Annotated in this window: 52 protein-coding genes (1 of these 52 only partly in view); 37 read left to right on the top strand and 15 right to left on the bottom strand. The window is 64.6% G+C overall.

The features are described from left to right. Window positions 1–11: 11 nt before the first annotated feature. The 3 genes from ACSQ22_RS09040 (at window position 12) to ACSQ22_RS09030 (ending at window position 3,059) form a co-directional block, all read left to right on the top strand. The gene (locus ACSQ22_RS09040; RefSeq protein WP_436130107.1) at window positions 12–1,103 is read left to right on the top strand and encodes a tartrate dehydrogenase; all 1,092 of its coding nucleotides are present in this window, start codon (window positions 12–14) and stop codon (window positions 1,101–1,103) included. A 167-nt stretch (window positions 1,104–1,270) separates the two neighbouring features. Next, entirely contained in the window at window positions 1,271–2,230 is a 960-nt protein-coding gene (locus ACSQ22_RS09035; RefSeq protein WP_436130216.1) for a Bug family tripartite tricarboxylate transporter substrate binding protein, read from the top strand. 55 nt (window positions 2,231–2,285) lie between these two features. Then, on the top strand, window positions 2,286–3,059 hold the full coding sequence (locus ACSQ22_RS09030) for a GNAT family N-acetyltransferase (RefSeq protein WP_436130106.1): 774 nt from the start codon (window positions 2,286–2,288) through the stop codon (window positions 3,057–3,059). Between the two features lie 234 nt (window positions 3,060–3,293). Here ACSQ22_RS09030 and ACSQ22_RS09025 read toward each other — a convergent pair whose 3' ends face one another. Further along, window positions 3,294–3,959 (bottom strand): methionine ABC transporter permease, encoded by a 666-nt coding sequence (locus tag ACSQ22_RS09025; RefSeq protein ID WP_055397552.1) that lies wholly within the window; start codon window positions 3,957–3,959, stop codon window positions 3,294–3,296. A 14-nt stretch (window positions 3,960–3,973) separates the two neighbouring features. Further along, entirely contained in the window at window positions 3,974–5,029 is a 1,056-nt protein-coding gene (locus ACSQ22_RS09020; protein ID WP_436130105.1) for a methionine ABC transporter ATP-binding protein, read from the bottom strand. Between the two features lie 295 nt (window positions 5,030–5,324). Here ACSQ22_RS09020 and ACSQ22_RS09015 point away from each other — a divergent pair, with 295 nt between their 5' ends. The 4 genes from ACSQ22_RS09015 (at window position 5,325) to arsB (ending at window position 8,034) form a co-directional block, all read left to right on the top strand. Beyond that, window positions 5,325–5,651 carry an ArsR/SmtB family transcription factor gene (locus ACSQ22_RS09015; protein ID WP_436130104.1) on the top strand — a complete coding sequence of 109 codons (327 nt, stop codon included), beginning with the start codon at window positions 5,325–5,327 and terminating at the stop codon, window positions 5,649–5,651. Window positions 5,652–5,702: 51 nt separating this feature from the next. Then, window positions 5,703–6,218: an ArsI/CadI family heavy metal resistance metalloenzyme gene (locus tag ACSQ22_RS09010; protein WP_436130103.1), complete on the top strand. Its 516-nt coding sequence runs from the start codon at window positions 5,703–5,705 to the stop codon at window positions 6,216–6,218. A gap of 13 nt (window positions 6,219–6,231) precedes the next feature. Further along, window positions 6,232–6,738: an arsenate reductase ArsC gene (locus ACSQ22_RS09005; protein WP_436130102.1), complete on the top strand. Its 507-nt coding sequence runs from the start codon at window positions 6,232–6,234 to the stop codon at window positions 6,736–6,738. Between the two features lie 273 nt (window positions 6,739–7,011). Next, window positions 7,012–8,034, top strand: coding sequence for an ACR3 family arsenite efflux transporter (gene arsB / locus ACSQ22_RS09000; protein ID WP_436130215.1), 1,023 nt, complete (start codon window positions 7,012–7,014; stop codon window positions 8,032–8,034). Between the two features lie 21 nt (window positions 8,035–8,055). Here the strand turns inward: arsB and ACSQ22_RS08995 are convergent, their stop codons facing one another. Next, complete coding sequence (locus ACSQ22_RS08995) at window positions 8,056–9,252, bottom strand: MFS transporter (protein WP_436130101.1); 1,197 nt, start codon at window positions 9,250–9,252, stop codon at window positions 8,056–8,058. A 240-nt stretch (window positions 9,253–9,492) separates the two neighbouring features. On the opposite strand from ACSQ22_RS08995, the gene ACSQ22_RS08990 reads away from it, so the two are divergent. Further along, on the top strand, window positions 9,493–10,089 hold the full coding sequence (locus ACSQ22_RS08990; RefSeq protein WP_431152806.1) for a molybdopterin-dependent oxidoreductase: 597 nt from the start codon (window positions 9,493–9,495) through the stop codon (window positions 10,087–10,089). Window positions 10,090–10,200: 111 nt separating this feature from the next. Here ACSQ22_RS08990 and ACSQ22_RS08985 read toward each other — a convergent pair whose 3' ends face one another. Then, entirely contained in the window at window positions 10,201–11,445 is a 1,245-nt protein-coding gene (locus ACSQ22_RS08985; protein ID WP_431152805.1) for an MFS transporter, read from the bottom strand. A gap of 97 nt (window positions 11,446–11,542) precedes the next feature. Here ACSQ22_RS08985 and ACSQ22_RS08980 point away from each other — a divergent pair, with 97 nt between their 5' ends. From ACSQ22_RS08980 to ACSQ22_RS08955, 6 genes are all read left to right on the top strand, one after another. Beyond that, window positions 11,543–12,508: a LysR family transcriptional regulator gene (locus ACSQ22_RS08980; protein ID WP_436130100.1), complete on the top strand. Its 966-nt coding sequence runs from the start codon at window positions 11,543–11,545 to the stop codon at window positions 12,506–12,508. Window positions 12,509–12,815: 307 nt separating this feature from the next. Continuing rightward, window positions 12,816–13,187 (top strand): hypothetical protein, encoded by a 372-nt coding sequence (locus ACSQ22_RS08975; protein WP_436130099.1) that lies wholly within the window; start codon window positions 12,816–12,818, stop codon window positions 13,185–13,187. 29 nt (window positions 13,188–13,216) lie between these two features. Further along, a complete protein-coding gene (locus ACSQ22_RS08970; protein WP_436130098.1) occupies window positions 13,217–13,642 on the top strand; it encodes a hypothetical protein in 426 nt (141 codons plus the stop codon). Window positions 13,643–13,734: 92 nt separating this feature from the next. Continuing rightward, window positions 13,735–14,133, top strand: a complete 399-nt coding sequence (locus ACSQ22_RS08965) for a hypothetical protein (RefSeq protein ID WP_431150108.1) — start codon at window positions 13,735–13,737, stop codon at window positions 14,131–14,133. Between the two features lie 29 nt (window positions 14,134–14,162). Then, complete coding sequence (locus ACSQ22_RS08960; RefSeq protein ID WP_010461414.1) at window positions 14,163–14,708, top strand: NADAR family protein; 546 nt, start codon at window positions 14,163–14,165, stop codon at window positions 14,706–14,708. Between the two features lie 66 nt (window positions 14,709–14,774). Continuing rightward, complete coding sequence (locus ACSQ22_RS08955) at window positions 14,775–15,212, top strand: T6SS immunity protein Tdi1 domain-containing protein (RefSeq protein WP_431150110.1); 438 nt, start codon at window positions 14,775–14,777, stop codon at window positions 15,210–15,212. Window positions 15,213–15,447: 235 nt separating this feature from the next. Here ACSQ22_RS08955 and ACSQ22_RS08950 read toward each other — a convergent pair whose 3' ends face one another. Both ACSQ22_RS08950 and ACSQ22_RS08945 read right to left on the bottom strand, forming a co-directional pair. Further along, window positions 15,448–16,584 (bottom strand): diguanylate cyclase, encoded by a 1,137-nt coding sequence (locus ACSQ22_RS08950; protein WP_436130097.1) that lies wholly within the window; start codon window positions 16,582–16,584, stop codon window positions 15,448–15,450. Window positions 16,585–16,889: 305 nt separating this feature from the next. Continuing rightward, window positions 16,890–18,239 (bottom strand): midcut-by-XrtH protein, encoded by a 1,350-nt coding sequence (locus ACSQ22_RS08945; RefSeq protein ID WP_436130096.1) that lies wholly within the window; start codon window positions 18,237–18,239, stop codon window positions 16,890–16,892. Between the two features lie 193 nt (window positions 18,240–18,432). Here ACSQ22_RS08945 and ACSQ22_RS08940 point away from each other — a divergent pair, with 193 nt between their 5' ends. Both ACSQ22_RS08940 and ACSQ22_RS08935 read left to right on the top strand, forming a co-directional pair. Then, complete coding sequence (locus ACSQ22_RS08940; protein ID WP_436130095.1) at window positions 18,433–18,969, top strand: GrpB family protein; 537 nt, start codon at window positions 18,433–18,435, stop codon at window positions 18,967–18,969. Between the two features lie 12 nt (window positions 18,970–18,981). Beyond that, a complete protein-coding gene (locus ACSQ22_RS08935; RefSeq protein WP_436130094.1) occupies window positions 18,982–19,686 on the top strand; it encodes a DUF1801 domain-containing protein in 705 nt (234 codons plus the stop codon). Between the two features lie 98 nt (window positions 19,687–19,784). Here the strand turns inward: ACSQ22_RS08935 and ACSQ22_RS08930 are convergent, their stop codons facing one another. Together ACSQ22_RS08930 and ACSQ22_RS08925 are read right to left on the bottom strand one after the other, a co-directional pair. Continuing rightward, window positions 19,785–20,738, bottom strand: coding sequence for an aldose 1-epimerase (locus ACSQ22_RS08930; RefSeq protein WP_436130093.1), 954 nt, complete (start codon window positions 20,736–20,738; stop codon window positions 19,785–19,787). A 187-nt stretch (window positions 20,739–20,925) separates the two neighbouring features. Further along, window positions 20,926–21,876, bottom strand: a complete 951-nt coding sequence (locus tag ACSQ22_RS08925) for an SMP-30/gluconolactonase/LRE family protein (RefSeq protein WP_436130092.1) — start codon at window positions 21,874–21,876, stop codon at window positions 20,926–20,928. Between the two features lie 119 nt (window positions 21,877–21,995). Between ACSQ22_RS08925 and ACSQ22_RS08920 the strand changes: the two genes are divergently transcribed. Continuing rightward, window positions 21,996–22,817, top strand: coding sequence for an SDR family NAD(P)-dependent oxidoreductase (locus ACSQ22_RS08920; protein ID WP_436130091.1), 822 nt, complete (start codon window positions 21,996–21,998; stop codon window positions 22,815–22,817). A 981-nt stretch (window positions 22,818–23,798) separates the two neighbouring features. Here ACSQ22_RS08920 and ACSQ22_RS08915 read toward each other — a convergent pair. Further along, window positions 23,799–24,761 (bottom strand): LysR substrate-binding domain-containing protein, encoded by a 963-nt coding sequence (locus ACSQ22_RS08915; RefSeq protein WP_108497702.1) that lies wholly within the window; start codon window positions 24,759–24,761, stop codon window positions 23,799–23,801. 132 nt (window positions 24,762–24,893) lie between these two features. Between ACSQ22_RS08915 and ACSQ22_RS08910 the strand changes: the two genes are divergently transcribed. The 13 genes from ACSQ22_RS08910 to dgoD all read left to right on the top strand — a co-directional run bounded on the left by ACSQ22_RS08910 (window position 24,894) and on the right by dgoD (window position 40,968). Beyond that, the gene (locus ACSQ22_RS08910) at window positions 24,894–26,345 is read left to right on the top strand and encodes an aldehyde dehydrogenase family protein (RefSeq protein ID WP_436130090.1); all 1,452 of its coding nucleotides are present in this window, start codon (window positions 24,894–24,896) and stop codon (window positions 26,343–26,345) included. Window positions 26,346–26,423: 78 nt separating this feature from the next. Beyond that, entirely contained in the window at window positions 26,424–27,389 is a 966-nt protein-coding gene (locus ACSQ22_RS08905; RefSeq protein WP_055396929.1) for an ABC transporter substrate-binding protein, read from the top strand. A 152-nt stretch (window positions 27,390–27,541) separates the two neighbouring features. After that, window positions 27,542–28,612, top strand: coding sequence for a multiple monosaccharide ABC transporter substrate-binding protein (gene chvE, locus ACSQ22_RS08900; RefSeq protein WP_436130089.1), 1,071 nt, complete (start codon window positions 27,542–27,544; stop codon window positions 28,610–28,612). A gap of 110 nt (window positions 28,613–28,722) precedes the next feature. After that, on the top strand, window positions 28,723–30,318 hold the full coding sequence (gene mmsA / locus ACSQ22_RS08895; protein WP_436130088.1) for a multiple monosaccharide ABC transporter ATP-binding protein: 1,596 nt from the start codon (window positions 28,723–28,725) through the stop codon (window positions 30,316–30,318). Window positions 30,319–30,377: 59 nt separating this feature from the next. Further along, entirely contained in the window at window positions 30,378–31,607 is a 1,230-nt protein-coding gene (gene mmsB, locus ACSQ22_RS08890) for a multiple monosaccharide ABC transporter permease (RefSeq protein WP_436130087.1), read from the top strand. After that, entirely contained in the window at window positions 31,607–33,157 is a 1,551-nt protein-coding gene (locus tag ACSQ22_RS08885; protein ID WP_436130086.1) for a sugar ABC transporter ATP-binding protein, read from the top strand. Before mmsB ends, ACSQ22_RS08885 begins: the two co-directional genes overlap by 1 nt. Next, on the top strand, window positions 33,150–34,196 hold the full coding sequence (locus ACSQ22_RS08880) for an ABC transporter permease (RefSeq protein WP_436130085.1): 1,047 nt from the start codon (window positions 33,150–33,152) through the stop codon (window positions 34,194–34,196). The genes ACSQ22_RS08885 and ACSQ22_RS08880 overlap by 8 nt, the downstream gene beginning before the upstream one ends. Further along, entirely contained in the window at window positions 34,193–35,230 is a 1,038-nt protein-coding gene (gene yjfF / locus ACSQ22_RS08875; RefSeq protein WP_436130084.1) for a galactofuranose ABC transporter, permease protein YjfF, read from the top strand. Before ACSQ22_RS08880 ends, yjfF begins: the two co-directional genes overlap by 4 nt. A 34-nt stretch (window positions 35,231–35,264) precedes the next feature. Continuing rightward, on the top strand, window positions 35,265–36,998 hold the full coding sequence (locus tag ACSQ22_RS08870; RefSeq protein WP_436130083.1) for an IlvD/Edd family dehydratase: 1,734 nt from the start codon (window positions 35,265–35,267) through the stop codon (window positions 36,996–36,998). A 113-nt stretch (window positions 36,999–37,111) separates the two neighbouring features. After that, window positions 37,112–38,050: a dihydrodipicolinate synthase family protein gene (locus ACSQ22_RS08865; RefSeq protein ID WP_436130082.1), complete on the top strand. Its 939-nt coding sequence runs from the start codon at window positions 37,112–37,114 to the stop codon at window positions 38,048–38,050. Window positions 38,051–38,061: 11 nt separating this feature from the next. Then, entirely contained in the window at window positions 38,062–39,105 is a 1,044-nt protein-coding gene (locus ACSQ22_RS08860; protein WP_436130081.1) for a 2-dehydro-3-deoxygalactonokinase, read from the top strand. Then, entirely contained in the window at window positions 39,102–39,761 is a 660-nt protein-coding gene (locus tag ACSQ22_RS08855; RefSeq protein ID WP_436130080.1) for a 2-dehydro-3-deoxy-6-phosphogalactonate aldolase, read from the top strand. Before ACSQ22_RS08860 ends, ACSQ22_RS08855 begins: the two co-directional genes overlap by 4 nt. Before the next feature lie 58 nt (window positions 39,762–39,819). Beyond that, on the top strand, window positions 39,820–40,968 hold the full coding sequence (dgoD, locus tag ACSQ22_RS08850) for a galactonate dehydratase (protein WP_436130079.1): 1,149 nt from the start codon (window positions 39,820–39,822) through the stop codon (window positions 40,966–40,968). A 209-nt stretch (window positions 40,969–41,177) separates the two neighbouring features. Here dgoD and ACSQ22_RS08845 read toward each other — a convergent pair whose 3' ends face one another. Both ACSQ22_RS08845 and ACSQ22_RS08840 read right to left on the bottom strand, forming a co-directional pair. Beyond that, window positions 41,178–41,369 (bottom strand): hypothetical protein, encoded by a 192-nt coding sequence (locus tag ACSQ22_RS08845; RefSeq protein WP_436130078.1) that lies wholly within the window; start codon window positions 41,367–41,369, stop codon window positions 41,178–41,180. A 6-nt stretch (window positions 41,370–41,375) separates the two neighbouring features. Further along, window positions 41,376–42,119 carry a sulfite exporter TauE/SafE family protein gene (locus ACSQ22_RS08840; protein ID WP_436130077.1) on the bottom strand — a complete coding sequence of 248 codons (744 nt, stop codon included), beginning with the start codon at window positions 42,117–42,119 and terminating at the stop codon, window positions 41,376–41,378. Window positions 42,120–42,202: 83 nt separating this feature from the next. On the opposite strand from ACSQ22_RS08840, the gene ACSQ22_RS08835 reads away from it, so the two are divergent. The 5 genes from ACSQ22_RS08835 (at window position 42,203) to ACSQ22_RS08815 (ending at window position 48,096) form a co-directional block, all read left to right on the top strand. Next, the gene (locus ACSQ22_RS08835; RefSeq protein WP_436130076.1) at window positions 42,203–43,135 is read left to right on the top strand and encodes a LysR family transcriptional regulator; all 933 of its coding nucleotides are present in this window, start codon (window positions 42,203–42,205) and stop codon (window positions 43,133–43,135) included. Between the two features lie 401 nt (window positions 43,136–43,536). Then, on the top strand, window positions 43,537–44,430 hold the full coding sequence (locus tag ACSQ22_RS08830) for a hypothetical protein (RefSeq protein WP_436130075.1): 894 nt from the start codon (window positions 43,537–43,539) through the stop codon (window positions 44,428–44,430). Beyond that, window positions 44,427–46,730, top strand: coding sequence for an ATP-dependent DNA helicase (locus ACSQ22_RS08825; protein ID WP_436130074.1), 2,304 nt, complete (start codon window positions 44,427–44,429; stop codon window positions 46,728–46,730). Before ACSQ22_RS08830 ends, ACSQ22_RS08825 begins: the two co-directional genes overlap by 4 nt. A 38-nt stretch (window positions 46,731–46,768) precedes the next feature. Beyond that, window positions 46,769–47,437: a YkgJ family cysteine cluster protein gene (locus tag ACSQ22_RS08820; protein WP_436130073.1), complete on the top strand. Its 669-nt coding sequence runs from the start codon at window positions 46,769–46,771 to the stop codon at window positions 47,435–47,437. 167 nt (window positions 47,438–47,604) lie between these two features. Next, window positions 47,605–48,096: a hypothetical protein gene (locus tag ACSQ22_RS08815; protein ID WP_436130072.1), complete on the top strand. Its 492-nt coding sequence runs from the start codon at window positions 47,605–47,607 to the stop codon at window positions 48,094–48,096. A 163-nt stretch (window positions 48,097–48,259) separates the two neighbouring features. Here the strand turns inward: ACSQ22_RS08815 and ACSQ22_RS08810 are convergent, their stop codons facing one another. The 3 genes from ACSQ22_RS08810 to ACSQ22_RS08800 all read right to left on the bottom strand — a co-directional run bounded on the left by ACSQ22_RS08810 (window position 48,260) and on the right by ACSQ22_RS08800 (window position 52,858). Continuing rightward, window positions 48,260–49,246 carry an IS5 family transposase gene (locus tag ACSQ22_RS08810; RefSeq protein WP_436130071.1) on the bottom strand — a complete coding sequence of 329 codons (987 nt, stop codon included), beginning with the start codon at window positions 49,244–49,246 and terminating at the stop codon, window positions 48,260–48,262. A 379-nt stretch (window positions 49,247–49,625) separates the two neighbouring features. Beyond that, complete coding sequence (locus tag ACSQ22_RS08805) at window positions 49,626–50,906, bottom strand: HD-GYP domain-containing protein (protein ID WP_436130070.1); 1,281 nt, start codon at window positions 50,904–50,906, stop codon at window positions 49,626–49,628. 233 nt (window positions 50,907–51,139) lie between these two features. Further along, on the bottom strand, window positions 51,140–52,858 hold the full coding sequence (locus tag ACSQ22_RS08800) for a methyl-accepting chemotaxis protein (protein WP_436130069.1): 1,719 nt from the start codon (window positions 52,856–52,858) through the stop codon (window positions 51,140–51,142). 213 nt (window positions 52,859–53,071) lie between these two features. Here ACSQ22_RS08800 and ACSQ22_RS08795 point away from each other — a divergent pair, with 213 nt between their 5' ends. Beyond that, the gene (locus ACSQ22_RS08795) at window positions 53,072–53,758 is read left to right on the top strand and encodes a response regulator transcription factor (RefSeq protein ID WP_436130068.1); all 687 of its coding nucleotides are present in this window, start codon (window positions 53,072–53,074) and stop codon (window positions 53,756–53,758) included. Between the two features lie 29 nt (window positions 53,759–53,787). On the opposite strand, the gene ACSQ22_RS08790 is transcribed toward ACSQ22_RS08795, so the two are convergent. Next, entirely contained in the window at window positions 53,788–54,918 is a 1,131-nt protein-coding gene (locus ACSQ22_RS08790; RefSeq protein ID WP_436130067.1) for a sensor histidine kinase, read from the bottom strand. Window positions 54,919–55,182: 264 nt separating this feature from the next. On the opposite strand from ACSQ22_RS08790, the gene ACSQ22_RS08785 reads away from it, so the two are divergent. Further along, window positions 55,183–55,800 carry the beginning of a methyl-accepting chemotaxis protein gene (locus ACSQ22_RS08785; RefSeq protein ID WP_436130066.1) on the top strand. It continues 987 nt past the right edge of the window, so the window shows 618 of its 1,605 coding nt (coding positions 1–618); its start codon is at window positions 55,183–55,185; its stop codon lies off the right edge, out of view.

Here is a 55,800-nt window from a genome sequence, read left to right as displayed (position 1 = left end):
CAGGCCTCTGCATGACAACCTATCAAATCGCCACCATCCCCGGAGACGGCATCGGCAAGGAAGTGATTCCCGCCGGCCAACGCGTGCTGGAAGCCCTGGCCGCCCGCCACCGCGGCCTGCAATTCGAGTTTGAAAACTTCGACTGGGGCGGCGACTGGTACCGCGCGCACGGCGTGATGATGCCGGCCGACGGGCTGGATGCCTTGCGCGGCAAGGACGCCATCCTGTTTGGCTCGGCGGGTGACCCGGACATCCCCGACCACATCACGCTCTGGGGCCTGCGCCTCAAGATCTGTCAGGGGTTCGACCAGTACGCCAACGTGCGGCCCACGCGCATCCTGCCGGGCATCGACGCGCCCCTGAAGCGCTGCACGCCCAAGGACCTGGACTGGGTCATCGTGCGCGAAAACTCCGAGGGCGAATACTCGGGCGTGGGCGGCCGCGTGCACCAGGGCCACCCCATCGAGGCGGCCACTGATGTGTCCATCATGACCCGCGTGGGCGTGGAGCGCATCCTGCGCTTTGCCTTCCGCCTGGCGCAGTCGCGCCCCCGCAAGCAGCTCACCGTCATCACCAAGAGCAACGCGCAGCGCCACGCCATGGTGATGTGGGACGAGATCGCCGCACAGGTGGCGGCCGAGTTCCCCGATGTGAAATGGGACAAGGAGCTGGTGGACGCCGCCACGGCCCGCATGGTCAACCGCCCCGCCACGCTGGACACCATCGTCGCCACCAACCTGCATGCCGACATCCTCAGCGACCTGGCCGCCGCGCTGGCGGGCAGCCTGGGCATTGCGCCCACCGGCAACATCGACCCCGAGCGCCGCTACCCCAGCATGTTCGAGCCCATTCACGGCTCGGCGTTTGACATCATGGGCAAGGGCCTGGCCAACCCCATTGGCACGTTTTGGTCGGTGGTGATGCTGCTGGAGCACCTGGGCGAGGCCGACGCCGCCCGCGCCGTGATGCAGGCCATCGAACAGGTTACCGCCAACCCAGCCCTGCACACCCGCGACCTGGGCGGCACCGCCACCACGGCGCAGGTGACCGATGCGGTGTGCACGCTGATCAGCGACGCACCGGCCGCGCGCAAAGCCGCCTGAAAGCAATCGTTCAACGCCCGCAAGAACGGGCCTGGACGCCACACGGCGGGCACCACCACAAGGCCGCAAAGGCCACACAGCCGCCCCCATCCTTTAGGAGACAAACCATGCATCGCCCTACCCCCGGCCCCACCGCCATCGCCCACCCGCTGCGCCGTCAACACCTGATGGCACTGGCGGCGCTGGCCGCAGCCGCCTGCCTGCTACCTGGCAAAACTGTCCACGCACAGGCCTGGCCCAGCAAACCCGTCACCCTCGTCGTGCCGTTTGCAGCGGGCGGCACCACCGACGTGCTGGCGCGTGCGCTGGGCGAAAAGCTCAGCACCGCGCTGGGCCAGCCCGTGATCGTGGAAAACCGGGGCGGCGCAGGCGCCACCATTGGCGCCGACTACGTAGCCAAGGCCGCACCCGACGGCTACACGCTGCTGATGGGCGCGGTGCACCACACCATTGCCACCAGCGTCTACAAAAAGCTCAGCTACGACTTTCAAAAGAGCTTTGCGCCCATCACCACCGTGGCCCTGGTGCCCAACGTGCTGGCCGTGAGCGCCACCACGCCCGCCAAGGATGTGAAGGAACTCGTGGCCCTGATCAAGGCCGCGCCCGACAAGTTTTCGTATGGCTCCAACGGTGCGGGCACGGCGCAGCACCTGATCGGCACGCAGTTCTCGACCGCCATCGGTCAGCCTGTGCTGCATGTGCCCTACAAGGGCAGCGGCCCGCTCACCACCGACCTGCTGGGCGGCCAGGTGTCGATGTCGTTCGACACCATCACGCCCGTGCTGCCCCACATCAAGGCGGGCAAACTGCGCGCGCTGGCGGTGACCACGGCCAAGCGGTCCTCATCGCTGCCGGATGTGCCCACGCTGCAGGAGGCCGGTTTTGCGGGCTTCGACATCGGCACCTGGTTTGGAGTGCTGGCCCCGGCACGCACACCCGCCGATGTGGCGGCCAGGCTGAACGCCGAGATGGTCAAGGTGATCCAGTCGCCCGACTTCAAGAAGCGCATGCAGGACATTGGCGCCGAGCCCATTGGCAACACACCCGCGCAGATGGCCGAGCAGATAGCCAGCGACACCACACGCTTTGCCAAGCTGGTGGCCGACCACAAGATCACCACCGACTGAACCGACCGAAACGACTGACTGTGTGCCCGAGGGGCGGGTTGGTATAACGCCAGCCATGACACCCACCACCATCGAACCCACCGTCCCCGCAGCCCTGATCCGCGCCCTTGAAGAACGCGCCTTCAACGCCTGGCCCGCACGCCAGACGGTGTTCCACCGGGGCTGGGTGTTTCGGTTGTCGGGCGGCTACACCAAGCGCGCCAACTCGGTCAACGCGTTGCTGCCCGGCGCGCCGTTTGACGGGGTGCGCGAAGCGGCTGCAGCGCTGTACGCACGGCACGGGCTGCCCGCCGTGTTCCGCATCTCGCCCCTGGCCCCGCCCGAGGCCGACCTGGAGCTAGCCGGGGCGCGCTACCAGCATTTCGATCCGTCACTGGTGTTGCACCGGCCGCTGGCCCTGGGTTCGGTCGGCAAGCCCGATGGCAGCACCCATATCAGCACCACGCCCACTGCCGCCTGGCTGGAGGGCTTTGCCGCCGCCAACAGCGTGCCAACGCACCACCGCGCGCTGCACAACAGCATGCTGGACCACATCGCCCACCCTGCCGCATTTGCACTGCAGCACGACACACAAGGCCAGCCCGTGGGCTTTGGGCTGGCAGTGCTGGAGCGCGGCGCCGTGGGCCTGTACGACCTGGCCGTGGCTCCTGAGCACCGTGGCGGCGGGCGCGGGCGCGCGCTGGTCACAGCCCTGCTGCACTGGGCCGCCGAGGCCGGGGCAGCCAGCGCCTACCTGCAAGTGCGCGCGCAGAACACGCCAGCGCTGGGGCTGTACCAGTCGATGGGGTTCAAGACGGCGTATGGCTACCACTACCGGGTGCCGGGCTGAAGGGGTTTTTCAGGCTCCCTCTCCCCTCGCGGGAGAGGGTTGGGGAGAGGGGGTGAATCGATGCACTGTGCCTATGCACCCCCTCTCCCCCGCCCTCTCCCACAAGGGGAGAGGGAGTAAAGACCAGCGCCGCTGTTGGCTCAAAGCAAAGGGGCAAAAATATGTATTAAATTGGCCCTTGGCGCTTAAATATCAAGCACCGGCAGCTATCTATTCAATAGCAAAAATTGCAAATCAACGGTGGCTCAACCTGCGCACCGCCCAGTCGCCCAGGCTCTGCACGGCCTGCACAAAGAAGATCAGCACCAGCACCACGGCCAGCATGATCTCGGGCAAGAAGCGCTGGTAGCCGTAGCGGATGCCCAGGTCACCCAAACCACCGCCGCCAATCGCACCGGCCATGGCCGAGTAGCCGGTCAGGCTCACGAAGGTGATGGTCAGGCCCGCCACGATGCCGGGCAGTGCCTCGGGCAGCAGCACCTTCCACACGATCTGACTGGTGGTGGCACCCATGGCCTGGGCGGCTTCGACCAGGCCGTGGTCCACCTCACGCAAGGCGGCTTCGACCAGGCGGGCCACAAACGGTGCGGCAGCAATCGTCAAGGGGACCACCGCAGCAGCCGTGCCAATCGACGATCCCGTGATGAAGCGCGTGAAGGGGATGATGGCCACCAGCAGGATGATGAAAGGCGTGGAGCGCACGGCGTTCACCAGCCAGCCCACGAGCTTGTTGACGGGGCCGTTCTGCAGCACGCCGCCATGGTCCGTGAGGCGCAGGAACACGCCCAGCGGCACGCCGATGAGGCCCCCGACGATGCCGGAGATGCCCACCATGATGAGCGTCTCCCACAGCGAGGAGGCAAAGAGGTCCAGCATGGCCGGAGTGAAATGGTCGAACATGGCTTATGGCTCCCTCAGATTTCGATCGTGACTTCTTGCACCGCCACGCCGCCTGCGCGCAGATGCTCCACCGCGCCACGCACCTGCATGGGCTCGCCGCTGGCGTACACGGCCAGCGAGCCGAAGGTCTCGTCTTGGATCTCGTCCACCTGGCCATGCAGGATGCTCATGTCCACACCAAACTCGCGGATCAGCTGCGACAGGATGGGCTGGTAGGCGCTGTCGCCCGAGTACGACAGCCGCAGCAGCCGCCCCGCGTGGCCGGGTGCCGTGGTGACAAGCTGGCGGGTGAGCTTGCGCACATGGTCAAGCACGCTCGCAGGCAGCTCTTGCGGCAGGATCTCGTCGATCAGGCTCTTGGTGATGGCCTGCTGCGGGCGCGTGAACACATCGAGCACGCGGCCCTGCTCCACGATGCGGCCCGCCTCGATCACGGCCACGCGGTCGGCCACCTGCTTGATGACCTGCATCTGGTGGGTGATGAGCACCACCGTGAGGCCCAGCTCGCGGTTCACCTGGCGCAGCAGGTCGAGGATGGAGCGGGTCGTCTCCGGGTCCAGCGCCGAGGTGGCTTCGTCGCTCAGCAGCACCTTGGGGCGGCTCGCCAGCGCGCGCGCAATGCCCACGCGCTGCTTTTGCCCGCCGCTGATCTGCGCGGGGTAGCGGTCGGCCAGGTGGGCCAGGCCCACCAGCTCCAGCAGCGGGTTCACGCGCTCGCGGATCGCTGCCTTGTCCATGCCCGCCAGTTCCAGCGGCAATGCGGCGTTGTCGAACACGGTGCGCGACGACAGCAGGTTGAAGTGCTGGAAGACCATGCCGATCTCGCGCCGGGCCTCGCGCAGTTGCGCGTCGTTCAGCTGTGTCAGGTCACGGCCGCCCACGATGACCTGGCCCGTGGTGGGCCGGTTGAGCAGGTTGATGACGCGCACCAGCGAGCTTTTGCCCGCGCCGCTCTTGCCGATGATGCCGAACACTTCGCCCGGCTGGATGCTGAGGTCGATGCCACGCAGGGCTTCGACGGGGCCTTGTGGGCCCTGGTAGGTTTGGGTGACACCCCGTAAATCGATCATGGAAAGCAGTGCGCGGCAGCGGCCTCACGGTGAGTGGCCGCTGCCGCGCGGGTCTGGAAAAGGATGGGCGACTGTATCGGCGAATCGTAAGTTCACAAACGATTTAAAAATCGGGTGATTAGATCGCCGAGTTATGAAGACCGTGGTACACAGACTTCAGTAACTATGAAATTCATAGCTATCAGGGCAATACCATAGCGCGCAGACTGCCATTTTTCCTTGAATTTTCCTGACGACTCCAGAAACTTCTCCAGGCCATACTTCTATATTTCAACTTTTGTTGTATTATCGAATCATGCAAGAAACCGATGTCATCCGATCCCTCGCCGCCCTCGCCCAGGAAGTGCGCCTGCGGGTGTTCCGCGCCCTAGTGGTGGCGGGCCAGGAAGGGCTCACGCCCGGCGGGCTGTCCGAGCAGCTGGGCATTGCGCCCAACACGCTGTCGTTCCACCTCAAGGAGCTGACCCACGCGGACCTGGTGAGCCAGGAGCGCCAGGGCCGCAACCTGATCTACCGCGCCTCGTTTGCCACCATGAACGACCTGCTGGCCTACCTGACCGAGAACTGCTGCCAGGGCGCTGCCTGCCTGACCGACGAGGCCACCGCCGCCTGCCAGTGCTGATCGCCCCCCAACAACTTCCACCCCACGACCCACAGCCGAAAGGAAACCACCATGAAGCGATTCCACGTCCACATGCATGTCGATGACCTCGCCAAGAGCATCGCGTTCTATTCCAAGCTGTTCGCGGCCGAGCCTGCGCGTGTCGAGACCGACTACGCCAAATGGATGCTCGAAGACCCGCGCGTGAACTTCGCCATCTCCACCCGGGGCGACAAGCCCGGCGTGGACCACCTGGGCTTCCAGGTGGACGAGGCCGACGAGCTGGCCGAGCTCAAGGCTCGCGCGCAGGGTGCCGACATGGCCCTGCTCGACGAAGGCGCCACCACCTGCTGCTACGCCCGCAGCGACAAGCACTGGATCACCGACCCGCAGGGCGTGGCCTGGGAACACTTCCACACGCTGGGCAACATCCCCGTGTTCAACGAAGCCGCTGCGCAGCAGGCAGCCAAGACCACGCAGCAGCCAGCCCAGGCCGCGTGCTGCCCCACGGGCGCGCCTTCGGCCCCTGCGCCCGGCCAGGCCGCCTGCTGCGGCCCCACCGCCAACAACCCCAACAAATGCTGCTGAGCCCAGGTCTGCAATGAGCACCCCACGCACTCCTTTGAACGTGCTGTTTCTGTGCACGCACAACTCCGCCCGCAGCATCCTGGCAGAGGCTCTGCTCAACGCCATGGGCCAGGGCCGCTTCAAGGCTTACTCGGCGGGCAGCAGCCCGCGCGACAACCAGCAGCCCCACCCGCTGGGCCTGCAGGCGCTGGCCCACGCGGGCATCCCCACCGAAGGGCTGCGCAGCAAAAGCTGGGACGAATTCGCCGCCCCCGGCGCGCCGCACATGGACCTGATCATCACCGTGTGCGACAACGCAGCGGGCGAGGTCTGCCCCTTCTGGCCCGGCCACCCGGCCACGGCGCACTGGGGTTATGCCGACCCGTCAGCAGGCGACGGCTCGGACGCCGACAAGGCCGAGGCCTTCCGCAAAACCCTGCATGCCATCAAGCAGCGCCTGGAGCTGCTGGTGAACCTGCCCGACGACAAGCTGGCCGCCACCGCGCTGCAAGCCACGGCCCGCAACCTGCCCAAGCAATGAGGAAACACCCCCTGAGTCGCTTCGCGCCTTCCCCCTCTCTCGCCTCGCTGCGCGAGCCGGGAGGGGGACGCCCCCAGCGCACGCAAGCAATGCGCCGCACGTGCGGCTTGGCGGCCCTTGCGCGGGGGCGCTGGTTTAGAGCGCGCCAGTTGCATGCATCGCGGGTGGCGCGCAGCGCAATGGATAACTGAATGGACCACTGAAATGACCCTGCCACCAAGCCCTTTACAACGTGCTGCTGTCAGTGCGCTGCCCCCCTCCCCTGCCGCTGGCATGGCGGTGTTCGAGCGCTACCTCACCGTCTGGGTGCTGCTGTGCATCGTGGTGGGCATTGCGCTGGGCCAGTGGCTGCCCGGCGCGGCGCGCGCCGTGGGCGCGCTGGAGGTGGCGCGCGTCAACCTGCCGGTGGGCCTGCTCATCTGGGTGATGATCATCCCCATGCTGCTGAAGGTGGACTTTGGCGCGCTGGCCGAGGTGCGCCAGCATGTGCGCGGCATTGGTGTGACACTGTTCGTCAACTGGCTGGTCAAGCCGTTTTCGATGGCGCTGCTGGGCTGGCTGTTCATCCGCCACTGGTTTGCGCCGTACCTGCCGGCCGACCAGATCGACAGCTACATAGCAGGGCTCATCCTGCTGGCCGCAGCGCCCTGCACGGCCATGGTGTTTGTGTGGAGCCGCCTCACCGGCGGCGACCCGCTGTTCACGCTTTCGCAGGTGGCGCTGAACGACAGCATCATGATCGTGGCGTTTGCGCCGCTGGTGGCATTTTTGCTCGGCCTGTCGGCCATCACCGTGCCGTGGGACACGCTGCTCGCCTCGGTGGTGCTCTACATCCTGATCCCCGTGGTGATCGCGCAATGGCTGCGCAAGCGCCTGCTGCGCAAGGGTCAGGCCGCCTTCGACGCCGCCGTGGCGCGCACCGGCCCCTGGTCCATCGCCGCGCTGCTGGCCACGCTGGTGCTGCTGTTCGCCTTTCAGGGCGAAGCCATCCTGCAGCAGCCGCTGGTCATCGCCCTGCTGGCCGTGCCCATCCTGATCCAGGTGCTGTTCAACTCCGCCCTGGCCTATGGCCTGAACCGCGCCGTGGGCGAAAAGCACAGCATTGCCTGCCCCTCGGCGCTAATCGGAGCATCCAACTTCTTCGAGCTGGCCGTGGCCACGGCGATCAGCCTGTTCGGCTTTCACTCGGGCGCGGCACTGGCCACGGTGGTGGGCGTGCTGATTGAGGTGCCGGTGATGCTGCTGGTGGTGGCCGTGGTCAATCGCAGCAAGGGTTGGTACGAGTCGCGGGGCTGACAGGTGCACCGGCGGGGCCCGTCAGGCCCCCGCCACCGCCCCACGCGCCTGTACCCGGCGCGAGATCAGCAGCCCCAGCACAAACACCCCCACCGCCGCCGCCGTGAACACTGGCGGAAGCCATCCCCGGTCCACACTGAACGCCACCAGCAGCACGCCCGTGGACTGGCCCAGGAACAGCAGGCACGCAAACAGCGTCACTGCCGTGCCCCGCGCCTCGGGCGCCATCTGCGTGGCCTGCACCTGCAGCGTGTTGTGCAGCATGTAAAAGCCGATGCCCGCCAAGAAGCAGCCCAGCATGGCCCAACCCACCGCAGGCGCCCACGCCAGCGACAGCAGGCCGATGGCAATGAAGCTGGCTCCCAGCACGGCCAGCCCCCGCTCGCCCAGCGCCGCCAGCCAGCGCCGCGCAAACACGCTGTAGATCAGCCCGCCCACGCCATACAGCACCATCACCCCGCCAGCGGCCGAGGCCGACAGGCCAAAGCCATCGACCATGCGCGCGGGCACAAAGGCCAGCGTGCCAAACGCGAGCGCGCCTTCAATCGCCACCACCGTCAGCACCCAGCGCACACGCGGAATGCGCAGCAGCGCCAGGGTGCCCGCCAGGTAGTTGGCCAGCGAAAACGCCGGTGCGCCCGGCACCACCACCGGACGCAGCGCCCCGCTGGCGCGCGCATGGCGCAGCAGCAGCGTGGCCGCCGTGAAGAACAGCACGGCCAGCACACCCAGCGCCGCACGCCAGCCCAGCGTTTCGGTGGCAAAGCCGCCAAACCACTGGCCCGCCATCATCCCGGTCACCGTGGCCACCATCAGGCGCGCCAACGTTTCCTGCCGCTGCTCGTAGGCCACCTCATCGCCAATCCACGCCATCGACAGCGGAATGATCCCGGCCGCCGCCGCCCCCATGGCCGCACGCGCAACCACCAGCAGGCTGAAGCTGGGCGCCAGGGCCGTCATGGCACTGAACACCGCACACGCCGCCGTGGCGCCGATGATCACGCGCACCTTGCCCACCCGGTCGCCCAGCGGGCCATACACCAGCTGCAGCACGCCGTAAGCAACGGCAAACGCCGCAATCACGGCCGATGCATCGCCCGTGGTGATCTTGTACTCAAGGGACAGTGCCACCAGCATCGGGTCGCACACACGCATGGAGGCCATGCTGCAAAAGGCCGCCAGGCTGATCAGCCGCAGCATCGTCGAAGAAGAAGTCATGGGCGCCGATTGTGGTGCGCCACGCGCCTGCGCGCTGGCAGGGTGCGCCATGCACCCTGGGGGTTGAAGGCCACAGGGCACGCATGCCACATGGCACATGCAGCACGTGCGGCACGTCCACACAGGTACTGACACTTTTTTGGGTGGCAAGCGCCAGTCCTGCGCTTACCATGCGCCCCGGATTGATGCGCCACCATCCATCGATCAACCAACCAAGCAACACACGAGGAGAAACCGAACATGAACAAAAGAAACTTTGTGGCTGCCAGCGTCGGCCTGGCAGGCCTGTGGACCGCCACCACCAGCAGCCACGCCGCCCCACCCGCCAAAACATCTACCAGCCCCGCCCTGCTCACCATCAGCGGCGCCATCACCCAGCCCAACCGGGGCGCGCTCGATGCCACCATCGACCAGATGATGGGCAAACACGGCATCCAGTTCGACAAAGCCCACGCGCTCGACGCCGCCGCCCTGCAGCGCATGCCCGCCGTCACCATCAAGCCCACGCTCGAATACGACAGCAAGCCCCACACGCTCAAAGGCCCCCTGCTCACCACCGTGCTCGCAGCTGCGGGTGTGGCCGCTGGCAGCCCCGTGCAGCTGGTGCTGCGCGCAGTGGACGGCTACAACGTCACCATCAGCATGGCCGACGTGCAGGCCTACCGCATGATCGTCGCCACCCACATCGACGGCCAGCCCATGGCCCTGGGCGGCCTGGGCCCGCAGTGGGCGGTGTACGACGCCGATGTGCTGCCCGCCTTCAAGGACAAGCCGGTGAAGGAACGCTTTGGCCTGTGCCCCTGGGGGCTGTATCACATTGAAGTGAAGAAGGCCTGAGGCCACCGGCAAGGTAGCCCAGCAAAAAAGAAAGAGCGGCTTCCTGGCCGCTCTTTTTTTGATAGCTACTAACGCTTACCCATCAGGCGGCAGAGCCATTTTTTATTCAAATCATCCTGCCCGCCGCGCCACCCGCACCCCCAGGGCCGCCAGTGACGACACGGTGGCCAGCCCCACCACCCCCAGCCAGCCCCACTGCGCCAGCACCAAAGCGCCCAGCGCCGCCCCGGCCGACATGCCGATGAACATGCCCGTGAACAGCAGCGCATTGAGCCGGCTGCGCGCCGCAGGGTCGATGCCGTACACGATGGTCTGGTGCGCCACCAGCGTGGCCTGCACGCCGAAGTCAAAGCCGATGGCGCTCGCCACAATCAAGCCCAGCTGGGCCTGCGCAGGCAGCAGCGGTGCCAGCGCCATCAGCGCAAACGACGCAGCGGCCAGCCCTGCGCCGAAGCGCGTCACCACCTCGGGCCCGCGCTTGTCGGCCAGGCGCCCGGCCAGTGGGGCTGCCAGTGCACCCGCCGCTCCTGCCAGGCCAAACGCGCCCGCCGCCGCCGTGCCCAGGTTGAACTGGCTGTGCAACATCACCGCCAGCGTGGACCAGAACGCGCTGAAGCCCACGGCCAGCAGCCCCTGCGCCCAGGCCGCGCGGCGCAGCGCTGCGTGCTGGCGCCACAAGGCCACCATGGAGCCGATCAGCGCGCCATAGCCCATCTGCGTGGTGGGCGCAAAGCGCGGCAGGCCGCGCCACACCGCCACCGTCAGCAGCGCAACGGCCACCGCCGCCGCCACATACACCGTGCGCCAGCCCCACTGCTGCGCCACAAAGCCGCTGACCACGCGCGACAGCAAGATGCCCAGCAGCAGCCCCGTCATCACCGTGCCCACCATGCGCCCGCGCTGTGCGGCCGGGGCCAGCGTGGCGGCAGCGGGCACCACGTCTTGCGCCACCGTAGCCGCCAGGCCCACGGCCAGGCTGGCCGCCAGCAGCGCGCCCATGCCGGGCGCCAGGCCGCTCAGCAGCAGCGCCAGCATCAGCGCGATGGACTTGATGACGATGATGCGGCGCCGGTCAAACCGGTCACCCAGCGGCGCCAGCAGCAAGATGCCCAGCGCATACCCCAACTGCGTGAGCGTGGGCACCAGCCCCACCACGCGGCTGTCGGCCTGCATATCGGGCCCCAGCACGCCCAGCATGGGCTGGCTGTAATACAGCGACGCCACGCTCAGCCCCGCCGTGGTCGCCAGCAGCAACAGCAGCGGCGCGCTCACCGCGCCTGCCGCACTCTCTTCAGCCAGCGCCACCGGGGCCCGCCCCGCCACACCCCTTGCATGCACATTTTGAATGGAAGACATCACAACACCATCGGTTTAAAAGGAATGGTGCGATTGTTCTATCCCGTCGCCGCACTGGGTAGTAGGCTAAATTGCAGATTCTTTATACGCTTGACGTATGACCAACGCCCTCCCGGCCCTCCCGGCCCTCCCGACCCAGCCGCCCGGCGCCGACCGCATCGAGCTGATGCAGACCTTTGTCCGCATCGTCGAGGCCGGCAGCCTGTCTGCCGCCGCCCAGCAGTTGGGCACCAGCCAGCCCACCGTGAGCCGCCGCCTGCAAGCGCTGGAGCGCAGCCTGGGCATCAAGCTGCTGCAGCGATCCACCCATGTGATGAAGCTGACCGAAGACGGCGACCGCTGCTTTGCCCACGCCAAAGCCCTGCTGGAAGACTGGCGCGCCATGGAAGACGACCTGCGCGGCACGGCCGACACCCCGCGCGGCACCTTGCGCGTGCTGGCGCCCCACGCCTTCGGGCAAAACCAGCTCATCCCCCCGCTGATGGACTACCTGCGCCGCTACCCCGATGTTTCGGTGGAATGGATGCTGCACGACCGCCGCCCTGACTTCATCGCAGAAGGTATCGACTGCGCCATCCAGGTGGGTGCGGTGGAAGACCCCTCGGTGGTCGCCATTCGCCTTGCCGAAGTGCCGCGCATCGTACTGGCATCGCCCGCCCTCATGGCAAGTCGGCCCACACCGCAACACGCGCAGGATCTGAAGGATCTACCCTGGCTGGCGCTCAGCACCTTCTACCAGCGCGAAGTCACATTGACCCACCAGCACAGCAGCGAGGCCAGCACCTTCGCCATCACCCCCCGCCTGGCCACCGACAGCCTGTACGCCCTGCGCAGCGCCGCCCTGGCCGGGCTCGGCGCGTGTATTGCATCGGCGTGGATCGTAGATGCGGATCTGCGCGCAGGCGGCTTGCTGCACTTGGTGCCCACCTGGCAGGCCCCCTCGCTACCGGTGTATCTGGTGTATCCACATGCGCGGTTTTATCCGGCGCGGTTGCGGTTGTTTTTGGAGGGGATGCGGGGGGCAATGCCGGGGTTGGCGGGGATGCGGGGGGTGGTGTCTTGAGCGGACGACGACTGCCGGCCAGGAGCGGAGATACGCCCCGACCTTCCTGTTGAAAGCACCCTGTTGTTGTACGTGGCCACTTCCCCTGAAGGAGGTAAACGACTGGTTGAACAATCAGCCACCGTACGAGGTTCATCGTCAAGAAGTACGTCACTTCAGCGCGTGGCAATAGGACGCAGCCAGTGAGGCTGAGACGGCTTACAGTTGCTAGCTGGACATGTTCTCTGGCTTTGGAGATGCGAATTGAGATAGACCAGGTGATCGATCGACCTTCCTGACAGAGAGGAATTGGGGCTGGGGATGATGCATGAACGATGTTTTTGATTTTCTAATCAAGCGCCAGATGGCGTTCGTCTTTCTGGCTGTATTGGGGGGCGCAACTCTGTTTTTCTACTTCGCCATGATTGAAGGCTTGGGGTACTACCGAACTTCCCTCTTGTCTGGTGTGATCATGGCAGTCGGGCTGGCTGTTGTGACCACTATCAGGGTGCTGATCTATTTTTTATCCAGATTTTCCAATGGAGATTCTGTTAAAGATCAGTCGCGAAAGTTTGACGGCTCAGTTGCTGCACGGGTTGATTTCACTATTTTTCTGTTGAAATTCATTGGCATACATGCCATCGCCTTTTGCTTTTCCTTAGGAATTTTTTCGATGTATTTTTTCATCCTAAAAAGATGACATCGCCCACGTGAGAAATGCGGGGCTGCATGCCTAAGCTCCATCGTTTTAAGATCCAATCGAGCGTGCTCTGCATTGAAGAAGTACTCCGGCGGCGCACGAAGGCCGGGCATGAAATGATCCTTTTGAAAGGCTTGGGGGCACTTCGCCCGCCGCAATCCGTCGAGAAACCTGAATTCCACAATCTCATGGTGGAAGTATTAAAGCTGGCCAAGAGGCGAAATGAAATCGTTCACTCCAAGTACATGCGTTGGTTCAACGTCGACGGCTTGGAGGGCCTCATCCGGTATAACTCCGAGCTCAGTGGCAAGAAGGGCATAAGAGAAGAGGTAGAGGAGGAAATGCTCCCCGAGAAATTCGAAGAAGACTGCAGCCGCTGCGCCCTGACCTTGATGGCACTGGAGAAGTTCAGAGTCAAGCTTATTGACTGGGAGTATCCGGATGCTGCCGCCTAACCAGTGGATCGACACGGACACACACCGGCAGCACGCGGGTCACCTCCAACGTTAGCTTGCAGATTGAAGCGCCTGTGCGAGTTCGAACGCTCTTGATTGCCGCTGCCTTGGGCGTTGGCGTGGCATGGCTGGCGCTCAACGCTTTCGGACTCTGGGTGGCGTTCCATCCTTTTGGGCGCGATGCGGAGCGGACCGCTTGGCTTGTCCCGCTCCTTCAAGTCCTTTCCTGGTTGCCCTTTGTGGCCCTTGGAACCATCCTCACGTCTTGGTTGCTTCGCGAGCTTTCAGTGGTGGGTGGTTTTGCCGCCGGTCTGGCCGCCTCGGCCGCCGTACTTGGCGCTTCCTTTTACTACGCACCAGGCGAGAACCTCGTGGACGTCGCTTCACTCATGTGGCTCGACCTACTGTGCCCCGTGGCACTCTTCCCCGCTTTTGTCGGCCTGGTGGCTAACAGGTCGTTCAAGCAGACGCCGCACAGCGGCGCCGCTTAACTCCAACGTTAGGCGTTAATGGGAGACGTATGAACGACTCACAACTACTCGAAGACTTGCGGACCCGCTTCAATGCTGGACAGAAGCTGAAGTTCGTCTTCTTCTGGGGCCACCAACCCAGCAAGCATGGCGTCACCGCATCCTGCTTCAGCCAGTGGTACGGTGCCCCCTTCGTCGTAGATGGGCAGCAATACCCCACGGCGGAGCATTTCATGATGGCTGAGAAGGCTTCGCTCTTCGGCGATCAGGCAACCAAAGAGCAGGTTCTTCGAGCTCCAAACCCGGGAGCCGCCAAAGCCTTGGGGCGCCAAGTGCGCGGTTTTGATGAAGCCACTTGGCTTCAGCATCGCTTCTCCATCGTTGTCCGCGCCAATCAAGCCAAGTTCACACAAAACGTTGAACTTGGGCAGTTTCTCCAGCAAACTGGCGATCGCATCCTTGTTGAAGCGAGCCCAGTCGATAGAGTCTGGGGCATCGGTCTGGCCCAGGATGACGAGAAGGTCAACAATCCCAATCAGTGGCGAGGCCTCAATCTCTTGGGCTTCGCGCTCATGCAGGTACGCCGTGACGCCTAACCCCTCCGTCAAGGGGACGTCTTGCGGCAAGCCGCAAGCCGCCCCTTAGGTCGAACGTTAGGCGTCATGGAACTCATCGAACACATTCAGCGCGCCTGGGGCTGGACAGGCATCAATCCCGTCAAAGTCGTCGGCGAGAACGACTTTGGCAATCTCATGGTTCGAGATGAGCAGGGGCAGTACTGGCGCATATGTCCAGAAGATCTGTCTTGCAAAGTAGTAGCCGCTGATCGAACGGCACTCGATTCACTAACCAAGGATGAAGAGTTTCAGCAAGACTGGAACATGTTTGCCCTCGTCGAGGAGGCTAAGGTAAAGGTCGGACCACTCGAGCCAAGTCGAAAGTACTGCTTCAAGATTCCCGGGCCATTCGGTGGTGAGTACGGCGGTGACAATCTGGCTTCAATTGCCTTCTCAGAACTCATAGAAGTCACAGGCGACATAGCTCACCAAGTCAAAGATCTGCCCGAAGGCTCGCAGGTACGACTTCGAATCATCAAATGACGCCTAACCCTTCAATCGAGAGGACTTGCCCCGGCAAGCCGGGTCAAGCCTCTCATCTCAAACGTTGAGCGTCCGCTTTCGGTAGCCGCCACCGACTGCTCTTGGCCGATAGTACGCGGTCAACGACGAAGCGCGGATGACAGCAATCGCTGCTGGGCGATCATCTGCCGGATCTCCTCCATGGACCGTTTCGGGCCGAAAGCGCCCCACTTCTACCCTTCGTCAGAGAGCCCTCTTACCCCGCCACCACCCGATTCCGCCCCGTGTTCTTCGCTTCATACAGCGCCGCATCCGCCCGCGCCAGCAGCTTGTCCATCGAGTCGTTCTGCGGCAGGCTCAGGGTGACGCCGATGCTGACGGTACAGCCCACCTCGTTGCCTTGGGGCATGCAGGCGGCGCGGATGCGTTCGGCCACCTGCAGGGCGGCGTCCAGGGGGGTGTTGGGCAGCAGCAGGGCAAACTCCTCTCCGCCAAAGCGGCCCAGCAGGTCCTTGTTGCGCAGGCAGCTCTGTACCTTGGCGGCAAACTCCACCAGCACGCGGTCGCCGGCCTGGTGGCCGTGGGTGTCGTTGATGGTTTTGAAATGGTCCAGGTCCAGCATCAGCATGGCCAGGGGCTGGCCGGTGCGGTGGCTGCGCTCCAGCTCGATGCCGCAGGCTTCGTCCATGTAGCGCCGTGTCAGGGTGTTGGTGAGCGAGTCGCGGGTGGCCAGCAGCTCCAGCTCGGCCCGCAGGCGGTCGCCAGCCATCAGCACGGCGCCCACCGAAAACAGCAGGACGGACACGGAAAAACTGGCGATGAACAGCACGTGCTGCGGCGTGCCGCTCAAGATGGTGTCGCCCATGGGCAGGAAGAACGTGGTGGCAAGCCGCACCAGCTGAATCACGGCGATGTACACGATCACCCCCACCGTGAGCCAGCGCGAAAAGCTGCCCATGCCCTGCCGCACGATGAACCAGGCGTGCATGGCAAACATCACGGCCAAGAGTGCCGTCACAAGCCGCAGGCGGGCTGTGTAACTGGGGTCGCCCAGGGCGAACCAAAGGGTGCCCAGCGTGACGGCGACAGTCACTGCCAGCCAGCGCCAGATGGCTGGGCGCACGCCGTAAAAACGCTGGGTGCCCGCATACAGGCCATACACGCCCCAGCACAGCAAGAAATTGGGCACGGCCGTGGTGAGGATTTCAGGCAGCTGCCCACGCGAGGCCGCGAGGATGCCGCCCACCACAATGATCAAAAGCGCCTGCGCCCATTGGCCCAGACCCTGAATGCTGGGCGGGTAGCTGCGCTTGAGGGCCCACAGCACCAGCGCCATCAGCGCACTCATGGCGCTGATCAACACGATGGCGGTGCGCGGGTCTATCACGTTCATGGTGGTGCCAGTTTGCCGGAATCGTTCCAGTTTGGGGGATGAGCTGCACAGGCCAAGGCGACAGAGCATGAGGGGCGCCATGCACCACCACTTGCAGCCTACGCCCCGCTGCGGATGACGTTAAGGGTGTGGGCAGGTGCAATGGGCAGCAAGCGGGTAAACCACGGGCCGTTGCGGCCCGGCCGGTGTTCTGCATATGCCCAAGATCGATTGCTCACTATTTGATAGCTTCTGGCGCTTGTCCATCAAGCGCCAGAGCATATTTCAGCCAAATTTTCGGCGTTTTACGGCATGCGCCCCGGCCTTCAAGGCGTGAAGGCACGCACGCACCGCGTCTGCAGGTTTTGGGTCTTGGGGATGGTCACCGGATTGCCGATGGAAAAATCATTGATCCATGCATCGCTCAGGGGCGAGGCCGAGCCCTCGGTGGAGCTCCAATAGAGGGCGTTGGCGAAGCCGCCTACCGCCACCCTGTTGGTATACAGCGCTGCGAGCTGGTTGCGGGCGGGCAGGAACCAGTCGTTGTAGCAGGTGTTGCCCGCCTGGCAGGGCGTATTGCCTTGCGAATCGACCTGGTAGGTGCTGCACAGTTGCGCGGCATAAACTCCCGCACCCAGCGTCGCACCGACGGCGGCGGTGTTGCTGGCACCGTCGGTGTCGCTTTGCGCACCCGGCCCCACGGCCGTGCCGAAGCCACCCCACCCGATCCCGGTGCTGTTGTCTGCGGTGGCCGCAATCAGGTTGTTCAGCCCGCCATCCAGCGCAGCAATCACGCCGCCACCACTGCTTTGCCCCACAGCGGTGGCCAGGTAGGTGTAGCCACTGGCCAGCTGAGCGGCCCCGGCCGGGGTGAAAACCGCCACATTGACGGCACCCCCTGCGTGCGCTGGCGTGACCGCCGTGATGGTGGTGGCGTTAACCACGTTGACCGAGGTAGCGGGCACACCGTCAAAAGTGATGCTAGTGGCGCCGGTGAGCCCGGTGCCGGTCAGCGTGACGCCGACCCCACCCGATGCGGTGCCGGAGTTGGGGCTGATGGCGGTCAGCGTGGCGCCCGAGACGTAGAGGCTGCGGCAGATGGCCTCGACATCCACCCGGCAGGTGGCACCATTGGCCAGCATGGCCCCCACGCCGCAGGCGGGATGGGGCGATGGCGTGGGAGGCCCGGGGGGCAGCAAGGTGTTGGCCGGGTTGGTGGCAAAACACTGGGCCAGGTCGGGCGGGTCGATGGCGGCAATTCGCAGCGCAGCGCCGGAGTTGTTGCTGAAGTCTGCAGGCTGAAAGCCTGTGAAGCCACCCGCCGTGATGGGGCTGACGGTAATGGGCAGTGTCTCGCCCGCAGGTTGGGTGAAGGCACTGACAACCTTCGCCATCAAACCCGCCCCCTGCCCCGCCAGGCCCACCACTGCGGCCACCAGCAGCAGCGAAGCCACACGCCGCACGCCGTGACTGCGGCGCAGCGACCACCACCCGGCCAGCGCAACAGCCACCAGCAAGGCGCCCAGCGCCAAGGGGCTGTCCACCGGCACGTTGGCCACGGCAGGGGCGCCGCTGGAGATCGTTTGGGCCGACGCGGCAAAGGGCAGCGTTGACAGCAGCATCAGCATGGCCAGCGGTGCAAACGGACCAGAGCTTCCAGGTTGGGTGTTCTTCATCGGTTGATCGTCCCTGCGGGGTGGTTGGGGTGGTTGGGGTGGTTGGGGTGGCGGTCGGATAGTTGCAAATTATCACAACCTCATCAGGGCGGACGGGGGCGCATGGGGGTGATCGAAAGCAGCAGCCCGAGCCGTCCTGAACCAGGCTTTTGCAGGGGCCGCTGCCCCGCCAGACTGGCATCATCATGACCCCATGAAGTTGTTGGAACCCTCCGAGTACCAGGCATCCGCTGGTGCCGTATTTCTGTCCGTAGTGCAAGAGATCGCCCGGCTCCTGCCTGATGCGCAGGCGGAACACATTGGTGCGTCGGCCATACCTGGTGCGGTGTCCAAAGGCGATCTGGACATTTGCGTGCTGGTGACTGCGCAAGAGCACGCGCGGGCCGTTCAGGTGCTGCAGGGCGCAGGCTACGTGGCCAAAAAGGACACCTTGCGCACGCCAGAGCTGTGCATGCTGCTGTCGCCACGCACAGACACGGACGTAGCATTGCAGGTGGTGGCCAAGGGATCGGAGTTTGAGTTCTTTCTGCACTTTCGCGATGCCTTGCGTGCAGACCCGCGCCTGGTGGAGCAGTACAACCAGCTCAAGCAGCGTTTTGCGCCCTTTGGCATGGAGCGCTACCGTGAGGAAAAATCACGCTTCATCACCACCGTTCTGACCCCTCGGGTGCTACCCGGCCGCTGCGCGGAATCTGCACCGGTTGCAGGCGGTGCTTGCAACCTTGACTGACCAGGAGACCTCATGAGCACTGCAAAAACCCCCGAAGGCCCGCCCGCATCGGTGCTGATCGACCAGCGCATCGCCGACCTGAACGATTGGCGCGGGCAAGCACTGGGCCGCATGCGGCAGCTGATCCATGAGGCGGCGCCCGAAGTGTTGGAGGAATGGAAGTGGAACGGCACGCCCGTGTGGTCGCTGGGCGGGATTCTGTGCACGGGCGAGTCTTGGAGCCTGTTGACGGCCTCACAGGGGATCGCGTTGGAGCGCAATCGGGATGAGTGGATGCTTCGGATGCGCCGCATGGGCTCATGCCCATGCAAGCAGCCGGGGCGTCCAATCGCCCGATTTCGCTCCAACCCTTCGGGCAGCGGTCTTTGCGGGCGGTCTGCGGCGTTGCGGCGCTTGCCAATAGCCAAGCTATTGGCTGCGCACCGCGCCTTGCACCCCATCCCGCAAAGACCGCTGCGCGACCCCTGTGAGGCCGTCAACAGGCTCCGAACTGCAGCGGTAAAACTGACCTTTCTGAAGGGCGCTTCGCTACCAGACCCGGCGAAGCTCTTCAACGCCAGTCTGGACGGCAACGCCCGGCGTGCCATAGACATCCACGAAGGGGACACCGTGGACGCGGAGGCCTTCAAGGCGCTGATCCGCGCAGCGGTGGCCCTGAATGCCGGGGGTGCGAAGGCCAAGGCGAAATCGGCACGGGGTGCACGCACAGCCAGTTAGGTGCAGACAGCCCGCGGAGTCAGTCGTGTCTGAAAAATATTATTTCGATAGCAAACAACCGATAACCATTAAGCGCTAGGGCCAATTTCAATCAAAATCTACTGCCCCGCATCCACCTCACTCACGCAGCTGCTGTAGCGCCACTGCACACGCAGCGCCATCGACTCCCCCTGCGCCAGCGTGCGCAGGCCGGGCTGCCCGGGCTGATGGAAGGCGTCGATGGGTTGTGTGATGGGCTCAAAGCAGAATGCTGGGCCCTGTGGCGGTCGGTAGATCAGGCAGTAGTGCTGGTCGGTACCGCCGTCTTGCGCAAAGTCCGGCATCTGGGCGGTCAAGCGCAGGCCCCGCTCGGGCCAGTCGATCTGGGCCGTGCCGCCCCAGCCGGTGTAGGCGTTGTCGATCAGGCCGCCATTGGCGGGAGCGCCGCTGTTCAAGTCCCAGCCGGGCGGGAAGTGCTGCGTGTGCTGTGTGGGCAGAGGGTCATCGCCACACAGCCACACGCCCTGCACCGGCGCCGTGATGCGCGTGCCGGGCGTGCGCGGAAACCAGGGGTGCAGGCCCAGGCCGTAGGGCAGCGGCTGCGCGCCCAGGTGCCGCACTTGCACCGACTGGTCCAGGCCGCCGTCCACCAGGCGGAAGGTCTGTACACATTCGTACTCGTAGGGGTTGTCGTCAAAGCGCTCGGAGCGCAGCTGCATCTGCAGCGTGTCGGGTGCGGGCTGGGTAAGTTGCCAGGGCTGCAGCCAGCCATCGCCGTGAATAGGGTACGGCTCGCCCACGCGGTTGGGGCGCATGGGGTGGAACTGGCCCGCATGCTCAAACCCGCCGCCGCTGATGCGGTTGGACCAGGGCACCATGGCAAACGACGCGAGCTGGTACAGGTCGGGCGTGGCGCCGTCCCACGGGCGCCACAGGTCGATGCGTGCGCCAGCCTCTTGCGGGTCGTCGATCTGCCAGGCTGCCACGCTGCCGCCCAGTGTGGGCACCAGGCCCAGGTGCTGCCCCGCGTGGTGCAGCCAGACGATGGGGTGGGAGGATGTGGCCTCGGTCATGGGCGGTGTGCTTTCTTTGGTGTGTTGACGGGGATTGCGGGTTGGCAGATTGCTCGGGGCTGCGTTCAGCGCTTAGAGCGGATATCAAAACCCCGCGCAGCGGTTCTGGCCAGGCGCCGCATCGCAGGCAGTACGCGTAGTACGACAAGACGCGGCAACGGCGCCAGAAGGGTTTTGTGAGCCGCTCTCAGCCGCCAAATGGATGGGCGGGCAGGCCCAGGCTGTCGGTGTCCACCGCAAACAGCGCCCCGGCCAGCGGCTCGGCCGCCAGCTGCTCGGGCGTGAGACCTACCCGCGCAGAGCTGATGAACAGCGTGCGCAGGTCTGCGCCGCCAAACGCGCAGGTGGTGACCTGGCTGACTGGCAAGCGCACGCGGCCCAGCTCGGCGGCGGTGACCGGGTCGTGGCAGGTCACGCACCAGCCGCCCCAGTGTGCAATCCACAGGCGGCCCTGCGCGTCGGTGGTCATGCCATCGGGCAGGCCGTCATCGGGCAGCCAGTGTTTCCACAGCGTTTTGTTCGACACGGTGCCTGCGGCCAGATTGCTGTCGTAGCGGTAGGTGTTGCCTTCGATGGTGGCGTTGAAAAACATGGCCGCACCCTGCCCCGTGCCAGACCAGGTGGGGCCGTTGGTCACGGCAAAGCCGTCGTCGTGGCGGGTGCAACTGCCGTCGGGGTCATAGCGGTAGAGCGCGCCCGTGGGCGCCTCGCACGCAAAGTCCATGGAGCCCGCCCAGAAGCGCCCTTGTGCATCGCACTTGCCGTCGTTGAAGCGGTTGCCCGCGCGGTCGGACTCGGGCTGGTGCAGGTAGCGCGGGGCCATGTCGGTGGCCGGGTCGAACAGCGCAAAACCCCGGCGCAGCGTGACGATGAAGCCGGGGGCATGCGCGCGTTCGGCAATGGCGGAGATCTCTTCGTCAAACGTCCAGCGCTGGTGGGCGCCGGTGGCCGGGTCCCAGCGGTGCAGCTCGCGACCAAGGATGTCCACCCAGTACACGGCCTGCTCGCGCACCGACCACAACACGCCTTCGCCCAGCGCGTTGCCCAGTGCGATCACGCAGCGCACGGCGCCTGTGATGGGTGCGGAACAGGCAGCGCCCTCGGGCGGAGAGAAGGGGGTATCCAGCAAGGGGCGCATGCGTGTCTCCGGTCTTTTTTGTATCGGCCTGCCGCCAGGCACTTGACGAACGGCATCTTATCAACGCCAATTGATGCTTGAAATGAAATTTTTTTCAATTTATTGATTGCAATATTTATATGTCAAAGGTTTTTACCCCCTCCTCTTCCTCGACCGATGCCACCGGCGCCCCCCAGGGCCTGGCGAAGTTCCCCAGCCTGCAAGGCCGCGCCGTGTTTGTGACGGGCGGCGGCAGCGGCATTGGCGCTGCCATCGTTGCGGCGTTTGCCGAGCAAGGTGCCCGCGTGGCGTTTGTGGATGTGGCCCGCAACGCGAGCGAAGCCCTGGCCCAGCACATTGCCGACGCAGGCCTGCCCCGCCCCTGGTGGCGTGTGTGTGATGTGCGCGACGTGCACGCCCTGCAGGCCTGTGTGGCCGAAGCGGCGGCCGAGCTGGGCAGCGACTTTGCGGTGCTGGTGAACAACGTGGCCAGCGATGACCGGCACACGCTCGAATCCGTAACGCCCGCGTACTACGACGAGCGCATGGCCATCAACGAGCGCCCCGCCTTCTTCGCCATCCAGGCCGTGGTGCCCGGCATGCGCAGGCTGGGCGCGGGCTCGGTGATCAACCTGGGCTCCACCGGTTGGCAGGGCAAGGGCACGGGCTACCCTTGCTATGCCATTGCCAAGTCGTCGGTGAACGGCCTCACGCGCGGGCTGGCCAAGACGCTGGGGCAGGACCGGATCCGCATCAACACGGTGTCGCCCGGCTGGGTGATGACGGAGCGGCAGATCAAGCTGTGGCTGGATGCCGAGGGCGAGAAGGAATTGGCGCGCAACCAGTGCCTGCCGGACAAGCTGCGGCCGCATGACATTGCTCGGATGGTGTTGTTTTTGGCGTCGGATGATGCGGCGATGTGTACGGCGCAGGAGTTCAAGGTGGATGCGGGGTGGGTTTGAATTTTTGAGGTCTTTTTGGGCTCTGGCGCCTATCCATCAAGCGCTAGCAGCTATTGTTTTTGCAGTCCTGATGACTCCCGCCCGTTCGGGCTGAGCCTGTCGAAGCCGGGGGAAGCTCGTTCTCTGGTTTGGGCGGCGTGCTTGGGTTGGAGGCGGAGGCCGGGTTGTCGCCCCGGCGGGCGAGTCCCTTTCTTTCGCGTCGCCGAAAGAAAGGAACCAAAGAAAGGGCGACCCTGCTGTCTGCGACCCCTGCGCTGCGCTCCGGGGCAACCTGGGGTGCTCGGTCACGGGGTGCACCGCAGAACTCGCTGCGCGCCTGCGGCGCTCCGCTCGAACAACTGCGGTGAGTCAGATCACTAAGCATGCGCGCTCCGACGCACATGCCACCCCGCGCCCTGCGCGCCCCAGGCGCATACAGAAGGGAACCCGGGGGAGCGGACTTCCACACGGGCCATTGCTTCGCTCGGCCCCATCTCGCGGGCGCAAGCGCCACGCGCTGCGGCGGCAGGGCCGAGCGCAGCGATGGCCCGAAGGGCAGTTTGGCTGTTCGGATGTTCTGCTGCCCCACCCCTGCTGGCTGCGCCTGCGGCGGGGCGGTTGCGGGGTGGCATGGGCGTCGAAGCGCCCATGCTTCGTGAACTGACTCGCCGTGGTTGTCCGAGCGGCGCTGCGCAGCAGCAAAGCGAGTTCCACGGCGCACCCAGCAACCGCCCCGACGCAGGTTTGCCCCGTAGCGAAGCGCAGGGGTCGCAGACTGGGGGTCGCCCTTTCTTTGGTGACTTTCTTTCGGCGACGCGAAAGAAAGTTACTCGCACGCCGGGCGACTCCCGGCCTCCGCCCTCAACCCAAGCATGCCTCCCAAACCAGCACGCCCCGGCTTCGACAGGCTCAGCCCGAACGGACAGGAGGGCCCAAAACTACAAAAACAATAGCTGCCAGCGCTTACCTCACAAGCGCTAGCAGCCAATTTCATCCAAAAAATCAATCCCCCACCTCCAACCGCCTCCCATACTGCACCAGACTCGTCTGCTTCAACGCCTTCATCATCACCTTCGCCGCCGGCGACAGCAGCCGGTCCGACCGCGTGATGATCCCGAACGCATCCATATGGCACGGCATCGCCAGCGGCAACACCGTCACGATCCCATGCGCCGCGTAATAGCGCGCCACATCCTCCGCCACCACCGCAATCATGTCGCTCTGCTGCAGCATGCGCGTGATGAACAACAGGGCCGATGTCTCCACCGTATGCAGCGGCGGCGCCAGCCCGTCCTGCTGGAACATCAGGTCGAAACGGTGCCGCAGCACGCTGCCCGCCGGCGGCACGATCCAGCTGGCCGACACCACATCGCGCAGCGTCAGCCCGGTCATGCTCGACAGCGGGTGGCCCGGGCGTGTCATGGCGCAGACCAGCTCCTCCGTCAGCGACTCATAACGCAGATTCTCCTTGTCGTGCTCCTCGTACAGGCGGCCCACCACGATGTCGAGCTTGCCCTGCTCCAGCCGCTCCAGCAGCACGGGGCTGGTTTCAATATCGAGCGAAATGCGCAGGCTGGGGTGCTCCTGCTTGACCAGCGCCACGGCGGCGGGCAGCAGGCTCAGACCCGGTGAGGTGATGGCGCCAATGCCCACCTGGCCGTAGTGCCCGCGCTTGAGAGCACCGATCTCGTCGTGCGCCTGGTTCAGGTTGGCCAGGGCCATGCGGGCGTGGCGAATCATGGTCTCGCCATACCAGGTGGGGCGCATGCCGCGTGGCAGGCGGTCAAACAGCGACACCTCCAGCACATCCTCCAGGTCCTTGAGCAGCTTGGAGGCGGCCGGCTGCGTCATGCTGAGCACCTGGGCGGCGCGGTGGATGTTGCCCTCTTCGGCCAGGGCCACCAGCAGCAGCAATTGGCGCGTCTTGAGGCGGGCGCGGATGAACCAGTGGTTGTAGGTGCTCATGGATAGGAGGGCGGGAAAAGGGAGGGGTTTTCCAGAATGCAAAGAACGATATGTATTTTGTCTAAAAAACGATTGGATTGATATCTAAACCTTCCATAGACTTCGCCGCAACTGCAACAAAGGCCTCTCTCCATGAAGCTCGGCGACCTCCAGCTCAGCCCCCGGCACCTGATCAACGGCCGGTGGGAAATCGGCACCACCACCGGTATCAGCACCAACCCGTCGGACACCCGCGAGGTGGTGGCCGAATACGCCCGCGCCGACCGCAACCAGACCGAGCTGGCCGTGCGCGCGGCGGCCGACGCCCTGCCCACCTGGAGCCAGAGCACACCCCAACGCCGCGCCGACGTGCTGGACATGATCGGCAGCGAGCTGCTGGCGCGCAAGGACGAGCTGGGTGCGCTGCTGGCGCGTGAAGAAGGCAAGACGCTGCCTGAAGGCATCGCCGAGGTGGCGCGCGGCGGGCAGATCTTCAAGTTTTTTGCGGGCGAGGCGCTGCGCATCCAGGGCGAGCTGCTGGCCTCTGTACGCCAGGGCGTGCAGGTGGACGTAACCCGCGAACCTGTGGGCGTGGTGGGCATCATCGCGCCGTGGAACTTCCCCTTCGCCATCCCGGCCTGGAAGATCGCCCCGGCGCTGGCCTACGGAAACACCGTGGTGTTCAAGCCCGCCGAGCTGGTGCCCGCCTGTGGCTGGGCGCTGGCCGAAATCATCAGCCGCAGCGGCCTGCCCGCCGGTGCCTTCAACCTCGTCATGGGCAGTGGCCGCGAGGTGGGCCAGACGCTGGTGGACCACCCGCTGGTCAACGCGCTGAGCTTTACCGGGTCAGTCGCCACGGGCGACCGCATCCTGCGCGCGGCCTCAGCACGGCGCGCCAAGGTGCAGCTGGAGATGGGCGGCAAGAACCCGCTCATCGTGCTGGCCGACGCCGACCTGGACCAAGCGGTGGACTGCGCGCTGCAGGGCTCGTATTTCTCCACCGGTCAACGCTGCACCGCATCGAGCCGTCTCATCGTCGAGGCCGAGGTGCACGACGCCTTTGTGGCGCGCCTGCGCAACCGGCTGGCCAGCCTGAAGGTGGGCCACGCGCTGGAGCGTGGCACCGAGATGGGCCCGGTGGTGGATGACAACCAGCTGGCACAGAACCTGGACTACATCGACATTGCGCGCAATGAGGGAGCGGAGCATGTCTGGGGTGGCGAGCGCCTGGAGCGCCCCACCCCAGGCCATTACATGAGCCCCGCCCTCTTCCTGGCCCGCCCGGAGCACCGCGTGGCGCGCGAGGAAATCTTTGGCCCCGTGGCCTGCGTGCTGCGGGCCGATGACTATGAACATGCGCTGGCCTTGGCCAACGACACGCCCTTTGGCCTGTGCGCGGGCATCTGCACCACGTCGCTCAAACGCGCCATGCACTTCAAGCGCCACGCCGCCGTGGGCATGACCATGGTGAACCTGCCCACGGCGGGGGTGGACTTCCATGTGCCTTTTGGTGGCCGCAAGGAATCCAGCTACGGCGCCCGCGAGCAGGGGCGCTACGCCGCCGAGTTCTACACCACGGTCAAGACGGGCTACATGCTGGCCTAAGTCACCAGGCTCCCTTTTCGTTTCTCTTTCCATCCCGCAACCATCGTCAACCAACCATTACAGACAGGAGACAAGATGATGAAAATGAACCGCCGCACCGTTGCAGCCGCCTTGGCCAGCGTGCCCGTGGCCGCCTTGCTGCCCGGCGCCGCCTGGGCGCAAAAGCCCCTCGTGCTGGGCTTCAGCCAGGTGGGGGCCGAGAGCGAATGGCGCACCGCCAACACCGAGTCCATCAAGTCGGCCGCCAAGGAGGCCGGCATCGAGTTGAAGTTCTCTGACGCGCAGCAGAAGCAGGAGAACCAGATCAAGGCCATCCGCTCGTTCATCGCGCAGAAGGTGGACGTGATTGCGTTCTCGCCCGTGGTGGAGTCGGGCTGGGAGCCCGTGCTGCGCGAGGCCAAGGCCGCCAAGATCCCCGTGGTGCTGACCGACCGCGCGGTGAACACCAAGGACACGTCGCTGTACGTGACCTTCATGGGCTCGGACTTTGTGGAAGAAGGCCGAAAGGCCGGCCGCTGGCTGGTGGAGAAGATGAAGGACACCAAGGGCGAGGTCAACATCGTCGAGCTGCAAGGCACTGTGGGCTCGGCCCCTGCCATCGACCGCAAGAAGGGCTTTGAAGAAGTCATCAAGGCCGACCCCAAGTTCAAGATCATCCGCAGCCAGACCGGCGACTTCACCCGCGCCAAGGGCAAGGAAGTGATGGAGGCCTTCCTGAAGGCCGAGGGCAAGAAGATCAACGTGCTGTACGCGCACAACGACGACATGGCGATTGGCGCCATCCAGGCCATCGAAGAGGCCGGTATGAAACCTGCCAAGGACATCGTCATCATCTCCATCGACGCGGTGAAGGGCGCCTTCGAAGCCATGATCGCCGGCAAGCTCAACGTGAGCGTGGAGTGCAGCCCCCTGCTGGGCCCGCAGCTGATGAGCGCTGTGAAGGACATCAAGGCAGGCAAGGCCGTGCCCAAGCGCATCGTGACGGAAGAAGGGATCTTCCCGATGGAAGTGGCGGCCAAGGAATTCCCGAACCGCAAGTACTAAGACCTGTCGGCGCTCACAACGCTCCCACCCGTTCACGCTGAGCCTGTCGAAGCGCTGCGCAAGGCGCAGGCAGGCTCAACCCTAACGGTTGTAGAGCCACCCGCCCGCTGCAATGGCGTAGGTATTCAAAACAAAACAGGAGACAAAACCAAATGAAGCGTGCAATTTTCAAGGCCGTTTTGGCCACCGTGGCCTTGGCTGCCATGGGCGCCACGTCCGTGGCATCGGCCCAGGACAAGGGCACCATCGGCATCTCGATGCCCACCAAGTCCTCGGCGCGCTGGATTGCCGATGGCGACAACATGGTCAAGGTGCTCAAGGACCGGGGCTACAAGACTGACCTGCAGTACGCCGAAGACGACATCCCCAACCAGTTGGCGCAGATCGAGAACATGATCACCAAGGGCGCCAAGGTGCTGGTGATCGCGTCGATTGACGGCACCACGCTGTCGCGCGTGCTGCAAAGTGCGGCCGACAAGGGCGTGAAGGTCATCGCGTACGACCGCCTCATCAAGGGATCGAAGAACGTGGACTACTACGCCACGTTCGACAACTTCCAGGTGGGCGTGCTGCAGGCCACGTCCATCGTGGACAAGCTGGGCCTCAAGCAAGGCAAGGGCCCATTCAACATCGAACTGTTCGGCGGCTCGCCCGACGACAACAACGCCTTCTTTTTCTACGACGGCGCCATGAGCGTGCTGCAGCCCTACATCGACAGCGGAAAGCTCGTGGTGCGCAGCAAGCAGACCGGCATGAACAAGGTGGGCACCCTGCGCTGGGACGGCTCGGTGGCCCAGGCGCGCATGGACAACCTGCTGTCGGCCTACTATGGCAAGGACAAGGTGCATGCGGTGCTCTCGCCCTATGACGGCATCTCCATCGGCATCCTGTCCTCCCTCAAGGGCGTGGGCTACTGCACCGCCCAGCAGCCCTGCCCCGTGGTCAGCGGCCAAGACGCTGAGGTGCCTTCCATCAAGTCCATCCTGAAGGGCGAGCAGTCTTCCACCGTGTTCAAGGACACCCGCGAGCTGGCCAAGGTAGCCGCCAACATGGTGGACGCCACGCTCTCGGGCAAGCAGCCCGAGATCAACGACACCAAGACCTACAACAACGGCGTGAAGGTGGTGCCCTCGTACCTGCTCAAGCCGGTGGCGGTGGATTCCTCCAACTGGAACGCAGTACTCGTGGGCAGTGGCTACTACAAAGAGTCTCAGATCAAGTGAGCGCGAGCGGCTTCTGCATCTAAAGCCGCCGCCTGCGAATGCCTCTGGGGCAGCGCAGGCGGCCTGCAACCGGGATGGGGCCAGAGGCCCCACCAACAGATTGAGAGACCATGCTTCTTGAAATGCGGAACATCCGCAAAACCTTCCCCGGCGTAGTGGCGCTGAACCAGGTCAACCTGCAGGTGCAGGCCGGGGAGATTCATGCCATCGTCGGCGAAAACGGGGCGGGCAAATCCACGCTGATGAAGGTGCTGTCGGGTGTGTACCCGCACGGAAGCTACAGCGGCCAGATCCTGTTCGACGGGCAGGAGCGCGAATTCGCGGGCATCCGCGACAGCGAGCACCTGGGCATCATCATCATTCACCAGGAGCTGGCGCTGGTGCCGCTGCTGTCGATTGCCGAGAACATCTTCCTCGGCAACGAAACCGCGCGCCACGGCGTCATCGATTGGATGGCCGCACACAGCCGCGCGCAGGCGCTGCTGCACAAGGTGGGCCTGCGCGAGTCGCCCGACACACCGGTGGGCCAGCTGGGCGTGGGCAAGCAGCAGCTGGTGGAGATTGCCAAGGCGCTGTCGCGCAAGGTGCGCCTGCTGATCCTGGACGAGCCCACCGCCAGCCTCAACGAGAACGACAGCCAGGCGCTGCTGGACCTGCTGCTGGAGCTGAAAGCCCAGGGCATTACCTGCATCCTGATCTCGCACAAGCTCAACGAAATCTCGCGCGTGGCCGACTCGATCACCGTGCTGCGCGATGGCAGCACCGTGCAGATGCTGGACTGCCGCGAAGGCCCAGTGAGCGAGGACCGCGTTATCCAGGCCATGGTGGGCCGCGAGATGAGCGACCGCTACCCCCAGCGCCAGCCGCAAGTGGGCGACATTGTTTTTGAGGTGCGCAACTGGCGCGCCCACCACCCGCAGCGCAGCGACCGGGAGCACCTCAAGGGCATCGACCTGAATGTGCGGCGCGGCGAGATCGTGGGCATTGCGGGCCTGATGGGCGCAGGCCGCACCGAGCTGGCCATGAGCATCTTCGGCCGCTCGTGGGGCCAGCGCATCAGTGGCGAAGTACGTCTGCACGGGCAGCCCATCGACGTGAGCACGGTGGAAAAGGCCGTGCGCCACGGCCTGGCCTATGTGACCGAAGACCGCAAGGGCAATGGCCTGGTGCTGAACGAAGACATCCAGTTCAACACCTCGCTGGCCAACCTGCCGGGCGTGTCGTTCGCCAGCGTGATCGACAGCGGTCAGGAACACCGCGTGGCACAGGATTACCGCGAGAAGCTGCGCATCCGCTGCTCGGGCGTGGACCAGAAGACGCTGAACCTATCCGGCGGCAACCAGCAAAAAGTGGTGCTGAGCAAATGGCTGTTCACCAGCCCCGAAGTGCTCATCCTCGACGAGCCCACGCGCGGCATCGACGTGGGCGCCAAGTACGAGATCTACACCCTCATCGCCCAGCTGGCGGCCGAGGGCAAATGCGTGATCGTGATCTCCTCCGAAATGCCCGAGCTGCTGGGCATCACGGACCGCATCTATGTGATGAACGAAGGCCGCTTTGTGGCCGAGATGCCAACTTCAGATGCCTCGCAAGAAAAGATCATGCGAGCCATCGTGAGTGCCCCCCCTGAGGCGCTTCGCACCATCCCCCCCAAGGGGGACGCCGCCAGTGCGGCGGGGCGGCCCTTGCACGGCGGCCGCGCGTAGCTGCAGCGCCCCTCTTCAGCGCCTGATGAACCGCACAACGCATTGAACTGATGACCGAAATGAGCCAGACCACCCATCCCCCCGCCAGCACGCTGGCCGACGGCAGCCCGACAGCAGCGGCGCGGCACGACAAATCGCTGTTGCAGCACCTGCAGCACAACCTGCGCGAATACGGCATGTTGATCACGCTGGTGGCCATCATGGGCTTCTTCCAGTACATGACCGAGGGCACGCTGATGCAGCCCTTGAACCTGACCAACCTGGTGCTGCAGAACAGCTACATCGTCATCATGGCGCTGGGCATGCTGCTGGTCATCGTGGCCGGGCACATCGACCTGTCGGTGGGCTCGGTGTGTGGCTTCATCGGCGCGCTGGCAGCGGTGCTGATGGTCGAATACAACTGGCACTTTGTGCCCGCCACGCTGGTGTGCCTGCTGTGCGGCGGGCTCATCGGCGCCATTCAAGGCGGGTTTGTGGCCTTCTCGCGCATCCCCTCGTTCATCGTCACGTTGGCGGGCATGCTGGTGTTCAAGGGCCTGGCGCTGGCGCTGCTGGCGGGTCAGTCGGTGGGGCCGTTCCCCTCGGCGTTCCAGATGCTCAGCTCGGGTTTTATCCCTGACCTGTTCAGCGTGGAAGGCCTGCGCCTGACCTCGCTGCTGCTGGGCGCGGCCGTGGCAGCGGCCCTGGCCGTGGGCGGCCTGCGCCAGCGCGCCAACCGGCTGCGCCACGGCGTGCAGACAGAGCCTGCGGGTCTGTTCATCGCCCGCACCATCGTTTTTGGCGGGCTACTGGTGTACTTCAGCTACCTCCTGGCCTCGTACAAGGGCCTGCCCAACGTACTCATCGTGATGGCGCTGCTGATCGTGCTGTTCGACTTTGTTACCAGCCGCACCACCGTCGGCCGCCGCATCTATGCCATGGGCGGCAACGAGAAGGCGGCCAAGCTATCGGGCATCAAGACCGAGCGGCTCACGCTGTATGCCTTCATCAACATGGGCGTGTTGGCAGCCCTGGCCGGGCTGGTGTTTGCGGCGCGCCTCAACACCGCCACGCCCAAGGCGGGCCTGGGTTTTGAGCTGGACGTGATTGCTGCCTGCTTCATCGGCGGCGCATCGGCATCGGGCGGCGTGGGCAAGGTGATGGGCGCGGTCATCGGCGCCTTCGTGATGGGCGTGATGAACAACGGCATGTCCATCCTGGGCATCGGCATCGACTACCAGCAGGTCATCAAGGGCGTGGTGCTGCTGGCCGCCGTGCTCGTGGACGTTTACAACAAGAACAAAGCGTGATGACCCCCATGGACGCGTCCACCGCTCACGCCCCCGCTGCCGCGCCTGTGCTGCAGCTTTCGGGAATCCACAAGCAGTTTGCGGGCATCCCCGTGCTGCGCGACGTGCAGCTCAACCTCTACCCTGGCGAGATCCATGCGCTGATGGGGCAAAACGGCGCGGGCAAGTCCACGCTGATCAAGGTGCTGACGGGCGTGCTGGAGGCCAGCGGCGGGCAGATGCGGCTGGGCGGAGAAGCCGTGTGGCCCGATTCGCCGCTGGCCGCGCAGCGCCTGGGCATCAGCACCGTGTACCAGGAGGTCAACCTCTGCCCCAACCTCTCGGTGGCCGAGAACATCTTTGCGGGCCGCTATCCGCGCTGCGGCATTGCGCAGGGCTTTCGCATCGACTGGGCCACGCTGCACCAGCGCGCCCGCGATCTGGTGGCGCGCATCGGACTGCAGATCGACGTGACGCGCCTGCTGTCGGACTACCCCGTGGCCGTGCAGCAGCTGGTGGCGATTGCGCGCGCACTCAGCATCGAGTCGCGCGTGCTGATTCTGGATGAGCCCACCTCCAGCCTGGACGACGACGAGGTGCAAAAGCTCTTTGAGGTGCTGCGGCGCCTGCGCAGCGAGGGGCTGTCCATCGTCTTTGTGACGCATTTCCTGAACCAGGTGTATGCCGTGTCCGACCGCATCACCGTGCTGCGCAACGGCAGCTGGGTCGGCGAGTGGCTGGCCAAAGACCTGGGGCCACAGGCGCTGATCGCCGCCATGCTGGGCCGCGACCTGGCCGCAGCGTCGGAGCAACCCGCACCAGCGCCCGCCGTGGACAGCCGTCAAGCCACGCTGCTGCAAACCGAGGGCCTGGGGCAAGACACGCAACTGCAGCCGCTGGATCTGCAGATCCGCGCAGGCGAGGTGGTGGGCCTGGCGGGGCTGCTGGGCTCGGGCCGCACCGAGCTGGCGCGCCTGCTGTTTGGCCTGGAGCAGCCCGACCGGGGCGCACTGCGCATCGACGGGCAGGTGGTGAAGTTTGCCAACCCCATGGACGCCATCCGCCATGGCCTCGCCCTGTGCCCCGAAGAGCGCAAGACCGACGGCATCGTGGCCGAGCTGTCGGTGCGCGAGAACATTGCGCTGGCGCTGCAGGCCCGCATGGGCGTGGGCAAGTTCCTCTCGCGCGCAGAGCAAACGGCGCTGGCCGAGCGCTATGTGAAGCTGCTGGGCATCAAGACCGAGAGTGTGGACAAGCCCATCGGCTTGCTCTCGGGCGGCAACCAGCAAAAGGCGATCCTCGCGCGCTGGATGGCCATCGAGCCGCGCCTGCTGATCCTGGACGAACCCACGCGCGGCATCGACGTGGCCGCCAAGCAGGAAATCATGGACCAGATCCTGCGCCTGGCCCAGGCGGGCATGGCGGTGCTGTTCATCTCTTCCGAAATGAGCGAGGTGGTGCGCGTGGCGCACCGCATCGTGGTGCTCCGCGACCGCCGCAAGGTGGGCGAGCTGCCTGCAGGCAGCAGCGAAGACGCCGTCTACGACCTGATTGCTGCCGAACATGTCTGAACGTTCCCCCTCCCTTCTGGTGGCCCTGCTGCGCCACCGTCTGGCCTGGCCCCTGATCACGCTGGCACTGCTGCTCATCGTGAACACGGTGTTCAACAGCAGCTTCCTACACATTGAATGGCGCGACGGGCACCTGTACGGCAGCCTCATCGACATCCTGAACCGCGCCGCGCCACTAGTGCTGGTGTCGCTGGGCATGACGCTGGTGATTGCGACGCGCGGCATCGATATTTCGGTGGGTGCGACGGTGGCCATTGCAGCGGCCGTGGCAGCGTGGCTGATCGGCGGCTCGGTATCAGGCACCGAAAGCCGGTTTCCGCTCCCAGTCGCCATCCTGGGCGCCATTGGCGTGGCGCTGCTGTGTGGGCTGTGGAACGGCGTGCTGGTCGCCAAGGTGGGCATGCAGCCCATCATTGCCACGCTGATCCTCATGGTGGCGGGCCGGGGCATTGCCCAGCTCATCACCGACGGGCAGATCATCACCATCTACTACACGCCCTACTTCTTCATGGGCGGTGGGTACCTGGCAGGGCTGCCGTTCTCTGTGTTCGTAGTGGCCGCAGTCTTCGTGGTGCTGTACCTCGCCATCACGCGCACGGCGCTGGGCCTGTTCATCCAGGCAGTGGGCATCAACCCCACGGCGGCGCGGGTGGCGGGTGTGCAGGCGGGGCGGCTCATCGTGGCGGCCTATGTGTTCTGCGGCGTCTGCGCGGGCATTGCGGGGCTGCTCATCAGCTCCAACGTGAAAAGCGCGGACGGCAACAACGCCGGGCAGCTGCTGGAGCTGGACGCCATCCTGGCCGTCACGCTGGGCGGCACCGCCCTCACGGGCGGCCGCTTCAGCCTGGTGGGCAGCGTGATCGGCGCGCTCATCATCCAGACGCTGACCTACGCCATCTACTCGCTGGGCGTGCCGCCCGAGATCAACCTGGTGGTGAAGGCCGTGGTGGTGTTCATCGTGATGCTGCTGCAGTCGCCCGAGTTCCGGGCGCAAGTGGGCGCCCTGGCACGCCGCCCCGGCGCGGGAGCTTTGCAATGAGCGCCGTACCCAAGACCGCAGGCTTCGGCACCGTGAACCACCCTGCCCCACAGGCCACCGCCGCGCGCGCGCGGTTCAACCCCAAGTACCTGCCGCTGGCAGCCACCATCTCGCTGTTCGTGGCCATGGCCACGCTGGGTTCGGTGCTGTACACCGGGTTCTTTTCGGCCCAGGTTTTCCTCAACCTGCTGATCGACAACGCCTTTCTCATCATCGTGGCGGTGGGCATGACGTTCGTGATCCTGTCGGGCGGTATCGACCTCTCGGTGGGCTCGGTGGTGGCGCTGACCACCATGGTGCTGGCCGCGCTGGTGGAACACCGGGGCTGGAACCCGATGGTCGCCATCCCGCTGGTGCTGCTGATGGGCACGGCATTTGGCGCGTTCATGGGTTTCCTCATCGAGCGCTTTCGGCTTCAGCCCTTCATCGTCACGCTGGCAGGCATGTTCCTGGCGCGGGGGCTGTGCTACCTGATCAGCATCGACTCGATCAGCATCACACACGAAGGCTACTCCGAGCTGGCCCAGTGGCGCCTGCCGCTGTGGGAAGGCGCATCCCTATCGCTGGGCGCGCTCATCGCCATCGCCGTGCAGCTGGTGGCCCTGTTTGTGGCGCACTGCACGCCGTTTGGCCGCAGCGTGTATGCGGTGGGCGGCAGCGAGCACTCGGCTGTTCTCATGGGCCTGCCGGTGCGCCGCACACTCATTGGCGTCTACACGCTCTCGGGCTTTTGCTCAGCGCTGGCGGGCGTGGTGTTCACGTTCTACATGCTCTCGGGCTATGGCCTGCATGCCGTGGGCATGGAGCTGGACGCAATTGCCGCCGTGGTCATTGGCGGCACGCTGCTCACGGGTGGCGTGGGCTATGTGGCGGGCACGCTGTTTGGCGTGCTCATGCTCGGAATCATCCAGACCCTGATTTCCTTCGACGGCACGCTCAGCTCCTGGTGGACACGCATCGTCGTTGGTGTGCTGCTGTTCGCTTTCTGTCTGCTGCAGCGGCTGCTTTCGCGCCGCTCGGGCAAGGTCCGTTGACTCTTCATTTCTCCTCTTTCTCTCGCACCCCACCATGACCACCCCCAAGCGCAAACTCCGCTCCGCCGAATGGTTCGGCACGGCCGACAAGAACGGCTTCATGTACCGCAGCTGGATGAAGAACCAGGGCATCCCCGACCACGCGTTTGACGGCCGGCCTGTGATCGGCATCTGCAACACCTGGTCCGAGCTGACCCCGTGCAATGCTCACTTTCGCAAGATTGCCGAGCATGTGAAACGCGGCATTTACGAGGCGGGCGGCTTTCCGGTGGAGTTCCCGGTGTTCTCCAACGGCGAATCCAATCTGCGCCCCACAGCCATGCTCACGCGCAACCTGGCCAGCATGGACGTGGAAGAGGCCATTCGCGGCAACCCCATCGACGCGGTGGTGCTGCTGGTGGGCTGCGACAAGACCACACCGGCCCTGCTGATGGGCGCAGCCAGCTGCGATGTGCCCGCCATCGTGGTCACGGGCGGGCCCATGCTCAACGGCAAGCTCGACGGCAAGGACATCGGCTCGGGCACGGCCGTGTGGCGCCTGCACGAGTCACTGAAAGCCGGCGAGATCAACGAGCACCAGTTCTTCGCGGCCGAGGCCGGCATGTCCCGCTCTGCCGGCACCTGCAACACCATGGGCACGGCCAGCACCATGGCCTGCATGGCTGAATCGCTGGGCACATCGCTGCCGCACAACGCAGCCATCCCGGCGGTGGACTCGCGCCGCTATGTGCTGGCGCACATGTCAGGCAAGCGCATTGTGGAAATGGCACACGAAGGGCTCACGCTCTCCAAGATCCTGACCCGCGAAGCCTTCGAGAACGCCATCCGCACCAACGCCGCCATCGGCGGCTCCACCAACGCGGTCATCCACCTCAAGGCCATCGCAGGCCGCATCGGCGTACAGCTGGACCTGGAGGACTGGACGCGCATTGGCCGTGGCACGCCCACGCTGGTAGACCTGCAGCCCTCGGGCCGCTTCCTGATGGAAGAGTTCTACTACGCGGGCGGCCTGCCCGCCGTGCTGCGCCGCCTGGGCGAGAACGGCCTGCTGCCCCACCCCAACGCCCTCACCGTCAACGGCAAGAGCCTGTGGGACAACGTGCGCGAAGCGCCCCAATACAACGACGAGGTGATCCGCCCGATCAGCAACCCGCTGATTGCCGACGGCGGCATCTGCATCCTGCGCGGCAACCTGGCGCCGCGTGGCGCGGTGCTCAAGCCCTCCGCCGCCTCGCCCGAACTGCTCAAGCACCGGGGCCGCGCCGTGGTGTTCGAGAACCTGGAGCACTACAAGGAGCGCATCGTCGATGAAAACCTGGACATCGACGCCAGCTGCGTGATGGTGCTCAAGAACTGCGGCCCCAAGGGCTACCCCGGCATGGCCGAGGTGGGCAACATGGGCCTGCCGCCCAAGCTGCTGCGCCAGGGCGTCAAGGACATGGTGCGCATCTCCGACGCCCGCATGAGCGGCACCGCCTACGGCACCGTGGTGCTGCACGTGGCGCCCGAGGCGGCAGCCGGTGGCCCGCTGGCAGCTGTGCGCGATGGCGATTTCATTGAGCTGGACTGCGAGAACGGCCGCCTGCACCTGGACATCAGCGACGAGGAACTGGCAGCACGCCTGGCCGCATTGGCTGGCGCGGACAACGGCGGACGCGGCGGCTACCAACGCCTGTATGTGGACCACGTACTGCAGGCGGACGATGGCTGTGACTTTGACTTCTTGGTCGGCTGCCGGGGGGCTGCTGTGCCCCGCCACTCGCATTGATGTGCCCCACTGAGGCGATCGTCGCCGTCAATTGCTACAGATTCAATAGCTACCAGCGCTTATTCAAATAGCGCTAGAGGCATATTTCACTCAAATTTTTACCCGCACCCGCCATGCCAGCCACCCATTCCCTCCAGAACCCTCGCTACCGCGGCATCTTCCCCGTGGTGCCCACCACGTTCCATGAAGACGGCCGCCTCGACCTCGACAGCCAGAGGCGCTGCCTTGACTTCATGATCGACGCCGGTGTGGATGGCGTCTGCATCCTGGCCAACTTCTCCGAGCAGTTCTCGCTGTCCGATGCCGAGCGCGAAGTCCTCACCCGCACATCGCTGGAGCACGTGGCGGGCCGCGTGCCGGTGATCGTCACCACCACCCACTACGGCACCCGCGTGTGCGCCGAACGCAGCCGCGCCGCGCAGGACATGGGCGCGGCCATGGTGATGGTCATGCCGCCCTACCACGGTGCCACCTTCCGCGTGCCCGAGGCGCAGATTTACGAGTTCTATGCCCGTGTGTCGGATGCGATCCGCATTCCGATCATGGTGCAGGACGCGCCCGCCAGCGGCACCGTGCTTTCGGCCCCCTTCCTGGCCCGCATGGCGCAAGAGATTGAAAACCTGGCCTACTTCAAGATCGAAGTGCCCGGCGCCGCCAGCAAGCTGCGCGAGCTGATCCGCCTGGGTGGAGACGCCATCGAAGGCCCGTGGGACGGCGAAGAAGCCATCACCCTGCTGGCCGACCTGGATGCGGGCGCCACGGGCGCGATGACGGGCGGTGCGTTCCCCGACGGCATTCGCCCCATCATCGAAGCCCACCGCCAGGGTGACATGGACCAGGCGTTTGCGCTCTACCAGCGCTGGTTGCCCCTCATCAACCACGAAAACCGCCAGGGCGGCATCCTCACGGCCAAGGCACTGATGAAGGAAGGCGGCGTGATCGCCTGCGAGGCAGGCCGCCACCCCTTCCCGGCCATGCACCCTGAGGTGCGACGCGGCCTGATCGACATCGCGCGGCGGCTGGACCCGCTGGTGCTGCGCTGGGCACGTTAAGCAGGACACCCATGGTGCCTGCACGTTATCTGGTGCCCGCCGAGGCGGGCCTGATTGCCCTGGACTGGGGCACCAGCGCATTGCGCGCCTTCCACATGGGCGCGCATGGCGAGGTGCTGGAGACGCGGCACCGCCCCTGGGGCATCATGAACCTGCCACCCGCCACCGCGAGCGTGGCAGACGGCGAGCCCGGTGCCGCGTTTGAACGCGCACTGCAAGACACCTGCGGAGACTGGCTGGCCGCCACACCTGGCCTGCCCCTGCTGGCCTGCGGCATGGTGGGCAGCGCCCAGGGCTGGCGCGAGGCCAAGTACCTGCCGACGCCCACCTCGCTCGATGCACTGGCGCGGGGCCTGACGCTGGTGGAGCGGCGCGACGGCCCGCCGCTGCACATCGTGCCGGGCCTGTTGCAGCAGGGCGCGCTGCCCAACGTGATGCGCGGCGAAGAAACCCAGGTGCTGGGCGTGCTGGCGGGCCTTGCGCTGCCTGCGGATGCGCCCGTGCTTATAGGCCTGCCCGGTACGCACAGCAAATGGGTGCTGGCACGCCAGGGGCGCATCGAGCAGTTCCACACCTTCATGACCGGCGAGGTGTTTGCGGCCCTGCGCGGTCACACCATCTTGGGCAAAACCATGCAGGCCACTGCCACGCCCGACGACGAAGCCTTTGTGCGCGGGCTGGAGGTGGCGCGCGGAAGTGACGCCGCACTGGGCTTGCTCTCGCACATTTTCAGCACCCGCACGCTGGGGCTGACCGGCGCGCTGGCGCCTACCGCGCAAGCGGACTACCTCTCCGGCCTGCTGATCGGGTACGAGGTGGCGAGCCTGAGCCGCGCACAGGATCAAACCCCGACAACACCACAAACGCTGGTGCTGTGCGGCGAGCCCGACCTGTGCCGCCGCTACGCCATCGCGCTGCAGACCTGTGGCTTTGCCGCCCCCGCCATCGCCACGCAGGCCACGGCCACTGGGCTGTGGCAGATCGCGCTGGCAGCAGGGCTGGTCGTTGCGCCCTCCCCCTCACACCCCTTCACCGCCGGGAGTCTGGCCGCATGAACCCCATAGACAAAGCCCTGTTCCACATCCTGCAGCGCTGCGGGCTCATCGCCATCCTGCGCGGCGTGCAGCCGCACGAGGTGGTGGCCATCGGCCACGCGCTGTACGACGCGGGGTTTCGCATCATCGAAGTGCCGCTCAACTCGCCCGAGCCGCTGGCCAGCATCCGCGCACTGCGCGATGCACTGCCAGCCGACTGCCTCGTGGGCGCAGGCACCGTGCTCTCCATCGATGCCGTGGCCGATGTGGCCGCAGCTGGCGGGCAGATCATCGTCATGCCCCACAGCGACCCCGATGTGATCCGGGCCGCCCGCGCTGCCGGCATGGCCTGCGCGCCTGGCGTGGCCACGCTGACCGAGGCCTACGCCGCGCTGGCAGCGGGCGCCAACATGCTCAAGCTGTTCCCTGCCGAGGCGCTGCCGCCCCATGTGCTCAAGGCCTGGCGCGCCGTCATCACGCCGCCCATGGCACTGGTGCCCGTGGGCGGCATCGTGCCCGAGAGCATTGCGCCCTATGCCGCCGCTGGCGCCAGCGGCTTTGGCCTGGGATCGGCCCTGTACCGGCCCGGTGACCAGGCCCCCGAGGTGGCGCACAAGGCTGCAGCGTTTGCGCGGGCGTGGCAGGAGTCCTTTGGCACCGCGCCCGCCACGGCCTGAACCGCCCCCCTACTCGTTCCAGACAACCCAGCACTTCTGAACCGACTGCCCATCCCCCATGAAGATCACCCGACTCACCACGTTCATCGTCCCGCCGCGCTGGTGCTTCCTCAAAATCGAAACCGACGAAGGCATCACCGGCTGGGGCGAACCCGTGCTGGAAGGCCGCGCGCACACCGTGGCCGCTGCGGTCGATGAACTGGCCGACTACCTCATTGGCAAAGACCCACGCCACATCGAAGACCATTGGACCGTGCTGTACCGGGGCGGCTTCTACCGGGGCGGAGGCGTGCACATGAGCGCACTGGCCGGGATAGACCAGGCCCTGTGGGACATCAAGGGCAAGGCGTTGGGCGTGCCCGTGTCCGAGCTGCTGGGGGGCAATGTGCGCAGCCATATCAAGGTCTACAGCTGGATCGGCGGAGACCGCCCCAGCGAGACAGCCGCCGCTGCCCAGGCCGCCGTGGCGCGCGGCTTCACGGCCGTGAAGATGAACGGCACCGAAGAGGTGCAGTACGTGGACAGCTACGACAAGGTGGAGCGCTGCCTGCAGAACGTGGCCGCCGTGCGCGAGGCCGTGGGGCCGAATGTAGGGATTGGCGTGGACTTCCACGGCCGTGTGCATCGGCCCATGGCCAAGGTGCTGGTCAAGGAGCTGGAGCCCTACAAGCTCATGTTCATCGAAGAGCCCGTGCTGAGCGAACACGAAGAGGCGCTGAAGGAGATCGCCCGCATCTCGTCCACCCCCATCGCCCTGGGCGAGCGCCTGTACTCGCGCTGGGACTTCAAGCGCGTGCTGCAAGGCGGCTATGCGGACATCATCCAGCCCGACCCCTCACACGCAGGCGGCATCACCGAGACCCGCAAGATCGCCAGCATGGCCGAGGCCTACGACGTGGCCCTGGCCCTGCACTGCCCGCTGGGCCCCATTGCCCTGGCCGCCAACCTGCAGCTGGACGCCGTTTGCTACAACGCCTTCATCCAGGAGCAAAGCCTGGGCATCCACTACAACCAGGCCAACGACCTGATGGACTATGTGTCCAACCCAGGGGTGTTTGCGTACCAGGACGGGATGGTCGCCATCCCCACCGGGCCGGGGTTAGGGATTGAGGTGAACGAAGACTATGTGCGCGAGCGTGCGCAGGAGGGGCACCGGTGGAGGAACCCGGTGTGGCGGCACCGGGATGGAAGTTTTGCGGAGTGGTGAGGGGGTTGGGCGCCTTGCTATTGATGCGGCGCGGTTTATTTCAGAGTATCGATGGCGCTGTACCTCAGCTTGCCCAGGGCTTCGGCAGCCTCGGCTCGAACGGGGCTCATGAATGGATTGCGCCAGATCAATAGGCCAGGAGCAGTCGCGCGGTTCCATCTTTCGAACCCTAGCTTGCACGTGGAGGACTCATTCCAGCTCAGAAAAAATCAGAGCGACTTGGGCAAATCACTGGCTGCAAAAAGCGCCACACGAGCTTCGTCAAGCACCTCGACAAGCTCATCTGCGACAAACTGTCTGCTTCCGATTTCAAGCAAACCTTCGCCTTGCAACACATGTGCCAGCCGGTAAGCCCGCTCTAACAAGGCAGCAGCCTCAAGCAACTCCTTTTTTCCGCTCATGCTGTGTCAGTCTGCCTGGATCAGGTTGGCTGCACCCAACCCGAGGAACACCATAAAAAGCGCCTTCTGGAAGACGGGACCGACAAGGCGGCTACGTAGCAGCTCACCAAGCTTGAGCCCGCTCAATGCGCCGATCAATGCTCCACCGACTGCAATAGCAACAGACGACGAGATCAACCCCAAAGGGGCGGACATCTGCACTTTCACGGCGAGCGACAGAGTGGCCACGGTGAACGAAAGGCCCAGCGCTTGCACCATCTCGTCCTTGCCCAGCCGCAGCGTCTGCAAGTAGGGAACCCAGGGCAATACGAAGACGGCAGTGAGTGCCGTCACGAACCCAGTGGCCGCGCCTGTCGGCAGGCTGATCCATTTGCTGGTGAGTGAAAGATCGGGCAGCTGAGGTCGCCACAAGCCCCAGATGCCATAGGCCATGAGAATCCCGCCCAGCAAGCCCTTGGTCGTTTGTGCGGAAACGGCGTCCCCCAGACCGGGCGCGCTCACAGTCACGATCGCGATTGCCAGCCAACCAGGCCACAGCCGGGATACCAGTGAGCGCAGGTGAGGGCCACGGCATTGCGCGATATTGGTTGCCAGCGAGGGTATGACCAACAGTGCGGCCGCTTGCACAGGGGGCATCCACAGACCGAGCAAGCTCACGGCCACTGTAGGCAGCCCCATGCCGGTGACGCCCTTCACACCACCGGCCAGAACGAAAACAACGACCACCATCAAGAGCTGCAATATGTCCATGCCCTATGGTGTATGCATGGCTCAAGTGCTGTCCATCGGATAGCAGTGAACAGATCCTTCGCGTATTCCGTAGGATGGCGGTCATGAGTACCCCTAAGCGCCGCACCACGGATTACCGCGTTGATCCGTTTGACCTGCACCTCTTTGCCGCCGTGATGGAGCATGGAACCATCACTGCCGCTGCTTCGTCCGTGAATCTGTCGTTGGCTGCGGCCAGCGCTCGCCTCAAGGGTCTTGAAGACGCGACCGGTTCGCGGTTGTTGGAGCGGTCCAAGTCGGGCGCAATACCCACCGATGCGGGACGCGCTCTGCTGCGCCATGCCAACCGCGTGCTGGCTGAGCTCGAATCGCTGCATGTAGAGATGGCGAGCTTTGGTCATGGATTGCGCGGGACCGTTCGGCTGCTGTGCAACACAGCCGCCATGTCCGAGAGCCTTCCGCGCACGATCGGCCAATTCTTGGTGAAGACCCCTGATCTTGATGTGGACGTGCAAGAGCTTTCGAGCGAGGCGGTCGTAGAGGCATTGCGCCGTGGCACCGCCGACCTGGGCATCGTCGCCGATTACGTGGACTCCTCTGGGCTGCTTGTGCAGCCATGGGTCGATGACCGTCTGGTGGCACTCTTGCCAAAGCGCTGGTCTTTGGGCCGCCGCCGTTCCGTGGCGTATGGCGAATTGCTAGTGCATCCCTTTGTGGGTTTGGCCCGGGAGAGTGGACTCAGCCGCTTTCTGGCAGCCCAGGCCAGTCGCAGTGGCCGGGTCCCGCGCCATCGGGTGCGTCTGGGCGGATTTGACGCTGTCGCGCAATTGGTAGCCGAAGGCGTGGGAGTGGCGGTGATGTCCGAAAGCGCGGCTGCGCGCTTTGCCAAGTCAGGCACCCAGATCCTAGGACTATCTGATGCTTGGTCTCGGAGAAAGCTGCTCGTTTGCATGACCCCGGCAGGCAGCGAACTGCCCAGCGTGAGCGCACTGGCCAATGCGCTGCTGACAGCGCGACCGCAGGCCGGGAGCCGGTGAGCAGAGGACGTTGGCAGGGTATGGGATAAGGATTGCTGTTGCCCTGTAGCCTGCTATCAGCGTCAGAAAACTGACCGGCTGCAAACCCTGCGCTGCAGCCTCTCGCAACCGCTTCCAATTTTCCTGCGGCATAGACGGCCACACGACAACAACTTCCGGTTGTTAGCCCAATGGCGGGCAGGAGCGCCCTCATTCAGGCCCCTGGGGACTCATTGCTTCAACCTCGGAATGTCACCGTGGGGACGCTCACATTTTTATAGCTGCTAGCGCCCACCCATATTGCGCCCGGTGCCGATCACACCCCCAACTCCTCTGCAACCCTGTTCTACCCTTGTCCAAAAATCAGTCCCTGCCAGACACTGTGATTAAAATCAGTGTCACGCCAGCCCACCCACCCCGCCATGACGGTGCTGCCCTCCCCCACTTCGGACTCCCCGCCCTCCACCCCCATCACCCGCTTTCACCGCGCGCGCCTGATGCAGATCTGGCGCTCGGCAGGCTGGCCGTGCAAGGATGGGCTGGAGATTGACCTGCTGGCTGCGGGCCTCATCAGTCTGCACATTGCGGCCGATGGTTGCGAGACCCTGCGCCTCACCGACGAAGGCATCCGCACCCTGGCACAGGCCCGCCAGCGTGGCGTGCGGGCGCTGAGCCTGCACGACCGGCTGGGGCAGAAGTTTGCGGCGCAGTTGCTGGCTTCGGGGCGCATCGTGTGGACCGAACTGTCACTGCGCGCGGTGATCGACACCGTGCCGATGGGGGATGTGGTGCCGCCTGCGGCCACAGCCGATGCACCCACCAACACCGAGCCCGCCATGGCACCGCTGTGGGCCGAGGCTGACCACGCCCCCGCTGCCCGCGCTGCCGCCAATGTGTGGCGCATGGCCCGGCCCGATCTGTTCTCGGTGCGCAATACCTCGGTGCCCGCCTACCTGCAGCCCATGGTGCACGAGGTGAAGGCGAGCCGGGCCGACCTGCTGTCAGACCTGCGGCACGACGCCAAGCGGCAGGCCTATCAGTGGCTGTGCGAGGAGTGTTACTACGTCTTCCCGGCAGGCATAGCCGAGCCCGAAGAGATCCCCGAGCACTTCGGCATCTGGGTGCTACATGGCAGTGTGGAGGACGGGCGCTTTGAGCTGCTGCGCCCCGCGCGGCACAACCGCTGCACCCTGCCCTTTTCTGTGTGGATGGCGCTGTGCAAGGCCACGCCGCTGCGCAGCGATGACGACATGGCTCAGACCCATTTGGGAGAGCCTGCCCCGCCCGCCAACGACACCCCGACCACCCCGCCATGACCTACACCGTGGCGGTGCGCGAGCTGTGCGAGTTCACCGCCAAGCAAGGCGACCTGGACCTGCGCTTTACGCCCGCACCCACCGCGCTGGAGGGCATGGCGGGCCATGCGGTGGCAGCGTCGCGCCGGGGTGCAGGCTACCGCGCCGAGGTGGCACTGAGCGGCAGTTACCAAAGCCTGCGCGTGCGCGGCCGGGCCGATGGCTACGACCCCGCGCAGCAGCGCATCGACGAGGTCAAGACCTTCAAAGGGCGGCTGGACCGCCAACCCGCATCGCACCGCCACCTGCACTGGGCGCAGGCCAAGGTGTATGGCTGGCTGCTGTGCGAGCAGGAGCAGCTGGCGAACATCGACGTGGCACTCGTGTATCTGGACGTGGGCACGCAGCAAGAGACAGTGTTCACCGAGCGTTGTAGCGCCGACGACCTGCGCCAGCACTTCGAGGCCCAGTGCCAGCGCTTCATTGCCTGGGCCGAACAGCAGGTGGCCCACCGTGCCGCACGCGATGCGGCATTGACCACTTTGGCGTTTCCATTTGGCGGCTTTCGCACCGGCCAACGCCCGCTGGCCGAGGCCGTGTACAAGGCGGCAGTGGCGGGCCTCTGCCTGCTGGCCCAGGCGCCCACGGGCATTGGCAAGACCATGGGCACGCTGTTCCCACTGCTCAAGGCTGCGCCTGCGCAGCGCATCGACAAGGTGTTCTTTCTGGCCGCCAAAACCTCGGGGCGGCAGATGGCGCTGGATGCGCTGGCGCGCCTGTCCAACAACGCACCCGCACTGCCCCTGCGCGTGCTGGAGCTGGTGGCGCGCGACAAGGCGTGCGAACACCCCGACAAGGCCTGCCACGGCGAATCCTGCCCGCTGGCCCGGGGCTTTTACGACCGGCTGCCTGCCGCCCGCGCTGCCGCCGTGGCCCCCGCCAGCGCAGACAAACCCGCGCTCGTCCTGCAACAAGCCCGTGTGCGCGACGTAGCCCTGCAGCATGACGTCTGCCCCTACTACCTGAGCCAGGAACTGGCCCGCTGGGCCGATGTGGTGGTGGGCGACTACAACTACTACTTTGACCTGGGCGGCCTGCTGCACGGCCTGGCCCAGGCCAACCAGTGGCGCACGGCGCTGCTGGTGGACGAGGCGCACAACCTGGTGGAGCGCGGCCGCAAGATGTTCACGGCCGAGCTGCACCCCGCCGCCTTGGCCCAGGCCCGCAGCAGCCACACCGCTGCGCAGCATGCGCCGGTGAAAAAGGCGTTGGACAAGGTACGCCGCGCCTGGGTGGCGCTGGACAAGGCGCACCCGGCCACGTACACGGTGCTCGAAACCTTCCCCGACAAGCTGCTGGCCGCGCTGCAGCAGTGCACCACCACGCTCACCGAACACTTCACCGACCACCCCACAGAACCCGACAGCGCGCTGCAGACCTTCTATTTCGACTCCCTGCACTTGCAGCGCATGGCCGACCTGCTCGATGCGCATTCGATGGTGAACATCACCCAAACTTCGTCAGGCCCCCACCAGCGGGCCGCTAAACCCGGCGATTCCGTGGTCTGCATCCGCAACGTGGTGCCCGCGCCCTTTCTGCAACCGCGCCTCGCTGCGGCACACACCAGCACCTTGTTCTCGGCCACGCTGCAGCCCGCGCGCTACTACGCCGACCTGCTGGGCCTACCTGAGGACCATGTGTGGGTGGATGTGGAATCGCCCTTTGCGGCACACCAGCTGCAGGTGCAGGTGGCGCGCCACATTTCCACGCGCTACCCGCACCGCGCCGCGTCGCTGGCGCCGATTGCGGCGCTGATGGCACAGCAATTTCGCGAGCGGCCCGGCAACTACCTGGCGTTTTTCAGCAGCTATGACTACCTGCAGCAGGCCGCTGCACTGTTTGCGCAGCAGCACCCCGATGTGCCGCACTGGTGCCAGTCGCGCCGCATGCTCGAAAGCGAGCAGCGCGAGTTTCTGGCGCGCTTTACCGACAGCAGCCAGGGCATTGCCTTTGCCGTGCTGGGTGGCGCGTTTGCCGAGGGCATCGACCTGCCGGGCCAGCGGCTGATAGGCGCCTTCGTCGCCACGCTGGGCCTGCCGCAGGTCAACCCTGTCAACGAGCAGATCCGCGAGCGCATGCAGGCACTGTTTGGCGCGGGCTATGACTACACCTACCTCTACCCGGGCCTGCAAAAGGTGGTGCAAGCCGCAGGCCGCGTGATCCGCACGCCCAGCGACGAGGGCGTGGTGCACCTGATGGACGAGCGCTTTGCACAGGCCCAGGTGCGCAGCCTGCTGCCCGCGTGGTGGCAAACGCGCTAAGGTGCGGGGCACAGCCACCTTCCCCCCGCCAACCGCCCATGCTGACCGACGACGAGCGCTCCGCCTTCCTGCAATCCATCGCCCGCGTGCGGCAGCGGGCAGCGCAGGTGCTGCGGCAGTCACAAGGCGCGGATGACACCGTGGCCTTCATCGCGCAACTGCACCGGGGGCTGGACACTGTGGCCGAGCAGGCCCGCACCACCGGCCCCCAGCCGGCCTGCCAGGCGGGGTGCGCCCACTGCTGCCACCTGCGGGTCGAAGCGACCGAGCCCGAGGTCTTCCACATCGCCCAGTACCTGCGTGCCCAGCCCGCAGAGGCATTGGCCGATGCCCTCAGCGCTCTGCAGCGGCATGTGGCCACCGCCGCGCTCAACCCCACCAACCCTGCACGCCAGGCCTGCAGCTTTCTCGTGGATGACCGCTGCAGCATCTACCCCGTGCGCCCCGCCGCCTGCCGCAAGGCGCACTCGTTGTCAGCCCAACACTGCGCAGAACAATCCGCCACCATCCCGCAAAACCTGCGCCTGCTGGTCGATGCCGAGGCCCTGATGGCAGGCACCGCCCTGGCCTACCGCGACCAGCCCCTGCCCGCCAGCGCCCACGAGCTGAACGCCGCCGTGCTGGCCGCCCTGAAAGACCCCACCGCCCAGGCGCGCTGGTACCAGGGCGATGCAGCCGCCTTGATGCCGAAGGACGCGCAGAATTGATTGGCGAATTGACTTCCATCAAGCCCCACCCTGCGCAGCAGCACACAATGCCCCACCGTCGATAGAGGAGGCTGGGAGCTTTCCCCCTTCACATCGCGTGCCATCCACACCACCGCCCCATCGCCTTGATGAACATGCCATCGCCCCTGCGCTCTGCTCTCCTTCTAATGGCCGCTACGCTGACCCTGCCCCTGCTGGGGTGCAAAAAGCCCGAAGCCAGCGGCCCCGCGCAGACAGGTTTTGACGCGCTGGCAGCAGCGTGCACCCAGGCCCTTGCTGCGCGCGAGCCCCATGTGCGCCCCGGGGGCAGCGGCGAATGGATCAAGACCGGATACGGCCCCGCCCTGGTACAGCCCGAGGTCACCCGCACCGAATCAGCCGTGACCCCCTACGTGGGCAAGATCGTCATCAAAGACAACGAGGCCCAGGCCACCGCCACCACCGAAGCCGCCGCCCAGGCCATCACCCTGACCCCGGCGCACCTGCTCTCCAACCGCACCCACACCTTCATTTACAGTTTTGATGGCAAACAATGGCGCTGGCAGAACGGCCAGCGGCTGACCAAGATACCGGGGCAAAACGACCGGCTGGACGCCCTGACGCTGGCGGATGTGGATGCGGCGGGGCCGAAAGGGTTTGCGGGGTGTTTGCCGCGTTGATTGGCGGCAATTAGTATCAGATTGATAGCTGCTAGGGAAGCTCTTCACGAATCGGTTCTGGCCGTGCCGTAGCGACGCCCGAACTAAAACAGCACCCGCTTTGGGTAATTGGGCACGCCCAGCAGGCGCTGCGCGAGGGCAATTGCCCGGCTTCGCGGGGGTCTTACGCCCCCTGCACGCGCACCTGTCCCTTGCAAGCCATCAACTTGTGCCTTGCCATCCACAGATTTGACAGCGCAAACAGCGTAACGATCTGCGCCGTGTTCTTCTTGAGTCCACGGTAGCGCACCTTCACATACCCAAACTGCTGCTTGAGCACTCGAAACGGGTGCTCCACCTTGGCCCGGATGCTGGCCTTGGTGCGCTCGAGCTGGTCAAACAGAGCCTCAAGAGGTTTGTCTTTGTCCAAAGCCCGGCGCAATCCCGGGCGCATGGCCACATGCCAGCGCACGGTTGGCTTGGCATCCGGCCGCTTGTCCACTCCCTGGTAGCCCGCATCACCAAAGGCATCTGTCTCCTGCCCGTGCAGCAGGCTGTTGGCCTCGATGACATCACCGACATTGCCGCTTGTGCCCCGCACACTGTGCACAAGGCCGGAGTCCGCATCCACCCCAATGTGGGCCTTCATACCGAAGTACCACTGGTTGCCCTTCTTGCTTTGGTGCATCTCTGGGTCGCGCTCGCCGCTTTGGTTCTCGGTGGAAGTGGGCGCAGCAATCAGCGTGGCATCCACCACCGTGCCTGCTTTGAGCTGCAGCCCTTTGGCCTGCAGCAGCGCATTGACCGTGGCCAGGATCTGATCGGCCAGCTTGTGGCGTTCCAGCAAATGCCTAAAGCGCAGGATGCTCGATTCACTGGGGATGTGCTCGTCCCAGTGGGACAGGCCTGCGAAGTCGCGAAAGGCTGGCACGTCGTGCAGGGCTTCTTCCATGGCGGGATCGCTGAGCTTGAACCATTGCTGCATGAAATGGATTCGCAGCAGGGTCTGCACTGCAAAGGGCTGCTGACCCCGGCGTCCGGCTTCGGGCGCGTACGGCTCTATGAGCGAGACCAGTTCAGTCCAGGGCACCACCAGTTCCATGGCGTCCAGGAACTCGCGCTTGCGGGTGCGCTTGACTGTGTTGCTCAGGCCCAGGCTGCTTTGCTTCATGCGACTATTGTCTGGGCTTCAGCCCTCCGCACAATCACATCGCTTGGGGATTCATGCAGAGAATCCCTAGCGCTTTTACAGAAAGCGCCAGAGCCCGATTTGATTGATTTCTTGATGGGAGAAAGTTTCTCATCCGGTGGTGCCGGGCTGCGCTATAGGCCCGGGATCACACGGCAGACCTGTGAAGGTTTCTCTCCCACGAATGGCCTGCGTCGCTTGGTCGGCAAGGAGGTGCCAAGTCTCTGGGCCCCCAGCTCGCACCATTGCACTGCAGCCCCCCCAACACCACAGAATTTGCACCTCGGGCTACGGCAAACACGCGGACGAAAGGCCCGATCTTGATGGACTTGCCCATACAGGCGCCAGGGCGTGCTGCCCCTCAAACTGCAGGCGTACCAGACCACATTTCGTGCAGGTCTGGGAATTTCCATTTGTCGGGGTCTTCGCGCGCCACGATCTTCTCGGTGCAGCCTGGATCGGCCAGATCGACGATGGCGGGAGGAATGCGCAAAGCCGACTTGCTCGAAAAAAAGACGTTCACCTTGGGCGTGGTCAGCGATTGCCGTCCCTGTTCAGTCACCACGCCAATTCGCCCGGAAGTCAGCCGCACCAGCGAGCCCACCGGGTAGATACCGATACTCTTGACGAAAGCCTGGAACAGCTGGGGGTCGAAGTGGCCCTTGGTCCACTCGGCCATGCGGCGCAGTGACTCTGAAGGGTCCCATCCTCGCTTGTAAGGTCGGTCGGATGTGATGGCGTCGTAGACGTCGCAAATCGCCGTCATGCGTGCAATGAGACTGATCTCATCGCCCTTCAGCTTGTCAGGGTAGCCTGTACCGTCCATCTTTTCGTGGTGGTGGAGGCAGGCATCCAGCACCGCGTCTTCCACATTTCCGCCTTCCTTGAGCATCTTGTAGCCCTCAACCGGATGGCTCTGAACAACGACGAACTCGGTGTCGGTGAGTTTGCCGGGCTTGTTGAGCACGGCCAGTGGAATAGCGGCTTTTCCCAAGTCATGCAACAGACCCGCCATGCCAGCGCTGCGGGTGTGCTCTTCATTGAGGTGGATTTGCTTGGCAAGCGCCACCATCAGGGCGCACACCGCCACCGAATGCATGTAGGTGTAGTCATCCGCCGTCTTGAGCCGCGCCAGGCTGATCAGTGCGCCAGGGTTGCGTGTGACCGAGTCGGATATTTCCTCCACCAGGCTGCGGGCATTTTCAGAATTCACGGCCTTGCCCATGCGCGCTTCGCGGAACATGGAGGCAACTGCCTGCTTGGACTCCACACAAATCGAAGCCGCTGCCTGCAATTCGCTGTGCATGGATGCAGGCGCCCGGTCGCGCTCGCGGCGCGCCGGTGGCGGCTTTCGAGGAGGGTCAAGCACTAGCGAAGGCAGGCTGTCGAGCATGCCGAAATCAGTGTCCACTTGGAAGTCGGCCTCTGCGCGGGATACGGAGCGCACACCGGCCGCAACGTCCAACCCCTTGGAGGTGTCGATCCACACCTCTTCAATGGCGGCCGCCTGGATTCGGGCCAGGTCCTTGGGATCTTTGAGCACAAATTTGGCACGCCAGAACGGATGATCCATCCAGGAACCGCAGAAGTCATGCACATACATGCCCTGCCTGAGATTTTCGGTGCTGATGCGCTTGAGCATGGGATTTCCGGTTTGTCAAAATTGCAGGCAGCAAAAGTGATCCACTGACAAACACGGCCCCCACCAGCACAACGGCATTCGCCACCAATTCGCCCACTGCGAGCCTGAACGGAGCATGATCCTTCTGATTGCGCTAACTACCCAACGCCTGACAGCGAACGCTGCCCCGCGGTCGCTGGTCCCGTCTCTGTCATTCCGGCATTTCTGAGCACTGGGTACTATTGCTCCAGGGCCTATTTCCAGCCGTTTTCCGTTTTGGGCGTTGTCCCAAGCCGGACGGCACGGGCCAACGCGGGTTTTACCGAGTGCGTCGTCTTCTTGAACGAGGAGCCCAATGCAGCTCGGGCTTGTGCGGTGGCGATGCTTGGGCCAGCAACACTTGCGCGTTGGTCAGACAACTTGAACACGGCCACGGCCTCCACCAACTGTTGCGCCTGCACCCTCATGCTGTCTGCGGCTGCGGCGCTTTCTTCGACCAGGGCTGCGTTCTGCTGGGTCGCCTGGTCCATCTGGCTCACCGCGTCGCCAATCTGCGCAACGCCTGCACTTTGCTCTTTGCTCGCCGAGCTGATTTCTCCCATGATGTCAGTAACACGCTTGATGGAGCCCACAACCTCCGTCATCGTCGCACCGGCTTTGTCCACAAGAACCGTGCCCGCCTCAACGCGCTCCACACTGGCACTGATGAGGTCCTTGATCTCTTTGGCTGCTTGCGCAGAGCGCCCCGCAAGGTTGCGCACTTCAGCGGCCACCACCGCGAAACCCCGACCTTGGTCGCCCGCACGCGCCGCTTCAACAGCAGCGTTCAACGCAAGGATGTTGGTCTGAAAGGCGATGCCATCAATGACGCTGATGATGTCGGCGATCCTCTTGGAGCTTTCGTTGATGTCCTTCATGGTGGCGACCACCTCGCTCACGACTGCGCCCCCATCGATGGCGACAGCGCTGGCACTCTGAGCCAACTGGTCCGCCTGATAGGCGTTGTCGGCGTTCTGTTTGACGGTCGAGCTGAGCTCCTCCATCGAAGCCGCTGTCTCTTCGAGTGCCGAAGCCTGCTGTTCGGTGCGCCCCGAGAGATCGTTGTTGCCCTCCGCGATCTGGGCGCTGGCCGTGGCGATGCTATCGGCCGAGCTGCGAACCTGTCCTATCAATCCCACCAGCTGACCCTGCATGGCGCCCATGGACGCCAACACGCTACCACTGGGTGCGGCATCAGCGCCATGCACGGGGCTGAGATCCCCTTGGGCCACCCGTTTGGCCATATCGCTGAGTTCACCCGGCTCCGCACCGAGCGAGGTCGCCAGACGCCGAGGAATCAGCCAGCCAAGGACCACAGCCAGCAAAACAGCAAAGGCGCTGATGACAACCAGCATGGTGCGTTGGGAGACATATGCGATGGCAGATGACTCGACATTGAGCTTCGCCTGTTCGCCGCTGTAGCGGATGTAGTCACCTACAGCCGTCAACAGCGCCTCCAGCAGCGGTCGGCACTCGTTGTTCATTTTGTCCACGGCTTCATCTTGCTTGCCTGAAGCCGCCAGTTCCACGATAGCCACTGCCACGGGGCCATATTGGGATTCAATCTTTCCGATGGCGCTGACCAGAGCACGCTCGCGCTCATTGGCGTCTGCAGCGCCTGAAACTGCATCGTTCAGCGACTTGAGCGTTACCTGGAGCTGCGCATGGGCGTTGACAGCCATGGACTTGGCTGACTGGCGGTCGGAATCCTTCTTGACGAGGACCATGTCCCGCACGCCGATGGCGCGGCGGTTGGCGAGAGTACGCACGTCGGTGGCCAGGCTCTCGCGTTCCGCAGCGCCATGAACATAGCCAGAGAAACGGTCGTTTGCACCGCTCAACCCGTGTAGGGCAAACAAGCTGACGACCAGTACCAGCAGTGCAAGCGCACCGAACGCCAGCGAGAGGAGCTTCTTGATGGAGAGGTTTTTCATTTTTCTCTTCGCGGGGACAGCAGTAGTTCGTTACTCGACCAGGGCGTTGATTGATCCAACGGCCCTTGCCACAGATTCAACGGAAAACGGACAACACATTTTGAATCAAATTTGTTTGCATGCCGCAAATTTATTTGCGATAAGAAAATGTTGCGTCTCATTGATGCACTACGCTGTGGTTAAACTGCCCCTCCCGCTCCCTCCCTTTGATACATGTTCCCCAAAACCCTGACCCTGATCGATGACGACCAGGTGTATGTGGATGGCCTAGCCGGCTATTTGCGCGGCGAGGGGATCGTCGTGAGTACGTTCGCTGATGGTCGCGACTTCCTCGCGCACCCAGATCCCTACGGTTTCAACTTCTACATTGCCGACCTGATGCTGCCCGGCATTGACGGAACGGAGTTGATCAAAGTCCTGCGCATGCGCACCAATGCAGGGGTTCTGGTCGTTTCAGGACGCGCCTCGGCGGATACCTTCAAGGAAGTCATTCGCGCCGGAGCGGATATGTATTTGACAAAACCTGTGGTGTTCGAGCAGGTCGCGCTGGCCATAGAAGCCGTGCAACGGCGGGCCAGCGCCATTGATCCCATTCAAAGCATGTGGCGGCTGGACGGACGCGTTGGTCAATTGATTGCACCCGATGGTGCCGTGGTGGACCTGAGCGATGTGGACCGAACCCTGATCGAGTGCTTCGTCAAAGCCAACGGAGAGGTTGTGCCCCGCGAGACCTTGCTCGCCCAACTGGGCAAGACCGCAGACTTTGAGGCATCCGGGGGGCTGAACGGCACCATTTTTCGGCTTCGTCGGCGCATCGAGCGTGCGACGCCAGGAGCCGTACCCCTACAAACCAAATCCGGGGTGGGCTACGTTTTTCGCGCTCCACTGCGCATGATGTGACTGCCTTACTACCTGACTGCGTGACTGCGCTATTCGCTCATCTCCGATTGGTGGATGGTCAACCTCAGGGTGGTCCCTTCAGCCGCCGTACCTATGACTCCGACGGTGCTGCCGTGCAACTGCATAACCTGCCGGGCGATGTAAAGGCCCAGTCCATGGCCAGCATTCTTGTGATCGCCTCGTGCGCCGCGCGTGAAGAGTTTGTCCCGTAGCTCTGAAGAAAAGCCCGGCCCCGTGTCGGTCACATCCACGATCAAAGCCAAAGGCTCATCTGAATCAGCCACTCGCACCACCACCTTCGACCCGTTGGGGCTGAACTTCAACGCGTTTGACAATACGTTGCGCAGGGCCAGTCGCATCAGGCTCATGTCCATGACCACCGTCCGTGTGGTCGTCTCCCTGAGCACCTGGATGCGGTTGCGTTCGCTTTCGGGCAAATCCGCGATGACGATGCGAATCCACGTGTCAATGTCCGTGTCATCCAGCGCAATGGAGTCCGGCCGCGCCAGCAGCGAGGCGACGGCAAGGGTGTTGTCGATGCTGGTCAACACTTGGCCGATGACGGCTTGGGCTTGCACAACCCGCTCGGACGCGCCCCCCATGCCCGCACCACGCATCTCGGCCTGAGCGCTCTGCATTGCGGCGGAGGCGTTGTTCAGCGGTTGCCTCACTTCGTGGGCAAGAACATAAAGCATTTCCGTGCGTTCCCGCAGCAGCACCTCCACCTCGGCGGCATGCTTTTCGATCTGTGCACGCTGCTCCTGTTCCCGGCGCAGGGCTTCCTGGATTTGCTTCAGCTCGGTCAGTTCGGTGACCTGCACCATGAAACCCTGCACGACTCCATCGACGATATGCGGGATGTACTCCGCCAAGCTGTTTCTCTGCACACCCCCTGGCCCCGGTACGATCCGCTCGAATATCTGCCGTTTGCCCGCCAGCGCTCCGCGAATGTAAGGCTCGTTTTTCGCGAACAACTCCGGGCCCAGCAGGTCGCGAATGGAGGTGCCCAGCAGCTTCTCGCGGCATACGCCAAACCATCGCTCGTAGGCCTGATTGGCGAACCGGCACAGCAATTGGCTGTCCCAATACGCGAGCATCGACGGAACCTGGTCCACCAATAGGCGCCTATGGTGCTGGGCATCAGGGTCAAGGTCGGACATCGTGGTACTGAAATGGAGGACTGTGGATGTGCCCATTCTGAACTCAATCAGAACCCGATAGGTCTTGACAGTCCCGTCTCTACGCGCTGATGAAGAGCCAGTACGCGCACCGCAGGGATGCCGAAACGGCAATCGCACGCGTCCAAAAAACACACCCCGATTTACCCTGAAATCAACCGTTTTCGGCGCTGTTCCAAGCCAAACGGGGGTGGCTCGCACGGTATTCTGAATATTCAGTGACACAAACGGCAAGAGGGACCGTGCATGAGAAATTTCAAGATATTCACGAGACTGCTGGTGCTGGTGGGCGTGCTCTCTGCCCTCCTCGTAGCGCTGGGGGCCATCGGCCTGTTTGGCATCGCTAGGTCCAACGCGGCGATGGAGTCGATGTACCAGAACCGCATGCAGGCCCAGCGGGCGGTAGCCGACTTTCGCTACCTGACCACCCGCAATCGGCAGTTGGTATCCAACGCGCTGCTGTCGCCAGCACCGGAGAAAGTGGCCAAGGCCATTGAAGAGGCAGAGGCCAACATCGGCAAGAGCGACCAGGCCTGGGAGGCTTTGCTGGCCACCGCCATGAGCCCCGAGCGGCAGAAGTACATCCAGGCCATTGGCGAGCAGCGCCAGAAGATCATGAAAGAGGGGCTGGCCCCCGCGCTGGCAGCGCTGAAGGACGCCGACGTGGCCACGGCGCGGGTGTTGGTGGTGCGCAAGTTCGACGACCTGTACGACCCCATAGGCAGCGACATGGGTGCGCTGCTGGCCCTGACCCAAAAGGAAGCCCGGGACGAGTACGACGCTGCCGTGCAGCGGTTTGGCACCATCCGCTGGATCGTGATTGGCTCGATCGCCCTCGGGGTGCTGTTTGCCGCACTCTTTGGT

The sequence above is a fragment of the Acidovorax sp. LjRoot38 genome (assembly GCF_964252975.1).
In the GTDB taxonomy this organism is placed as follows: Bacteria; Pseudomonadota; Gammaproteobacteria; order Burkholderiales; family Burkholderiaceae_C; genus Acidovorax; species Acidovorax facilis.
The sequence above is the reverse complement of the archived record's forward strand: the minus strand, read 5'-3'. Positions and strand labels throughout refer to the sequence as shown.

Excerpts from the sequence above, each read along its gene's own strand:
- ACSQ22_RS09040 (WP_436130107.1), top strand. The coding sequence starts at position 12 with ATGACAACCTATCAAATCGCCACCATCCCCGGAGACGGCATCGGCAAG.
- ACSQ22_RS09035 (WP_436130216.1), top strand. The coding sequence starts at position 1,271 with ATGGCACTGGCGGCGCTGGCCGCAGCCGCCTGCCTGCTACCTGGCAAA.
- ACSQ22_RS09030 (WP_436130106.1), top strand. The coding sequence starts at position 2,286 with ATGACACCCACCACCATCGAACCCACCGTCCCCGCAGCCCTGATCCGC.
- ACSQ22_RS09025 (WP_055397552.1), bottom strand. The coding sequence starts at position 3,959 with ATGTTCGACCATTTCACTCCGGCCATGCTGGACCTCTTTGCCTCCTCG.
- ACSQ22_RS09020 (WP_436130105.1), bottom strand. The coding sequence starts at position 5,029 with ATGATCGATTTACGGGGTGTCACCCAAACCTACCAGGGCCCACAAGGC.
- ACSQ22_RS09015 (WP_436130104.1), top strand. The coding sequence starts at position 5,325 with ATGCAAGAAACCGATGTCATCCGATCCCTCGCCGCCCTCGCCCAGGAA.
- ACSQ22_RS09010 (WP_436130103.1), top strand. The coding sequence starts at position 5,703 with ATGAAGCGATTCCACGTCCACATGCATGTCGATGACCTCGCCAAGAGC.
- ACSQ22_RS09005 (WP_436130102.1), top strand. The coding sequence starts at position 6,232 with ATGAGCACCCCACGCACTCCTTTGAACGTGCTGTTTCTGTGCACGCAC.
- arsB (WP_436130215.1), top strand. The coding sequence starts at position 7,012 with ATGGCGGTGTTCGAGCGCTACCTCACCGTCTGGGTGCTGCTGTGCATC.
- ACSQ22_RS08995 (WP_436130101.1), bottom strand. The coding sequence starts at position 9,252 with ATGACTTCTTCTTCGACGATGCTGCGGCTGATCAGCCTGGCGGCCTTT.
- ACSQ22_RS08990 (WP_431152806.1), top strand. The coding sequence starts at position 9,493 with ATGAACAAAAGAAACTTTGTGGCTGCCAGCGTCGGCCTGGCAGGCCTG.
- ACSQ22_RS08985 (WP_431152805.1), bottom strand. The coding sequence starts at position 11,445 with ATGTCTTCCATTCAAAATGTGCATGCAAGGGGTGTGGCGGGGCGGGCC.
- ACSQ22_RS08980 (WP_436130100.1), top strand. The coding sequence starts at position 11,543 with ATGACCAACGCCCTCCCGGCCCTCCCGGCCCTCCCGACCCAGCCGCCC.
- ACSQ22_RS08975 (WP_436130099.1), top strand. The coding sequence starts at position 12,816 with ATGAACGATGTTTTTGATTTTCTAATCAAGCGCCAGATGGCGTTCGTC.
- ACSQ22_RS08970 (WP_436130098.1), top strand. The coding sequence starts at position 13,217 with ATGCCTAAGCTCCATCGTTTTAAGATCCAATCGAGCGTGCTCTGCATT.
- ACSQ22_RS08960 (WP_010461414.1), top strand. The coding sequence starts at position 14,163 with ATGAACGACTCACAACTACTCGAAGACTTGCGGACCCGCTTCAATGCT.
- ACSQ22_RS08955 (WP_431150110.1), top strand. The coding sequence starts at position 14,775 with ATGGAACTCATCGAACACATTCAGCGCGCCTGGGGCTGGACAGGCATC.
- ACSQ22_RS08950 (WP_436130097.1), bottom strand. The coding sequence starts at position 16,584 with ATGAACGTGATAGACCCGCGCACCGCCATCGTGTTGATCAGCGCCATG.
- ACSQ22_RS08945 (WP_436130096.1), bottom strand. The coding sequence starts at position 18,239 with ATGAAGAACACCCAACCTGGAAGCTCTGGTCCGTTTGCACCGCTGGCC.
- ACSQ22_RS08940 (WP_436130095.1), top strand. The coding sequence starts at position 18,433 with ATGAAGTTGTTGGAACCCTCCGAGTACCAGGCATCCGCTGGTGCCGTA.
- ACSQ22_RS08935 (WP_436130094.1), top strand. The coding sequence starts at position 18,982 with ATGAGCACTGCAAAAACCCCCGAAGGCCCGCCCGCATCGGTGCTGATC.
- ACSQ22_RS08930 (WP_436130093.1), bottom strand. The coding sequence starts at position 20,738 with ATGACCGAGGCCACATCCTCCCACCCCATCGTCTGGCTGCACCACGCG.
- ACSQ22_RS08925 (WP_436130092.1), bottom strand. The coding sequence starts at position 21,876 with ATGCGCCCCTTGCTGGATACCCCCTTCTCTCCGCCCGAGGGCGCTGCC.
- ACSQ22_RS08920 (WP_436130091.1), top strand. The coding sequence starts at position 21,996 with ATGTCAAAGGTTTTTACCCCCTCCTCTTCCTCGACCGATGCCACCGGC.
- ACSQ22_RS08915 (WP_108497702.1), bottom strand. The coding sequence starts at position 24,761 with ATGAGCACCTACAACCACTGGTTCATCCGCGCCCGCCTCAAGACGCGC.
- ACSQ22_RS08910 (WP_436130090.1), top strand. The coding sequence starts at position 24,894 with ATGAAGCTCGGCGACCTCCAGCTCAGCCCCCGGCACCTGATCAACGGC.
- ACSQ22_RS08905 (WP_055396929.1), top strand. The coding sequence starts at position 26,424 with ATGAAAATGAACCGCCGCACCGTTGCAGCCGCCTTGGCCAGCGTGCCC.
- chvE (WP_436130089.1), top strand. The coding sequence starts at position 27,542 with ATGAAGCGTGCAATTTTCAAGGCCGTTTTGGCCACCGTGGCCTTGGCT.
- mmsA (WP_436130088.1), top strand. The coding sequence starts at position 28,723 with ATGCTTCTTGAAATGCGGAACATCCGCAAAACCTTCCCCGGCGTAGTG.
- mmsB (WP_436130087.1), top strand. The coding sequence starts at position 30,378 with ATGAGCCAGACCACCCATCCCCCCGCCAGCACGCTGGCCGACGGCAGC.
- ACSQ22_RS08885 (WP_436130086.1), top strand. The coding sequence starts at position 31,607 with ATGACCCCCATGGACGCGTCCACCGCTCACGCCCCCGCTGCCGCGCCT.
- ACSQ22_RS08880 (WP_436130085.1), top strand. The coding sequence starts at position 33,150 with ATGTCTGAACGTTCCCCCTCCCTTCTGGTGGCCCTGCTGCGCCACCGT.
- yjfF (WP_436130084.1), top strand. The coding sequence starts at position 34,193 with ATGAGCGCCGTACCCAAGACCGCAGGCTTCGGCACCGTGAACCACCCT.
- ACSQ22_RS08870 (WP_436130083.1), top strand. The coding sequence starts at position 35,265 with ATGACCACCCCCAAGCGCAAACTCCGCTCCGCCGAATGGTTCGGCACG.
- ACSQ22_RS08865 (WP_436130082.1), top strand. The coding sequence starts at position 37,112 with ATGCCAGCCACCCATTCCCTCCAGAACCCTCGCTACCGCGGCATCTTC.
- ACSQ22_RS08860 (WP_436130081.1), top strand. The coding sequence starts at position 38,062 with ATGGTGCCTGCACGTTATCTGGTGCCCGCCGAGGCGGGCCTGATTGCC.
- ACSQ22_RS08855 (WP_436130080.1), top strand. The coding sequence starts at position 39,102 with ATGAACCCCATAGACAAAGCCCTGTTCCACATCCTGCAGCGCTGCGGG.
- dgoD (WP_436130079.1), top strand. The coding sequence starts at position 39,820 with ATGAAGATCACCCGACTCACCACGTTCATCGTCCCGCCGCGCTGGTGC.
- ACSQ22_RS08845 (WP_436130078.1), bottom strand. The coding sequence starts at position 41,369 with ATGAGCGGAAAAAAGGAGTTGCTTGAGGCTGCTGCCTTGTTAGAGCGG.
- ACSQ22_RS08840 (WP_436130077.1), bottom strand. The coding sequence starts at position 42,119 with ATGGACATATTGCAGCTCTTGATGGTGGTCGTTGTTTTCGTTCTGGCC.
- ACSQ22_RS08835 (WP_436130076.1), top strand. The coding sequence starts at position 42,203 with ATGAGTACCCCTAAGCGCCGCACCACGGATTACCGCGTTGATCCGTTT.
- ACSQ22_RS08830 (WP_436130075.1), top strand. The coding sequence starts at position 43,537 with ATGACGGTGCTGCCCTCCCCCACTTCGGACTCCCCGCCCTCCACCCCC.
- ACSQ22_RS08825 (WP_436130074.1), top strand. The coding sequence starts at position 44,427 with ATGACCTACACCGTGGCGGTGCGCGAGCTGTGCGAGTTCACCGCCAAG.
- ACSQ22_RS08820 (WP_436130073.1), top strand. The coding sequence starts at position 46,769 with ATGCTGACCGACGACGAGCGCTCCGCCTTCCTGCAATCCATCGCCCGC.
- ACSQ22_RS08815 (WP_436130072.1), top strand. The coding sequence starts at position 47,605 with ATGGCCGCTACGCTGACCCTGCCCCTGCTGGGGTGCAAAAAGCCCGAA.
- ACSQ22_RS08810 (WP_436130071.1), bottom strand. The coding sequence starts at position 49,246 with ATGAAGCAAAGCAGCCTGGGCCTGAGCAACACAGTCAAGCGCACCCGC.
- ACSQ22_RS08805 (WP_436130070.1), bottom strand. The coding sequence starts at position 50,906 with ATGCTCAAGCGCATCAGCACCGAAAATCTCAGGCAGGGCATGTATGTG.
- ACSQ22_RS08800 (WP_436130069.1), bottom strand. The coding sequence starts at position 52,858 with ATGAAAAACCTCTCCATCAAGAAGCTCCTCTCGCTGGCGTTCGGTGCG.
- ACSQ22_RS08795 (WP_436130068.1), top strand. The coding sequence starts at position 53,072 with ATGTTCCCCAAAACCCTGACCCTGATCGATGACGACCAGGTGTATGTG.
- ACSQ22_RS08790 (WP_436130067.1), bottom strand. The coding sequence starts at position 54,918 with ATGTCCGACCTTGACCCTGATGCCCAGCACCATAGGCGCCTATTGGTG.